A 57,671-nucleotide genomic window follows, 5' to 3' on the forward strand; every position below is an offset into this window, starting at 1 on the left:
CGCGGCGGGGTCCGAGGCCGGCGCAGCCGGGCCGAAGGCGGGCATGCCGGACGGCGAAGCGTCCTGCGGCAGTGCCGGTGCCCCGGGCGAAGCGCCGCGTTCGCCGGGCATGAAGTACACGCACTACGCGCCGAGCGGTCGGCTCGAAGTCGTGCTCGGCGCGGAGCGGGAAGCCGCGGAAACCATCCGCGGCCTGCTCGCCGCCGCGAAAGCTCGCGGCGAGAAGACCGGGGTGCTCGCGTTCGACGAGCACCTGAGCCTCTACGAAGGCTGCGCGGACGTCGTGCTGCCGCTGGGCAGCCTGCACGATCTGCGCCAAGCGGCGTCGCGGCTGTACGCCGCGCTCCGCCGCTTCGACGAAGAAGGCGCGACGTACATGCTCGCCGAAGGCTGCGAGGAGAGCGGAATCGGCGCAGCCGTCATGAATCGGCTGGGCAAAGCGGCCGGCGGCCGAATCCGCCGCGTCTGAAACGGAGCGGCCGTTCCGCTTCGGACTGAAAGCGGAGAGCCGCTCGGCGGTTTGGTTCGATGCCCGTTTTCCCGGCGGAGCCGTTTCGCCGAGGGCTTATGCCGATCGGCTGTCGCGCGCCGTATTCCGGCTGTTCGACCGAAGGCGCGGCCGACTGTCGAGCGGCGCAGCGATCTTTTTAATCTCTGTGCAAAGGAGAGGATTCGCTTGAAAGCGAAGCATATTTTATTCGTATGTACCGGCAATACCTGCCGAAGTCCGATGGCCGAAGGGCTGCTGCGGCAGATGGCCAAGCAGCGCGGCATAGCGCTCGACGTACGTTCGGCGGGCGTCGCGGCTACGCCGGGCATGCCCATGTCCCGCCATGCGGAAGCGGTGCTGCGCGATCATCAGATTCAGGACCGGATGACTTCTTCTGCGCTCGACCTCGGCTTGATCGAATGGGCCGATCTGATTCTGACGCTGACCGGTTCGCATAAGAGCCATGTGCTGCGCACGTTCCCCGAAGCTTACGACCGCACGCATACGCTCAAAGAATACGTCGAAGACGACCCGAACGTGCTGGGCGATCTGGAAGAGCTGGACAGTCTGTCGGCTTCCGTCGAACTCTCGCGGGCGCTCGGAGAAACCGTGGAGACTTCGCAGCGTCAGCGGATGATCGAACTGCGCCAGCGAATCCCCATGTTCGATATTTCCGATCCGTTCGGCGGCTCGCGCGACGAGTACGAAGCGACGGCGGCGGAGATCCGTACGGCGTTGGATCGGCTGCTCGACAAGCTCGAGCGCGAAAAGCGCTGAACCGAATCCGATCGACGGGGATACTTCCCGTATTCCCGAACGTATGTGAAAGGGCGCGCTTAGTTTGTCCGTATTCTGCCGGATTTTAGGTTGATTTTTAACCATCCGTGCTTTATGATGAATTTAAATTGCAGATCCGATGTAACTGGCGACGAGTGTGGGTTCAACCACGATGGAGCATCGGAATATCGGCCGGTCGCCTGGGCAAAGAGCAGCTTCGCGTTTTCGACGCGCGGTCGCTCTTTTTGTTTTTATTCGAAGCTTTACCTGCTTTCCTTTCGCGCGCTCCGGCGTTATGATCGTGTAAGAACGCCGGGATCCAAGCGGTCTACGGCGAATCGCAATCGGCGAAGGAGTGACGGATGTGGAACAGAATCAGGAAGACTCGATCCGCCGTCAAGCCGCGCAAGCGGCGAGAGAACTGGCGGAGTCGGCCGGATTGAAATCGGGCAAAGTGCTCGTGATCGGTACGAGCACGAGCGAAGTCGCCGGCAAGCGTATCGGCACTTCGGGCGCTTTGGAAGTCGCGCAGCAGCTGCTTGCGGGCATCGACGAAGTTCGGCAGGAATTCGGCTTCGACGTGGCGTATCAATGCTGCGAGCATTTGAACCGCGCGCTGGTCATGGAACGTTCCGTGTTGGAACGTCTGGGCCTGCGCGAAGTATCGGCCGTACCCGTGCCGAAAGCCGGCGGTTCGATGGCTTCCGCGGCTTACCGCGCGATGACGGAACCGGCGCTGGCCGAAACGATCGAAGCGCACGCCGGCCTCGATATCGGCGAGACGTTGATCGGCATGCATCTGCGCCGGGTAGCGGTACCGCTGCGGCTGACGGTTCGGCAGATCGGGGAAGCGCGGGTTACCGCCGCGACGACCCGTCCGCCGCTGATCGGCGGCGAACGCGCCGTGTACCGGCTCCAAGGCGAGCCGGATTCGACCTTCTGCGACTAACAGGGCTTTGACGCCCCGGTTCGCGAGGCGCGACCGGCGCCGGGCAGGTTCAGAGCAGAATCTGCCCGGAAGACTGGGTCGCGTCTGAAAACTCAACGATGAGCATCTTTTACCGCCTTTTTGCCCTCTACTTCGTCACTTTCTCTTGACGTGCCCCGGCACGCCTGCGAAAAAGTTCCTTGTTGAGTAACAAAAATTCGGCAAAATCTGCTTACACCGGAGTTTTCAGACACGCCCAACCGCGCGCTTCGCCACGACGCGGCGCTGAAGCGCCGGCTCTCCGCCTGCCGCGAAGAGCCGGTCGGCTTCGAGCCCGTCCGTTCGGCGAACAAGCGCGAGATTCGACCTACAGTCAGACCTAACATTTTCGAACCCAGGGAGGAATACGGAACATGGAGCACTTGAGAAAAAGCGACCCGGCAGTACTGAAAGCAATGGGACAAGAACTTGACCGTCAAAAAGCCAACATCGAGCTGATCGCGTCCGAGAACATCGTAAGCGAAGCGGTCATCGAAGCGATGGGCTCGGTGCTGACGAACAAATATGCCGAAGGTTACCCGGGCAAGCGCTACTACGGCGGCTGCGAATACGTGGACATCGTGGAAGATCTGGCGCGCGACCGCGCCAAAGAACTGTTCGGCGCCGAACACGTCAACGTGCAGCCTCACTCCGGCGCGCAGGCCAACTTGGGCGTATATCTCGCGGCGCTCAAAGCGGGCGATACCGTACTGGGCATGAACTTGGCGCACGGCGGCCACTTGACGCACGGCAGCCCGGTCAACGCTTCGGGCATCCTGTACAACTTCGTCGCTTACGGCGTGCGCGAAGACAACTTCCGCATCGACTACGACGAAGTGCGCAAAGCGGCGTTCAAACACCGCCCTCGCATGCTCGTTGCCGGCGCCAGCGCGTATCCGCGCACGATCGACTTCGAAGCGCTGGCTTCGATCGCGAATGACGTAGGCGCGCTCTTCATGGTCGACATGGCGCATATCGCGGGCCTCGTGGCCGCAGGCGTTCACCCGTCTCCGGTTCCGCACGCGCACTTCGTCACGACGACGACGCACAAGACGCTGCGCGGACCTCGCGGCGGCATGATCATGTGCACCAAGCCGTGGGCGCAGGCGATCGACAAAGCGATGTTCCCGGGCATTCAAGGCGGACCGCTGATGCACGTCATCGCTTCGAAAGCCGTCGCGTTCGGCGAAGCGCTTGATCCGTCGTTCAAAGTGTACGCGCAGAACGTGGTCGACAACGCTCGCGTATTGGCGGAGACGCTGATCGGCGAAGGCATCGACATCGTATCCGGCGGCACGGACAACCACTTGATGCTGATCGACACGCGCGGCGTGGGCATCACGGGCAAAGACGCCGAGCATGTGCTCGATTCCGTCGGCATCACGGTCAACAAGAACGCGATTCCGTTCGACACGACCAGCCCGTTCATCACGAGCGGCATCCGCATCGGCACGCCTGCGGCGACTTCGCGCGGCATGGACCAAGACGCCATGAAATCGATCGGTCGGATCATCGCTTCCGTCCTGAAGGCGCCGAAAGACGAAGCCGTGCTGGACAAAGCTCGCGCCGACGTCAAAGAACTGACCGACCGCTTCCCGCTTTATCCGAATCTGCAATACTAAGACCGAATCCGAAAAATCGCACGACCTGTAAAGCGGTCCGTTTCCGCTTCGCCCGGTTCTTTCCGAACCGGGCTTTTCGGCGTTCCCGGAATGCGGATTTATCTGTAAATAAATAGAAAGTGAGAAATAGCCGCCAAGTTGGGGTATATAGACAGTACGTTTCGCGATCGCATCAACAACGGGATGTGCGCACATCCCCTGCGGATTTTCCGCCTTCGTTTCGCTACATATTCGACAGAGGGAGAGGATTGGGTTGAGCCGTAAAAAAATTTCGCAGCTGACTCAGCAGTTCGTCTTCGTCGGTCCGACCACGATTTTTTTCGCGTTGATCGTACTGGTTCCGTTCCTGCTCGGGGTGTATTATTCCATGACCAACTGGAACGGCGTCTCGCGCCATCTCGAATTCGTCGGACTGAGCAACTACGTCCATATCTTCACTTCGGACCCCGATTTCCGGAACTCGTTCTGGTTTACGGTCCGCTTCACGGTCGTCGCCGTAGTGGGCGCGAATCTGTTGGGCTTTTTCTTGGCGTATTTCCTGACCAAGCCGCTGAAGAGCAAGAACATTCTGCGGACCGTCTTTTTCATGCCCAATATGATCGGAGGACTGCTGCTCGGCTTCATCTGGCAGTTCATCTTCGTGCGCGGATTCACGGCCATCGGGCAGGCGACCGGCTGGTCGTTCTTCAATCTGCCGTGGCTGGGCAACGAACCGACCGCGTTCTGGGGCATCGTGATCGTCTTTATCTGGCAGTATGCCGGCTACCTGATGGTCATCTATATCGCGTCGCTCAGCAACGTCTCCAAAGACGTGCTGGAATCGGCGGAGATCGACGGGGCCAACCGCACTCAGGTGTTGTGGAAAATGATTTTCCCGCTCGTCATGCCGGCCGTGACCGTCTGCTTGTTCCTCACCATTTCTTGGTCGTTCAAAATGTTCGACCTGAACTTGGCGCTGACGAACGGCGGACCGTTTAACGCGACCCGTTCGGTGGCGCTCGATATCTACCGCGAAGCGTTCACGAACAGCCGCCTCGGTCTGGGTACGGCCAAAGCGGTCATCTTCTTCATCATCGTGGCGATCATTACGGCCGTTCAAGTCCGGGCGACCAAGAGCAGGGAGGTCGAAGCTTAATGGAGCAAGATACGAGATACCGCATATCCACGCTGGTTCTGGAGATTCTGTTGGTTCTGGTCGGCCTGCTGTTCTTGGTGCCGTTCTACTTCCTGATATCCAACTCGCTGAAGACGTTCGGAGAGATCTTGTCCGACGCGGCGGCGCTGCCGACCAGCCTTCAGTGGGCGAACTACAAATCCGGCTGGGAGGCGATCAACTTCCCTTCCGCGTTTAAGAACTCGCTGATCATCACGGTTGTCAGCAATCTGCTGCTCGTGCTGTTCAGCTCCATGACGGCTTACCAGATGGTGCGCCGCGATTCCAAGTTCAACCGCGCCCTGTTCGCTCTGTTCGTGGCGGCGATGGTCATTCCTTTCCAATCGATCATGCTGCCGCTGACGGACGTGACCAGCCGCTTCGGGCTCAGCGACAGCCTGTGGGGCCTGATCATCTGCTATATCGGCTTCGGCGCTCCGCTGTCGGTCTTCTTGTTCCACGGCAGCATGAAATCCGTTCCGCTCGAGATCGAGCAGGCGGCGCGCGTGGACGGGGCGGGGACGTACGGCGTCTTTTTCCGAATCGTCTATCCGATGCTGCGCCCGATGTACGTGACGGTCATCATCCTCAACACGCTCTGGATCTGGAACGACTACCTGCTGCCTTCCCTGATCTTGACCAGCGAAGACCTGCAGACGATTCCGATCGCGACTTACATGCTGTTCGGCCAGTACACGAAGCAGTGGGACCTGGCGCTTCCGGCGCTCGTTCTGGGCATCGCTCCGGTCATCGTCTTCTTCCTGGCCATGCAAAAATACATCGTATCCGGCATCGCCGCCGGCGCGGTCAAAGGGTGAGGAGGAGAGAACCATGAAGCATAAATTCGCCAAAAAGCTGATGTGGGTTCCCGCTCTGCTTCTGGCCGCCGCGTCCGCGTTGTCCGGCTGTTCGCAAGGCGGCAGCGCGGGCGAGTCGGGACAGAAGGTCATCAATATCTATCAAGGCAAAGTCGAAATCTCCGATCAGCTTCAGGAAATGAAAAAAGTATACGAAGCTTCGCATCCCGGCGTGATCCTCAACATTCAGTCCGTCGGGGGCGGCACGGATTACGCGGCGTCGCTCAAATCGAGGTTCTCCGCCGGGGCGCAGCCCGACATCTTCACCATCGGCGGTTTCCAAGAGCGCGATCTGTGGCTCGAATATCTGGAAGACCTGTCGGATCAGCCGTGGACGCAGCATATGGATCAGGTCGCCAAAGATCCGATGAGCGCGGATGGCAAACTGTACGGGTTTCCGCTGAACTACGAAGGGTACGGCTTCCTGTACAATAAGGACATTTTCAAAAAAGCCGGCGTGACCGAGATCCCCAAAACGCTGAGCGAGTTGGAAGAAGCGGCGAAAAAGATTCAGGCCGCAGGCTACACGCCGTTCGTCAACGCTTACGCCGAATGGTGGGTGCTGGGCAACCATAACGTCAACGTTCCTTTCGCCCGGCAGGACGACCCCGACGCGTTCATGAAGTCGCTGAACGACGGGACCGCCGATATGGCGAGCAACAAGATTTTCGACGGTTGGCTGGATCTGCTCGATCTGACGCTCAAATACGGCAACGCCAACCCGCTGACGACGGACTACAATACGCAGATGTCCACGTTCGCGAACGGCAAAGCCGCGATGACGCAGCAGGGCAACTGGGTACAGCCGACGCTCGACGGCATCAATCCCGATCTGAACGTGGGGATGATGCCGATGCCGATCAGCGACGATGCCGAAGCCAACGACAAACTGTTCGTCGGCGTGCCGACCTATTGGGTCGTCAGCAAAAATTCGCCGGTCAAAGAAGAAGCGAAAGAACTGCTGGATTGGATGGCGGGCACGCCGGAAGGCCAAGAGTTCCTGACCAAGAAGTTCCAGTTCATCCCGGCGTTCAACAACATCAAGGCGGCTTCCGAAGATATCGGACCGCTCGGAAGCGATCTGACGAAATATATCGGCGAAGGCAAAGTGCTCAACTGGTATTTCCAACAGCTTCCGATCGGAACGCCTCAAGATTACGCCAATTTGATGCAATCGTATATTGCCGGCAGGGATACGCGCGAGCAGCTGCTCGAACATATGCAGGCTTCTTACGACAATCTCAAGGTACGATAAACGCAAATTCGGCAGAGCCTCCGTCCGATGTTTCGGGCGGGGCTTTTTTGCGTGAAAAGGCTTCGGAAAAGCGATCGCGAGAAAGCGGCGGGAATTTGTGTCGGAGCCGTGGACGGCGGGTGCATACAGGGCGGTCTAATGCTATAATGGACAAGATTTACGGCGCGCCTCGGCATGGAGCATGCCGGGCAAGGCGCGCCCGACGCGGAATTCGTGAAAGGTTTTCCGAAAAGCGAGCGCCGTCGGCCTTCGTCGGAAGCGAAAGCTTCTCGGCGAAAGGCCGGGTATCAAACATTGTACGGAGGGACGAAATTTTATGAGCAAACTGGTGATTTGCGATCATCCGCTGATCCAGCACAAACTGACTTTTATCCGAGACGTGAACACGAACACGAAAGACTTCCGCGAACTGGTCGACGAAGTCGCGACATTGATGGCGTACGAGATTACGCGCGAGATTCCGCTCGAATCCATTCCGGTCGAAACGCCGGTTACCCAAACCGAAGGCAAAGTCATCTCGGGCCGCATGCTCGGTCTGGTGCCGATCCTGCGCGCGGGTCTCGGCATGCTCGACGGCGTGTTGAAACTTCTTCCGGCGGCCAAAGTCGGACACGTGGGCTTGTTCCGCGATCCGAACACGCTGCAGCCCGTTGAGTATTACGTCAAGCTGCCGACGGACGTGCAAGAGCGCGAGCTGATCGTCATCGACCCGATGCTGGCGACCGGCGGTTCCGCGATCGCGGCGATCGACGTGCTGAAGAAACGCGGATGCACGCAGATCAAGATGATGAATCTGATCGCGGCGCCGGAAGGCGTCAAAGCGGTTCAAGACGCCCATCCGGACGTGGATATCTACGTAGCGGCGCTCGACGAAAGACTCGACGATCACGGTTATATCGTACCGGGCCTCGGCGATGCGGGAGACCGCTTGTACGGCACGAAGTAATCCGGGCGGCGATGCCGCTGGGCGGGTTTGGCTAGGCAGGTTAAAAAAGCGCTTTAATTAATGAAGAGATTATAATGAAGGAATTATATCGAAGGCATTCGGAGCGCCGCTTGCGCGGCGGCCGGATGCCGACGGAAAGGTGAGACGACAACGAATGAACAAGATCAAAGTCATGACGATCTTCGGCGTACGGCCGGAAGCGATCAAGATGGCTCCGCTGATTCTCGAATTGGAGAAGCACCCGGAGCAGATCGAATCGATCGTCTGCGTAACGGCCCAGCATCGCCAGATGCTCGACCAAGTATTGGACGTATTCAAGATCAAGCCGGATTACGATCTGGACGTGATGAAAGACCGGCAGACGCTGAACGAGATTTCGATCCGCGTGCTTCAAGGACTGGAGCCGGTACTGCGCGAAGCGCAGCCGGACATCGTGCTGGTGCACGGCGACACGCTGACGACTTTCTTGGCCAGCTACGCGTCTTTCCTTCAGCAGATCAAAGTCGGCCATGTCGAAGCCGGACTTCGCACTTGGAACAAGCAGTCGCCTTATCCGGAGGAAATGAACCGTCAATTGACGGGCGTGATCGCCGATCTCCATTTCGCTCCGACCTCTTGGTCGGCAGGCAACCTTGCCAAGGAGAATAAGTCGAAGTCAAGCGTTTTTGTCACAGGCAACACCGTTACGGATGTGTTTCAATATACCGTGCAGCCCGATTACAGCCATCCGGTGCTGGATTGGGCCAAGGGAAAAAGGCTGATTCTGATGACGGCGCATCGCCGCGAATCGCAGGGCGAACCTCACCGCAACATCTTCCGCGCGGTGAAACGGATCGCCGACGAATTCGAAGACGTGGCGATCGTATATCCCGTTCACCCGAGCCCCGCAGTCAAAGAGCCGGCTCACGAAATCCTCGGCGGTCATCCGCGCATCTCGCTGATCGATCCGCTCGACGTCGTGGACCTGCATAATTTTTATCCGCATACTCACCTGATTCTGACCGACTCCGGCGGCCTGCAGGAAGAGGCTCCGTCGTTCGGCGTGCCTGTTCTGGTCCTGCGCGACACGACGGAACGGCCGGAAGGCATCGAAGCCGGAACGCTCGAGCTGGTGGGAACGGAAGAAGAGAAGGTGTATGCACGGACTCAAGCGCTGCTGAGCGATGCGACTTTGTACGAATCCATGAGCCGGGCCGCCAACCCGTACGGAGACGGCAAAGCGTCGCAACGGATTGTCAATGCGATTCTTCATAGTTTCGGCTTCCAAACGGAACGTCCCGAAGAATTTCACACAATAGACACAATTGATCCTGAAGTTGCATTGTGATTAACCAGGTAAACAGTATACAGTATAGCTGTACGGTTGATACGCTTTCACGAAATTCGCCCGGCGAGTGTCAAACAATCGTCACAACCTTTCCGTAACGGTAAGCAATTTGTTCCGTAACTACAGGCAACGTCATTTTTCGAAGCGCCGAAGCCTTGCGCGACGCGGCATGAGCGAGAAAAAGGAAAAGTTCGGCGAATTGACAATAACTCTTACTGTTCAGTAAAATGAATGGGGATTATGAGGTTGACAGGCAATGGATAAGCGCGATAAACCGGTTCGTAACAAAGGCCCGTGGAAGGCTGTCGGGCTTGTCGGCGCGATTGGGATCGACCTGGCGATTTTTACCTTGGTCGGGTTTCTCTTCGGGCGTTGGATGGACGACAGAATGGGCGGTTCCGGCCTATGGATCGGAATCGGCGTGCTGATCGGCCTTGTCCTCGGAGCGTTCGGCATTTATGCCCTCGTTCGCAAAGTCTTGGAGGGAAGCGATGAGTGAATTACCGAAGTATATGCGTTGGCTGACGCGCGTGACGTACACGGTGCTCGCGATCGGCGCCGTATGGATGCTGATTGCGCCTCACCATCACCCGGTGCTTCTCGGAATCATTTTCGGGATCAGCATCAGTTGTATGAGCGCGTATTATCTGGGATACAGAGTCAGGAAAATCACCGATGCCGCGGCGGAGGGACGCAAGTTTCGCGGCGGTCTCGGCTTTTCCTGGCGCGCAATCGCGGCGATCGGGGCCTTGGTGGTCGCCATCGAGTTTCCTCACGAGGTGAACTTGCAGGCGCTGCTGGGAAGTCTCGTCGTCGCCCCGTTCATCCTGCTGATTTTCGGGATCGTCTTCAACCTGAAAGGCAGCAGGGAAGAAACCGCCCGCTTCGAAGCGAAGCGGCAGGAGAGATTAGCTGAAGAAAGGGGTGAAAAAGATGCATGAAGCTCCGATAATTCATCTCGGAGGCATTCCGTTTGACCTCTCGATCATTACGATGCTGATCGTAAGCTGCTTGGTCGTATTCCTGATCGCCAAGCTGGCTACGCGCAACCTCTCGGTCGAGAACCCGGGCAAATTGCAGAATTTCATGGAGTGGGTCATCGAGTTCGTTCAGAACCAGATCGCCGGCACCATGGATCTCAAGAAAGGCAGACCGTTCATCACGCTCGGCGTGACGCTGATCATGTTCATTTTCGTCAGCAACATGTTGGGGCTTCCGTTCGGTATCGTGTTTGAGTACGACAGCGTAGAGAAGGCAACCATCTTCGGTCATCAGATCGTTCCGGTCGTCGATACGCTCAACTCGGCTATCGCAGCCGGCGAAGCTCATCCGCATGCCGAAGTCGCTTTCTGGAAATCCCCTACGGCCGACGTTTCCGTTACGATGACGCTGGCGGCAATCATCTTCGTCATGGTTCATTACTTGGGCATGGCCAAGAACACCAAATCTTACTTCAAACACTATCTCGAACCGTATCCCGTTTTCCTGCCGATCAACTTGATCGAACAATTCGCAAGTTTGCTCACGCACGGGATGCGTCTATACGGCAACATTTTTGCCGGCGAGGTATTGATCAGCGTGATCCTGAAACTTGCGGCAGCCGGCGCGGTCGGTTGGATCGCTTCGATTCCGCTGATGATGGTATGGCAAGGATTCAGTATATTCGTAGGCGCGATTCAGGCCTTCGTCTTTATGATTCTGGCTATGGTTTACATATCCCAGAAGATCGATACGCACGAAGAACACTAGCCGTCGTCTAGTCAAGATCTACTGCAAGCGAGTCATGAGCCGGCAAGCTCCGCGAGGAACTTCGGGCTGACTATAAATTTTAAGGTACACAAACCAAGGAGGACTACATTCAATGGGAGTTATGGCATTTATCGCCGCTGCGATCGCAGTAGGCTTGGGCGCCCTCGGCGCGGGTATCGGTAACGGTCTGATCATCAGCAAAACGGTAGAAGGTATCGCTCGTCAACCGGAAGCGAAATCCACGCTGCAAACGACGATGTTTATCGGTGTAGGTCTGGTCGAAGCCCTGCCGATCATCGGTGTCGTTCTCGCCTTCATCTTCTGGGCAGCGGCTTAATTTTTTACGGAAACATACGATGGCGGGGATGGCAGCAGCCTCCGCGCCTTCTTTTTGAACTGAGATTGACCAGCCTGGAAAGGAGTGACCCACGTGCATTTTGTATGGACTTCTACAGTCGTTACGCTGCTCGCATTCGTTATTTTGTACTGGCTGCTCAGCCGCTACGCCATCGGGCCTCTGATGTCCGTTATGGAGAAGCGCCGCGAGCTGGTGCTTAGTCAGTTGAACGAAGCATCGACGACGCGCGAAGAAGCGGCCGCTTATGTGGAACAGCAGAAAGAAGCGCTCCAGCAGGCGCGCAAAGAAGCTTACGATATCATTGAACAATCCAGACAGACGAGCGGCAAGCAGGCCGATCAATTGATCGCGCAAGCCAAAGAAGAGTCTGTTCGCCTGAAGGACGAAGCGCTCCGCGACATCGAGAGCGAAAAGAACAAGGCGATGGCCGCCCTGCGCGGCGAAGTCGGACGCGTCTCCGTCCAGATCGCTTCCAAGCTGATCGAGAAGGAGATCGACGAGAAATCGAACGAAGGCCTGGTTGATCAGTACCTGAAAGACGTAGGAACGAAATCATGAGCCGCGACACTCTGGCCGCGAAACGTTATGCGCGCGCGCTGTTCGAAGTGACTTTCGCCCAAGGCAAAGTCACGGAGACGCAGGCCGAGCTGCGCGCCATTACGGAAGCTTTCGCGTCCGATCCGGCTCTGGGTAAGTTCGTATCTTCGCCCGGTGTATCCGCGGAAGACAAGAAGAAAGTGCTGAACAGCGCTTTTGAAGGCCGCGTATCCGTGCCGGTTGCCCGTACGATCGAATTGTTGGTCGAACGCGGCCGGACACAGCTGTTCGGCGAACTGCGCGAGAGTTACGAGCATATTTCCAACGAGGCGCTCGGCTTGGCCGACGCCACCGTCTATAGCGCCTTCCCTCTCACCGAAGAAGAGAAGACGGCAGCCGCGGAACGTTTCGGCGTTCTGACCGGCAAGAAAATCACGGTTCATAACGTCGTGGACAAAAGCGTGCTGGGCGGCGCCAAAGTCGTCATCGGCAATACGCTCTACGACGGAAGCCTAGCGGGCAAGTTGGCCCGTCTCGAAAAGTCTTTTGAACGGCAAGCATAGTGACAGGGGGGAAACCACTTGAGTATCAGACCTGATGAAATCAGCACGCTGATTAAGAGCCAGATTGAACAATATCAAAGCGAAATCGAAGTCGCCGAAGTGGGTACCGTCATTCAAGTCGGCGACGGTATCGCGCGCGCATACGGTCTCGACAACGTACTGTCGGGCGAACTCCTCGAGTTCGAGAACGGCGTAATGGGCATGGCCCTCAACTTGGAAGAAGATAACGTCGGTATCGTTATCTTGGGTCCTTACACGGATATCCGCGAAGGCAACCAAGTCAAACGTACGGGCCGCATCATGGAAGTTCCGGTCGGCGAAGCGCTGCTCGGACGCGTCGTGAACCCGCTCGGACAGCCGGTCGACGGCAAAGGTCCGATCGAGACGACTCATTACCGTCCGGTCGAAGGTTCGGCTCCGGGCGTTATCGACCGTAAATCCGTGCACGAGCCGATGCAAACGGGCATCAAAGCCATCGACTCGATGGTCCCGATCGGCCGCGGACAGCGCGAGCTGATCATCGGCGACCGTCAAACGGGTAAAACGACGATCGCGATCGATACGATCCTCAACCAAAAAGGCAACAACGTGAAGTGCGTATACGTAGCCATCGGACAGAAACAGTCCACGGTTGCTCAGGTCGTGGAAACGCTGCGCCGCAACGGCGCGCTGGACTACACGATCGTCGTGACGGCGTCCGCTTCGGACCCGGCTCCGCTCCAGTACATCTCGGCTTACGCCGGCTGCGCGATGGGCGAGTACTTCATGTACAAAGGCGAGCATGCGCTGGTCATCTACGACGACTTGTCGAAACAAGCCGCCGCTTACCGCGAACTCTCCCTGCTGCTCCGCCGTCCTCCGGGTCGGGAAGCTTATCCGGGCGACGTCTTCTACCTGCACTCCCGTCTGCTGGAACGCGCGGCTAAGCTGAGCGACGCTCGCGGCGGCGGCTCGCTGACGGCTCTGCCGTTCATCGAAACGCAGGCTTCCGACGTATCGGCGTACATTCCGACGAACGTCATCTCGATCACCGACGGCCAGATCTTCCTGGAGTCCGACTTGTTCTACTCCGGTCAACGTCCGGCGATCAACGTCGGTATCTCGGTATCCCGCGTCGGCGGTTCCGCGCAGATCAAGGCAATGAAAAAAGTTGCCGGCACGCTGCGTCTGGATCTCGCGCAATACCGCGAGCTTCAAGCGTTCTCGCAGTTCGGTTCGGACCTCGACAAATCGACGTTGTCCCGCCTCAACCGCGGCGCGCGCATGATGGAGATCCTCAAACAAGGCGTTAACCAGCCGCTGTCCGTCGAACAACAGGTCGTCAGCCTGTACACGGCCGTCAAAGGCATGCTCGACGATATTCCGGTTGCCGACGTGCGTCGTTTCGAACGCGAATTCCTCGCTTTCATGACGACCGAGCACAAAGCGATTCTCGATTCGATCGTACAGACGAAAGATCTGACGTCCGACAACGAGAAAGCACTGGTAGCCGCGATCGAACAGTTCAAAAAAGGATTCGCGACGACGGCTTAAACCGGCGCGATCTTTCAGTCGAAGCCCGGCGGGCTTCGAACGGGTGAAGCCGCGTCCTTTTCCGATCCGGAAAAGAGCGGCTTTGCGCGTACGAGTCCGGCAGCTTCATTCGATAAATTTACGACCTTACGAAGTGATTTTGCATCCGCAAAATCTGAAGCATAACCTTACGAAGTGACTTTGCTTCGCAAAGTCTAAAGCATAACCTTACGAAGTGACTTTGCTTCGCAAAGTCTAAAGCATAACCTTACGAAGTGACTTTGCTTCGCAAAGTCTAAAGCATAACCTTACGAAGTGACTTTGCTTCGCAAAGTCTGGAGGTGAAACCATTGGCTAAAGGAATACGCGAGATCAAACGGCAGATCAAGAGTACGCAGAATACCCGTCAGATCACCAAAGCGATGGAGATGGTCGCGGCTTCCAAGCTGCGCCGCGCGCAGGAGAAAGCCGAAGCGGCCCGTCCGTATTCGGACAAGCTGCGCGAAGTGGTTGCCAGTATTGCGTCCAGCAGTACCGGAATCCGCCATCCGATGCTGGAGAAACGTCCGGCTCGCAAAACCGCTTATCTGGTCATCACGTCGGACCGCGGTCTGGCCGGCGGGTATAATGCCAACATTCTGCGTCGGGTTTCCAACGAACTGCGCGACCGTCATACGTCTCCGGACGAATACGTGTTGTACGTGATCGGCCGCAAAGGACGCGACTATTTCCGCAGACGGGGTATCCCGGTCGCCGAGACGGTGACGGATCTGTCGGACTCGCCTTCTTTCGCGGACATCAAAGCCGTGGCTGCCCGTGCCGTGCAGGATTACGAACTCGGCCACAGCGACGCGCTATACTTATGTTATAACCAGTTCATCAACGCGCTTACTCAGATTCCTCAGGTGGAAGCTCTGCTTCCGATGGAGCCGGTATCGTTCGACGGCGCGCTGCAATCTTACGAATTCGAGCCGTCGGCGGAGACCGTACTGGGCGAACTGCTGCCGCGTTACGCGGAGACGTTGATCTACAAAGCCGTGCTCGAAGGCAAAGCCAGCGAACTCGGCGCCAAGATGACCGCGATGGGCGCGGCGACGAAGAACGCGTCCAAGCTCATCAACGAATATACCTTAACGTACAACCGGGCTCGCCAAGCGGCCATCACGCAGGAAATTACCGAAATCGTGGCCGGCGCGAGCGCCGCACAAAGCTGAAGCTTGTAGGAGGGAAAACCAAGCATGAATACAGGACGCATCATCAGCATCACGGGTCCGGTTGTCGACGTCGAGTTCGAACGCGGTCAACTTCCGGAAATCCTGAATGCGCTCAAGGTTCAAAAAGCGACGGAAGACGGCAAAACGATCGAACTGACCCTGGAAGTATCGAACCATCTGGGCGACAACACCGTTCGCTGCATCGCGATGTCCTCGACGGACGGCTTGACTCGCGGCAGCGCGGCTGTCGATACCGGCGGCCCGATCTCCGTTCCGGTCGGCGAAGTGACGTTGGGACGCGTATTTAACGTTCTCGGCGATCCGATCGACGAAGCGGGCGACGTGGTGTCCACGGTCAACAACCCGATCCACCGTCAACCGCCGACGTTCGACGAACTGTCGACGCAAGCGGAAATGCTCGAGACCGGCATCAAGGTCATCGACCTTCTGGCTCCTTACGCCAAAGGCGGCAAGATCGGCCTGTTCGGCGGCGCCGGCGTAGGCAAAACCGTAACGATCCAAGAGCTGATCAACAACATCGCGCAGGAACACGGCGGTATCTCCGTATTCGCGGGCGTCGGCGAACGCACGCGCGAAGGTAACGACTTATACCACGAGATGAGAGAATCCGGCGTTATCAGCAAAACGGCCATGGTATTCGGTCAGATGAACGAGCCTCCGGGCGCGCGTCTGCGCGTAGCCTTGACCGGTCTGACGATGGCCGAATATTTCCGCGACGAAGAAGGCCGCGACGTGCTGCTGTTCGTCGACAACATCTTCCGCTTTACCCAAGCGGGTTCGGAAGTATCCGCCCTGCTCGGCCGGATGCCTTCGGCCGTAGGTTACCAGCCGACGCTGGCGACCGAAATGGGTCAATTGCAAGAACGCATCACTTCGACCAAAAAAGGTTCCGTCACGTCGATCCAAGCGATCTACGTACCGGCGGACGACTATACCGACCCGGCTCCTGCGACGACTTTCGCGCACTTGGACGCCACGACCAACTTGGAGCGTAAAATCTCCGAAATGGGTATCTTCCCTGCCGTCGACCCGCTGGCTTCCAGCTCGCGGATTCTGGCTCCGGACGTTGTCGGCGAAGAGCACTACGAAGTCGCTCAAGGCGTTAAGCAGCTCTTGGCCCGCTATCGCGAGCTTCAAGACATCATCGCGATCTTGGGCATGGACGAGCTGAGCGAAGACGATAAAGTCATCGTTGCCCGCGCGCGCAAAATCCAACGCTTCCTGTCCCAGCCGTTCCACGTTGCCGAAGCCTTCACGGGCCTCAAAGGACGTTACGTGCCGGTTAAGGAAACGATCCGCAGCTTCCGCGAGATCCTTGACGGCAAGCACGACGGTCTGCCGGAAGCGGCATTCCTCTTCGTCGGAACGATCGAAGAAGCCGTCGAGAAGGCAAAAACCCTTTAAGCCGTCCGGCTTAGGGTGAGGAGGGATAGAAGTGAGCACCTTTTTGCTGGAAATCGTTACTCCGGAGCGGCTCGTCTACTCCGGCGAAGTCACGAATATCATCGCCAAAAGCATTGAAGGCGACATGGGCGTTCTGGCAGGCCACATCGCGACGGTCGCTCCGCTTCAGATCGGCGCGCTGACCGTCAAACATGCGGACGGCAAACGGTCGCATATCGCCGTGCACGGCGGCTTCCTCGAAGTCCGTCGCGAGAAAGTGGTCGTCTTGGCCGAAAGCGCCGAGCTGCCGGAAGCGATCGACGTCGAACGCGCCCGCGCGGCGCGCGAGAGAGCGCAGCTGCGCCTCGAAAGCGGCAAGATGCATCAAGACGAAGTCGACCATCGCCGGGCCGAGCTTGCGCTGAAACGCGCGATGACTCGGATCGACGTAACGACTACGGATAACGTAAGCAAATGATCGCAGGCCGGTCTCTTCGGAGACCGGCCTTTTTCTGCGGATGCCGAGCAGGCCGAAAAGACTTATTTCCCCGGAAATATAGGTACATAAGCAGGCAGCCAAGAAGTCGAAAAGAACGAAAAAATCCAAAAGCATTAACAAACGCCGAACTTCTGCCGATATAGCGAAAGGGCTTGCCGCATCAAGGTTTTTGCGAAAAAACGCTTACAAAATCGAAGCGAAAAGAAACCTTTCCGCTTTGAAAGCCGTAGAGTAAAGCCGGAGGCGACTTTTTGTAAAAATTGTTTGAAATGTGCTGGATTCTTCGGTCGCTTCCCAGTATTATAAAGAAGTCCGTTAAAATATCCGATAGGCGGACTTACAGTCCGACCGGACGAACGAAGGAGGCTTAAAGCGGTGGGTCAAAGCGCCTTGGCATCTTTCTCGCAAACGGGAGTTTACGGGTTTCTATCCATGCTGATTTCGCTGGGCTGCATTTTTTTGGCTTGGTGGGCGCTGCAGAATCTGAAGCTCGATCTGATCATTCGCCATCCGCAGAGTCCGCAGGGGAAAATGCTGCATGTTCTGCTCGCGATTGTGCTCGGGCACTTCGTTGCGAACTTCGTTTTGGATTACATCGGATGGTCGCAATTGCTCAAAATGGGCTTCTGAAAAGTCGGAATTGTTTTAAGTCGTAACGCTTGGGTTAATCAGTCATTAGGCTTGTTGAGTTCTTTTCTTTCAAAAGACGAATCGGCCGTCAGGCCGGCATGTGCACAATACCACAAACAACGTAAAATAAACGCGCGGAGGGAATACGGAGATGAGCAAATTTATCGTCCGCGGCGGCAAACGATTGACCGGAACCGTCAAAGTTAGCGGTGCCAAGAATTCGGTGCTTCCTATCATCGCTGCCAGTCTTTTAGCACAAGAAGGAGAAAGCGTCATTTCCGACGCGCCTCCTCTTGATGACGTCATGACCATCAACAAAGTTTTGGAATCGTTGGGAGCAGGCATTACATACCGGGATGAAGTCATCCGTGTAAATGCGCAAAACCTGACTTCATCCGAAGCGCCATACGAGTGGGTAAGCAAGATGCGTGCCTCTTTCCTCGTAATGGGGCCTCTCCTTGCGCGCCTTGGCTCTACCCGCATCTCCATGCCGGGCGGCTGCGCGATCGGCACTCGTCCGATCGATCAGCATCTCAAAGGCTTCGAAGCGATGGGCGCCAAGGTTACGCTGGGCGAAGGCTATGTCGAAGCGAAAAGCGACGGCAGACTCCGCGGAGCCAAAATCTATCTGGATTTTGCCAGCGTAGGCGCGACGGAAAACATCATGATGGCCGCAACGATGGCAGTCGGAACGACAACCATCGAAAACGCGGCCAAAGAACCGGAAATCGTGGACCTCGCCAACTATCTGAATGCGATGGGCGCGGTGGTTCGCGGCGCAGGTACGGACACGATCCGTATCGAAGGCGTCGAGAAGCTCGTCGGAGCTCCTCACACGGTCATTCCTGACCGGATCGAAGCGGGTACCTACATGGTTGCCGCGGCGATCACGGGCGGAGACGTTTACGTCGAAGGCGCGATCGCCGACCACCTCGGTCCGGTAATCGCCAAGATGGAAGAGATGGGCGTCACGGTTATGCCGGACGAGAACGGGGTTCGCGTCGTGGCCGACAAGCCGCTGCGCGCCGTGGACATCAAGACGCTTCCGTATCCGGGCTTCCCGACGGACATGCAGTCTCAGATGATGGCTCTGCTTCTTAGCGCGACCGGAACGAGCGTCGTGACGGAAACGGTGTTCGAGAACCGTTTCATGCACGTCGATCAGTTCCGCTTGATGAACGCCGAGATCAAAGTCGAAGGACGTTCTTCGTTCGTCAGCGGCGATACGAAGTTCGTAGGCGCCAAAGTGACGGCAACCGATCTGCGTGCAGGCGCTGCTTTGATCTGCGCGGGACTCGTGGCCGAAGGCACGACGGAAGTCGGCGGCACGCACCATATCGATCGCGGCTACGTCAATCTGACGGAGAAGCTGGTCGGTCTGGGAGCGGACATCTGGCGCGTTTCCGTGCCGGAGAAGTCGGAAGAAACTGCCGCGGTCAAAGAAACGTCGACGCGCGCGGAAGCTCCGATCTTCAACGTTCAGCCGACATGGGCCTAAGCTTGGGTCCTTGTTCATAAGGTTTGCGAATCCAAGTTCGAAAGAACTTGGATTTTTTGCGTTTTTAACCTTCTTTTCCGAGGAATTCCCGTTGAAGAGAGACCCTTAAATATGCTATGTTAAAAGCTGGTAGTTTGCAGGCGACGGGCGGACGCGCGTAGTCATGAAAGCCGAATAAACAAGGATGCTGGAGGCCGCGAATATACATGTTGAGCAAGGATATCGGGATCGACCTGGGCACGGCGAACGTGCTGATTTATGTGAAGGGTAAGGGAGTCGTTATCGACGAGCCATCGGTTGTAGCAGTAGAAAGAGAATCGAAGCGAGTGCTCGCCGTGGGCGAAGAAGCGCGCCGCATGGTCGGACGCACGCCCGGCAACATCGAAGTGGTGCGACCGCTGCGCGACGGCGTCATCGCCGATTTCGAGATTACGGAAGCGATGCTGCGCTACTTTATCAATAAAGTCGGAGGCCGGAATTGGTACAGCAATCCGCGGATTCTGATCTGCGCGCCGACCAACATCACGTCAGTCGAACAGAAGGCGATCCGCGAAGCGGCCCAGCGTACCGGAGCGAAAGACGTATATCTGGAAGAAGAACCTAAAGCGGCCGCGATCGGCGCGGGCATGGACATCTACCAGCCGAGCGGCAACATGGTCGTCGATATCGGCGGCGGCACGACCGACGTGGCCGTACTGTCGATGGGCGATATCGTCACCTCTTCCTCGATCAAGGTGGCGGGCGACACGTTCGACGAATCCATTATCCGCTATATCAAAAATAAATATAAACTGCTGATCGGCGAACGTACGGCGGAAGATCTGAAGATCAATATCGCCTCGGTGCATCCGGACGGCCGCCATGCGGAAGTCGATATTCGCGGACGCGATATGGTGAGCGGCCTGCCGCGCACGATCTCCGTGACTTCGGCCGAAGTCAAAGAAGCGCTGGACGAGTCGGTCGCGTTGATCGTTAGCGCCGCGAAGTCGGTGCTGGAGCGTACCCCGCCGGAACTGTCGGCGGACATCATCGACCGCGGCGTCGTGCTGACGGGCGGAGGCGCTCTGCTGCACGGTCTCGACGACCTGCTGGCGCAGGAACTCAAAGTGCCGGTATGGACGGCGGAAGATCCGATGCACTGCGTCGTCAAGGGCACGCAGAAGATGCTGGATCACCTCGATCAGACGGCGAAGAAAAAATTCTGATTTTCCTCTAAAAAGTTCTTAATAATTTTTCCGAACTGCCGATATATATATCACAAGGCCGAGGGGTTTTTTATAAAAAGGACCCGATCGGCCGCATGGACACGGACAACGACAGCCGGGCTGTTACACCGAGAGCACAAACCGCATCCGCGATATCGGAAAGGGGAAAACACCGAATGCTGAGAGGATTATATACGGCGACCGCAGGCATGATGACCCAACAGCGCAGACACGACACGGTCACGCAGAACATCGCCAACTTGAACACGACGGGGTACAAACAAGTCGAGAGCGTGGCACGTTCTTTTCCGGAAGTGATGATCGGGCTTCAAGGCGGCGATCAAGGACAAGACAATCGTCAGGTCGGCAAGTTGAACACGGGCGTATTCGCGGAAGAAAGCATCGCGATGATGGTGCAGGGCGACGTGACGGAGAGCGGTTCTTCGGACGATCTCGCGCTGGTCTCCGATCTTCAGGTCGCGAATCCGCAAGGCGGCAACTTGGTCTTCGACGCTTCGGGCAAATCCGTGCAGGCGAACGGGACGGTCGTGTATAAGCCTCAAGCTTTCTTCAACGTGCAGAACGCGGAAGGCGGCGTAAGCTACACGCGCGACGGCGATATGCATCTGACGGCCGACGGCGTTCTCGTGACTTCGACGAATCAGACGGTACTCGGCCAGAACGGCCAGCCGATCCGTTTGACCGGCTCCATGGACGATTATTGGGTACGGGAGAACGGCACGATCTTCGAAAAGGCGACAGGCGCGGCTTCCGGACGGATCGGCATTACGGTAGCGGAGAAGCCGGACGGCTTGACCCGCGACGGCGAAGGATTGTTCGCCGAGAAGACGCAGGGCGTCGCTTCGCTGCGAGCCGCGACGAACAACGACCGGATCGAAGTAAGACAAGGCTATCTGGAACGCTCCACGGTCGACCCGGCGCAATCCATGGTCGATCTGACGGCGGCGCTGCGCGCGTATGAGGCCAACCAGAAAGTCGTGCAGTTCTACGACAAGAGCTTGGACAAGGCCGTTAACGAAGTCGGAAGAGTCTAATTAAGGAGGCCCATTCATGAATAACTCGATGATCAGCGCTTCGGTGACCTTGAATAACCTCCAGCGCAAACTCGATCTGATTTCGGATAACATCGCCAACGCGGATACGGTCGGTTACAAAGCCAAGCAAGGCAGCTTCGAAGATACGCTCACGCGCGTGCAGCAGCAGGACAAAGCTTTTCAATTGGGCGGCCGCCGTACGGATGCGGGATTTAACATGGGCTTCGGCGCGCGTATGGGCGAAGTGACCGTCGATCTGACGCAGGGTCCGCTCAAAGAAACGGGAAGCGACTCGGATATCGCGATCGAAGGCAACGCGCTGTTCGAGATTCAAGCGAACGGCCAGAAAGCTTGGACGCGCGAAGGCGGTTTCCAATTGGCGCCTTACGGAGCGGACGCGCGGAACATGTATCTGCTGACCAATCAGGGACATCCGGTGATGGGAACGAACGGTCAGCCGATTCGGATTCCGGTGAACACCAAGATGCAGGTGGACAGCGACGGCCGCGTATACGCGCAGGGCATAAACGGAAAAAGTACATTGGCCGGACAGCTCTCGCTCGCCCGCGTTCAGCACTCCGAAGGTCTGACGCAGGTGGACGGCAACGTGTTCCAACTGGCTGCCGGGGCTAACGAAGCGGACGTTTTGACGAATCGCGGCGTTACGGCGCAGGTTCGCCAACGGTACCTCGAACAGTCGAACGTCGACATGACCAGCCAGATGACGGATATGCTGCAAGCGCAGCGCGCTTATCAGTTGGCCGCGAAGGCGCTGACGTCCAGCGACACGATGGCGGGGATCGCCAACAGCATCCGTCAATAACGGAACATCCAGAGGCTCGCCGGCTCGGCGATTCCATAAGCGATACATCGAAAAGGTCCGAAGCTCCGGCGATTTGTCCGGGGCTTCGGACTTTGCGGCAAGGAGGTTTGCAAGTGGAAAAAGTCATGGACGAGCAGGACAAGACTCCGAAACGCCGCAAAAAAACGTTCGGGAGAAGGCTGCTGCGGTTTGTTCTTTTTTTGCTCTTTTTCGCGGTATGCTTGGCGGGAGGTTTGGTCTTCGGCTACGTATACGTCGGCAAGCAGGAGCTTGAGGAAGCGTTCAAACCGGAGACGTGGAAACATGTCTTCGATCTGGTTTTCGCGCCTTGAGCGGATTTGCATAAATTTTGCATGAACGTGCGCAGAGAGCCGTTTCCGGTACTGGATCATCCGGGGACGGCTCTTTTGCTGCGGTGCTTTTCCGCGATTTCTTTTTGCTGCGGGAAACTGTATAATGATGGAGGAAATTGCCGAAGGGAGTTTTGCTCGTGATGTTGGATTCGCAGCAGATTCAAGAAATTATTCCTCACCGTCCGCCCTTCTTGCTGGTGGACCGTATTCTTGAGGTCGAGCCGGGCAAGAAAGCCGTCGGCATCAAGAACGTAACCGTTAACGAACCTTTCTTTGTCGGACATTTTCCGGGTTATCCGGTAATGCCGGGGGTATTAATAGTTGAAGCGTTGGCTCAGGTAGGCAGCGTGGCGATGATGATCGTCGAAGAGAACCGAGGCAAACTCGGCTTTTTCGCGGGCATCGACGGGTTCCGTTTCCGCGGACAAGTCAAGCCGGGCGATACGCTGCATCTGGAAGTCGAAATGACGCGCTTCAAAGGTAAGATCGGCAAAGGGCATGCCGTAGCGAAAGTCGACGGAAACGTCGTCGCCGAAGGCGATATGATGTTTGCGCTCGCCGACCGCGAATAGGCCCCTTTTCAACCCCAACAATCCGGACAGGGAGGCATATCAAACATGAGTCTGAACGAAAAAACCGCCGCGGTCGTCAATCAGTGGCTGGAAGACCCGAGCATCGACGAAGAGACCAAACAGGAACTGCGCGCGCTCGAATCGCAGCCTGACGAACTGGAAGACCGTTTCTATCGGGAGCTGGAATTCGGCACGGGCGGTCTGCGCGGCGTCATCGGCGCGGGCAGCAACCGGATGAACCGTTACACGGTAGGCAAAGCTACGCAGGGATTGGCGCAGTACATATTGGAAACGGCCGAAGGCAAAGAAGGCAAGCCTTCCGTCATTATCGCGCACGACTCGCGTCATTTCTCGCCGGAGTTCTCGCTCGAAGCGGCGCTGGTTCTGGCGGCTAACGGAATCGTGGCGAAGCTGTATCCGTCGCTGCGTACGACGCCGCAGCTGTCGTTCTCGGTTCGCCATCTGCAAGCGGACGGCGGCATCATGGTAACGGCCAGCCACAACCCGCCGGAATACAACGGCTACAAAGTCTACAACCACGAAGGCGGCCAACTTGTTCCGCATGAAGCCGAGCGCGTCATCAGTCTCGTACAGGGCGTGCAGTCGTTCTCCGAGATCAAACGGATCACCCGCGAAGAAGCCGAAGCTCAAGGACTGCTGGTCTGGCTGGGCGACGCCGAAGACGAAGCGTTCATCGAGACGGTCGCGAGCCTCTCGCTGAGCCGCGAACAGCTTGCCGCCGGCAAAGGCGACGATCTGCAGATCGTGTTCACGCCGCTGCACGGTACGGGCAACCTGCCGGTACGCCGCGTGCTGGAGCGCATCGGCTTCAAGAACGTGACCGTGGTTCCGGAACAAGAACAGCCGGACGGCGATTTCTCGACCGTCAAGTCGCCGAACCCGGAAGAGCGCGAAGCGTTCACGTTGGCGATGAAGCTCGGCGAAGAGCTGAACGCGGACATTCTGATCGGCACCGACCCGGACTGCGACCGCATGGGCGCGGTCGTGCGCAACAAAGAAGGACAGTACGTCGTTCTGAGCGGCAACCAATCGGGCGCGATCATGGTCGATTACGTGCTGGGCCGCATGAAGGAAGCGGGTACGCTGCCGGAGAACGGCGCGGTCATCAAGACGATCGTGACGAGCGAGATGGGCGCGGTCATCGCCCGCCATTACGGCGCGGAAGTGCTGAACACGCTGACCGGCTTCAAGTACATCGGCGAGAAGATGACGCAGTTCGAACAGACGGGCGAGCATACTTTCTTGTTCGGCTACGAAGAAAGCTACGGTTATCTGGCCGGCAGCTACGCGCGCGACAAAGACGCCGTGCTGGCTTCCATGCTGATCGCCGAAGCGGCCGCTTACTACAAAACGCAGGGCAAGACGCTGTACGAAGTGCTCGAAGGCCTGTACGCGAAATTCGGCACGTTCCTCGAACGTCTGGAATCGCGCACGATGAAAGGCAAAGACGGCTTGGCCAAGATCCAATCGATCATGGCCGACTGGCGCGACAACCCGCCGACCGAAGTGGCCGGCGTCAAAGTCGTGCAGACGCTCGATTACGCGCAGGGCATCGACGGCCTGCCGTCGGAGAACGTGCTGAAGTACATCTTGGAAGACGATTCTTGGTTCGTGCTTCGCCCTTCGGGCACCGAGCCGAAGATCAAAGTTTACTTCGCGGTGCGCGGCGATTCGCTGCCGGCGGCCGAAGAAGCGGTGCAGCGCTTGGTAGCGGCTGTGACCGAGCGGGTAGACGCTTAATCCGTCCGCCTTTACAGTCTCCAGAAGGTCCCGACGATGCCTCTTGCCGGAGGGCGCCCAGAGGGTGCGCTCCGACAGGAGGCGTCTGATTTAGTGAGCAGCACGAACGAACATCAATCGAACAACAATGCCGGAAGATTGCTTCCGGCAAGGAGGTATACCGAACTTGAGTCAGAAGTGGCGGCAGTGGAATAAGGCTGCAATAAAAGGATTATGGGTCCTGGTGATCCTCGGGCTGGTGGCAGCCCTTCCGGTCGCGTACGATCGCATCCGGACGGAAGGCACGTCCAAGAACGTGGAGATGATCTTCGATTATCGGGATCTCGTCCAGGTCTCGTCGTATCAAGGGAACCCGAACTCGTTTATCAACGAACAGCTCGACGCGTTGAAAGAAGCCGGCGTGAATACGATGGCGGTCTACGAAGCGACGCTGACGGAATTGTCCAATGCCCGAAGAATCACGGTGTACAGCGAACAGGACGCGGCGCGTCTGACCGGCAAAGTATTGACGGCCAACGAGAACGCGACTTACCTGCTCTTCACCAACGCCGAGATTCAGGCCAAGATCGAACCGATCATCCGCAAGGCTTTTGCCAGTCAGGATATCGCGGTCGAAGATTGGACGTTGAACGGACGCAGCGGTCTGAAGATCGCCACGCCGGTGCAGAACGCCGTGCTCAAAACGATGGAGCCGGACCCGATCGCGATGGAAATGTTGGAGGCCAAAGGATTCCATCTGCTGCCGCGTCTGGGCAACAGTTCGATCTACGATCAGGAATCGCTCGCTTCGCTGCTCGATCGCTTCAAAACGATGGGCGTCGATCGCATCTTGTTCGACGGCGAAGAAGTGCCCGGCTATGCCGAGGAACCGGATGAGCGCCATCTGGAAGATTTCGCGAAACTGCTGAACGAACGCAGCATCGGGATCGCGGCGATCGAGAATCTGAAATCTCCGCAGCGCGGTTTCGAATCGCTCGCGAAGATGACGAATTACAACGTCGCTCGCCTGTACTCGCTGAGCGGACGCGATTCGGCGCTCGATCCGGACATTATCGCCGATCGCTTCGCTCTTGCCGCGAAAGATCGCAATATTCGCATGATGTTCATTCATACGGCCGTGCAGACCAATACGCTCGAAGGCCGCATCACCGACACGATCGAGAATGTGATCGAGAGCCTCGACGGGCCGGAAGGCGCGACGAAGCGCATCGAACATTACGGCTTCAAGTTCGGCCCGGCGTCGTCTTTCGACGTCGCGGAGATGGCCGGACAGAATTACTTCCGTTGGGTCGCCATCGTAGGCGCGGTCGCGCTGGTCGCTCTGGCGGTGTCGATCTTTATCCCGCCGCTGACGCTGCTTGCCTTCCTGCTGGGTCTTGTCGGCGTCGCCGGCCTGTACGTACTGCGCCCGCACTTGATGGAACAAGCGCTCGCGCTGTTCGCGGGCATCAGCGCGCCGACGATCGCGATGGTATTCGCCGTCCGCAAGATCGACCGTTTGTACGAAGCCGGGCAGAACATGAGCCTCGGCCGCCGCTTGGCGCACGGCATTCTGCTGTTCCTGCGGACCAGCGCCATGTCGCTGATGGCCGTGCCGTTCATTATCGCGCTGCTTAACCGCGTGACGTACCAACTGGTGCTGGAGCAGTTCCGCGGCGTCAGCCTGCTGCATCTCGCGCCGATCGCGCTGACCGCGCTGTACGTGCTCTTTTACCGGAAAAACTCGGCGTTCGGCAGCGTCGGCAAGATTCTGCGCATGCCGATTACGGTCGCTATGGTCGTGATTATCGCGGTCGCCGGCGTGGTAGGCATGTATTATCTGTCGCGTACCGGCAACAGCGGCAGCGCCAGCGGATTGGAGAAAATCACGCGTACCCTGCTCGAAAATACGGTCGGCGTGCGTCCGCGCTTCAAAGAATTCCTGCTCGGACACCCGATCTTTATCGCCGGCGTAGTCGTGGCTCTGCGTTATCGCCATGCGATCTACGTCATGATTATCGCATCGATCGGCCAATTGTCCATGGTCGATACCTTCGCGCATATCCATACCCCAATCTGGATTTCGTTCATGCGTGACCTGCTCGGAATCGGCTTCGGTATCGTCGTCGGTCTGGTCTTCGTGCTCGTATGGCAAATCATCGAAAGGTGTTGGAAGAAATGGTCGCCGCTGCTCGCAAAATTGTAATCTCCGGTTACTACGGCTTCCGCAACAGCGGAGACGAAGCGGTCCTGAAATCGATTCTGACCGCGCTGGAACAAGAAGGCAAACGGAGCGGCGTGGCGTTCGAGCCCATCGTTCTCTCCGGCGATCCTTCTTGGACTTCCGGCATCTACGGAGTCAAGGCCGTTCACCGGATGAATATGAAGGAAGTACGCGCGGCGTTGCAGGAGAGCGACGGTCTGATCAGCGGCGGCGGAAGCCTGCTGCAGGACGCGACCAGCCCCAAGACGATTCCTTATTACGTCGGCGTGATCCGTCTCGCCCAATGGCTCGGCAAACCGGTGTTTATCTACGCGCAGGGCGTCGGGCCGGTCAATCGCAAGATTTTCTATCCTTTCATTAAAGGAGCGTTCAAGCGCAGCATGTACGTCTCGGTGCGCGATCAGGAGTCGTCGGAGCTGCTGCGCGCGATGAACCTCCCGGCCGAACGGATCGAGATCGTGCCGGACCCCGTCATGGGACTGCCGCTGCCGACGGGCGCGGCTTCCAAATTCCCGGCCGGCAAGCCGGAAGAAGGCGAGCTGCCGAAGATCGGGGTATCCGTCCGTTTCTGGGACGAAGGCCGCGCGGAACTGGCGGGCATCGCCGACGGACTGCGCAAACTCGCGGAGACGCGAAACGTGCATTTCTGCTTCCTGCCGTTCCATCTGCCGGACGACGAAGCCGCATCGAATTACGTGATCGAGCGCATGGGCGACGTGAAGTCGCTCGGCTCGAAGATCACGATGCGGCAGAACGAAGATCCGCAGGCCATGCTGCTCGAAGTCGGACGCTGTTCCGCGCTCGTCGGCATGCGGCTGCACAGCTTGATCTATGCCGCGTCGCAGCGGGTTCCGCTCGCCGGCGTATCGTACGACCCGAAGATCGACAGTTTCCTCGCGCGGCTCAAAGTCAAAGCGATCGGCAGCAGCCAGCAGGTGCGTCCGGAGCGGTTGGCCGAAGAATTGAATCATCTGCTGGACGACGCCGACGGCTGGAAGCGCGAACGAGAGCCGCTGATCGCGGAACTTCAGCGCGAAGCGGCGCGCCCTGCCCGGGCGATCGCCGACTATTTTGCACAAAAAGGATGAGCGATATTGAGCAGTCATACCCATCTGGAAGCCGGAACCGGTAAGGTGCCGGTCACGTCCATCCTCGGCGTCGAAGTCTCGAAGCTCGATATGCGGGGAACGGTCGAGGTCTTGGAACGCGCCGTAGCTTCGGGCCTGCCGCATCAGGTAATCACGGCGAACCCGATCATGATCATGGCGGCGCTGGAGAGCGAAGACAACATGCGCGCCATGCGCGAAGCCGAATTGATCGTGCCGGACGGCGCGGGCGTGGTCTGGGCCGCCGAGCAGTTCGGCGATCCGGTCGCGGAGCGCGTGGCCGGATTCGACCTGCTGCACGAGCTGATGAAGCGCGGCGAACAACTGGGCTGGAGCGCTTATCTGTTGGGAGCGGCGGAAGAAGTGGTTCAGGAAGCAGCCAGCCGGTTACAGAAACAGTATCCGAAGGTGCGAATCGTTGGCGTGCGCAACGGATACTTCGGCGAGCCCGAAAACGCGGGAGTCATCGAAGCGATCCGCGAAGCGAAGCCGGACCTGCTCTTCGTCGCGCGCGATGCCAAGACGCAGGAACCGTGGATCGCCCGCCATAAGCACGAATTGGGCGTTCCCGTCATCATGGGCGTGGGCGGCAGCTTCGACGTCATCTCCGGCAAGACCAAACGAGCGCCGGTATTCATGCAGAAACTGAAGCTCGAGTGGTTCTATCGGCTCGCCAAAGAACCTTCCCGCTTGCCGCGCATGATGGCTCTGCCCCGATTCATGCGCGTCGTCAAGAAAACGAAAAAGAAAGACAAGTAAAGGCAGGCCTGCCAAAAAGATAGATAAATAGAGAGAAACGGCCGAATTTGCGCAAAAAGGATAAAAACTTGCCTCGGATTCGGTCGATGTAGACGAAAAACCGCAGATTCATGCTGGTATTCGCACGCAGAGCGGGTTATAATTATTCCCGGTTGAAACACTATTGGAGGTTGGAGACAATCATGCACATCGTCTATATTCTCGGCTTCGTACTCGCCCTTGGATTGGCCCTCGGTCTGACGCCGCTCGTGAAGCGGTTCGCGATCAAGGTCGGAGCCGTGGACGTGCCGAACGCCCGTAAAGTGCATACGCGCATTATGCCGCGCCTTGGCGGACTCGGAATCTTTCTTGCTTTTGCCATTTCGCTGCTTGCGATTATGCCGTTCCTGCCGTTCGAACTGGCGGGTCGGGACGCAGACTTCATCAAAGCCTTCCTGACGGCCGGTACGATCATCGTGCTGACCGGTGCCCTGGACGACCGATTCGACCTGAACGCCAAGCTGAAGTTTCTGATTCAGACCGGTGCGGCCTGCGTCGTCGTGTTCGGATTCGGCATCAAAGTAGACTTCGTCAACGTTCCTTTTATGGATGCCTATTCTTCGCTCGAGAACTGGATAGCGATTCCGCTGACCGTCTTCTGGATCGTCGGCGTCACGAACGCGGTCAATCTGATCGACGGACTGGACGGCTTGGCGGCCGGCGTGTCCGGCATCGCCATCGGCACCATCCTCGTGATGTCGCTGATCAACGGCAATCTGCTCGTCGCGATGCTCTGTCTGCTGCTGCTCGGCGGCATCGTGGGATTCTTGTTCTTTAATTTCCATCCGGCCAAGATCTTCATGGGGGATACCGGCTCGCTGTTCTTGGGCTTCAGCTTGGCGATGCTGTCGCTGCTCGGCTTCAAGCAGATCGCGGTCCTGTCCTTCATCACGCCGCTGATCATCATCGGCGTTCCGCTGTCGGACACGTTCTTCGCGATCGTGCGCCGCAAGCTTCAGAAGAAACCGATCTTCGCGCCCGACAAAGGCCATCTGCATCACTGCCTGCGCGAACTCGGATTCAGCCATCGCCAGACGGTGCTGATCATCTACGGAATCGCCGCTTTCTTCGGCGTGCTGGCGGTCATTCAGTCCGCTTCCGCGATGTACGAAGCCAACTGGGTCACGTTCGTCGTGATCTGCGTGATGATGTTCTTCCTTCAGATCGGAGCGGAAATCATCGGACTGGTCGGCAAGACCAAGCGTCCGGTCCTCCATCTGCTGTCGCGTCTCAGAATCAAATCGACCGATCGAACGGAACCTTGATCCGATCGTTCTCGGGAAGATAACCCGCCGTGCATAAGCCCTGCCTGACCGGATAACCGGTAGGCGGGCTTTTTTTGTTTTGACAAATATTCCCGCAAGTTTTGATAAAAACAAATAAATTGGGGTTTTTTATAACATATCCATGAGGTCGCGCCGATAAAAAAAATAACGAGGAGAAAGGAGCGAGGCCATTACGAGCACATTGCAAGTCGTCGTAACGTCCGAATACCTATCGAAAGTTCAATATAAGGAGGATGTATTTTGAAAGCAAAGCTTAGATCGGCTTACGCCTTATTACTGGCCATCACGCTCGTCATCGGCTTGATTCCGGCAGGAATCGTGCGCGCGGCGGATAACGATAAGTACTTCCATATCAATAACTTGAGTACTTCTGCCGCTTCCCCGACTACGACGAACAGCAACGTCATCGACGTGGAATCGACTTTCAGCGGCGTGTCCAAAGACTCCATCACGTATCAAGTCATCACCAAAGTCGGAGGCAATCAGGTCTACGACAGCGGCGAGATGAGCGTAAAACCGAACTTCACGGATAACAACACGTTCGTGTTCTCGGGCGTTCAGCTCAAAGAAGGCATCAACGAAATCATCATCAGCGGTCAAGCCAGCTCGACGGGAGCCGCAGGCAACAAAGTCAGCGTGAGCGCGTTCGTCAGCTACTCGAACTTCGCGGTCATCAGCGACGTAGCCCTGCTCGACGGCACGAACCGCAAATTGTACGACAACAAACCGATCGTCGTCACCACTCAATCGCCCGCGCTGAACATCACGGCGTTGAACGCGACGACGGTAACGGTAAACGGCACGAAAACGGTAGGCAGCAACGGCACGTTCGTCGCGACCGACCTCAAGCTTAACAAAGGCATGAATACCCTTGTCCTTGTCGCTTCGACGAGCACGAAGTCTTCGCAAGTGACGCGTCAGCTCGTGTATTATCCGCAAACCGCGGCTAATCTGGGCATGCCGTACAACGTCTCCATCGGCGGCCAACAAGTCGACGAGACGCCGACGATCGTAGCCGACAGCCTCTCCGGCAAGATCACGGGTTCCATGATTTTCAATGAACAAGATCCGGCGCCGACAGGCGGCGTAACCAACTTCTCGGCTACGCTGACCAAGAACGGTTCCACGGGCGATTATGCCGGCATCGACGCAGGCGACGTAACCATCACGCCTACGACGAGCGATACGGGCTACAAACAATTCACGTTCTCCACTTCGGCGATCGCTCAATCGATTACCGCAAACGGAACGTATACCCTGTCGATCTCCGGCAACTACGGCGGACAGCAGCTGGACGGAGCTTTCGTCTTCTACTTCCGTACGGGAAATACGCCGGTAATCACGCAGGTCAACCAACTGTACAACGTAACGGCACCGACAAGCGGCACGACGTTGACGGCGGGATATTCGTCTTCCGTATTCCCGGACAACTCGACCGTATACGAACTTCCGGTCTGGGTTGAACTGGTCGTAGAGAACGCGGCGACCGACTATGCGGTCACGTCGATTCAAGACGGCAAAGAGCAGACGATTACGTCGACCCGCTACACGTCGGCCGAAGGCCGTCCGGTATTCAAACTCTCGAAGCTGCCTTCCGGTCCGCAAACGCTGACGTTCACGGCGACGGGAGCGGGCGGCGACAGCGTCAAAACGATTCAGATCAATTATATTCCGGCTCCGTTTATCGACCTGACCAACGTCTATGACGGTCAGACGTTCACGGGCAACAGCATCGACACGCCTCCGGGCAAAAAACCGTTCACGGGCATCAGCGGCCGTCTGGTCAACTTCGCGGCTTCCGATCTGGACAGCCTCAAGCTGACGCTGAACGGAACCGTGGTTTCGCTGAACAGCGGCGGCTTTATCAGCGCCAACAATACGTTCAACGTTCCGACATCCCCGACGGTCAAACTGACTCCGGGACCGAACACCATCGTGCTGAGCGGTACGGCAGGCGGCGTTCCCGTCAAAACGACGATCACGGTGTATATCTTCTCCGACGACGTTCCGGTCATCGGCACGCTGTACCCGCTGCCGGTCGGCAAATTGGCCGACAGCACGGACGATCCGATGTTCAAAGCATCCGGCACCGACAAATTCACGACGGGTTCGAGCCGCATGGACGTGGTATTCGGCCTGACGAACGCTACGCTGGTCAACGTCTACAACGACGGCAACTTGATCGCGACGTCCAAGCAGGACCCGACCAACAAGCTGGTGTGGAACAACGCGACGGGCAACCTGACGTATACGGTTAACCCGCTCGATTACTCCGCTCAGTTCGTATTGAGCAACGTTACGCTTCCGCCGAGCGGCGACAAGACGATCCGCATCGAAGCGCTGATCGGCACGACTCGCGTCACTCGCACGCTGGTCGTCACTCGCGAGCTGTCGCAGTACTCGCTGCTCTCGCCGAAGCTGCCGAACGAAAATATCATCAAGCAGAACTTCGTCGACGTCAGCATCAAAGCCGAAGGCGCGGACAAGATCGTCATCGGCAAACAAGAGATGGTCAAGTCCAAAGACGGCAACGACATCTTCCGTCTCACCGTAGGCAACCTCAAAGCGGGCAAGAACACGGTGAAGTTCACGATCTCGCAAGGCACGCAGAAGCTGAACGACAGCTTCGAGATCACGTACTCGCAAGAAACGGTTCCGGGCTCGCAGTTCAAAGCGGCCGTACCGACTTCCGGCAAGCTGAACGTGTTCAAAGGCCTGATGTCCATCACGCTGCCGAAAGGCACGATGTTGACGGTACCGGGTTCGCAGGACGAATCGACCGAAGCCATCAACCTGTTCAACTCGCAGCAGATGCTGTTCGGTATCGCCAATCCGGAAGACGGCCGTACGGTCACCACTTACAACCCGGTCGGCGAATTGGACGGAACGGGTCAACCGTTGGACGGACAGCTGAAGTACCAAAGCTCCGATACCGGCGCGATCGCGACCCTGAGCACGCATGATCCGCACTTCGGCGCCGCTTCGAACCTCTTCTGGGTAGACGCCGGTTACTTCACGGGCGATCAGACGGGTACGGGCGACTTCACGACGGTACAGGGCAGCCAGCCTTATAACAAAATGTTCTATTCGCGTAACGCCAACTCGTATTGGCTGGCTCCGACGCAGCGCGGAACGATCACGCTGAAATACGATTCGAACATTACCAATGCGCTGTCCAGCAATATGGGCATCTGGAAATACAACCCGTCCACGGGCGGCTGGACCGATCTGGGCGGTAAAATCAACACGGGCAGCAAGACCGTAACGGCGACGCTCGACGGCTTCGGTTACTACACCGTCATGGCGCTTCGTTACAGCTACGACGACATCATCTCGCACCCTACGGCGCGCGACGATATCGAACTGGTCATGTCCCGCGGCGTGATGCAGAGCAAAGAATCCGGAGAGTTCGGCGTATACGAGATGATGACGCGCGGCGAATTCGCCACGATGCTCGTCAAGATGCTCGATATTCCGCTCGATTACCCGCCGGTCGGCGAAGCGTTGACGTTCCAAGACGTCACCCGTTACACGGCCGACTACCGGATGGACTACCGTTATATCGAAACGGCGGTCCGCAAAGGCATCATCCGCGGCGTCAGCCCTCGCGTCTTCCTGCCGTACGGCACGGTAACGCGCGAAGAAGCGGCCGTCATGATCGCCAGAGCCATGAACCTCAAGCTCGGCGACCAAGCGAAAGATTTGGCTAAACTGCAGAAGACGTTCACCGATACCGGCTCGATCGCATCGCCTTATTCGATCACTTCCATCCAAGCGGTCGTAGGCGCGAAGATCATGAGCGGCAAAGCGAACACTTTGGCGACAGGCTCCAAAACGACCTACCGTTTCGACCCGACGGCAACGTTCACTCGGGCGGAAGGCGCGGTCATTACCAAAGCCATCATGCAAAAAATGAAGAAGCTGTAACTTTTCGGACCGACGAAGCGTCTCTATTATATAGAGGCGCTTTTCCATGCCTTCCTATTCTGGTAAAATGGTTTTTGTGTTTTGAAGCGTTTTACGTTAGAATAGCGAATAACAATACTTATCTGTGAGGGTGAAGAGAAGTACGATGAAACCGATCAAGTCGAAAGCTCAGATTGATTATATGAAAGCCAAAACGAAGTTCGAAGAGCGTTCCAAAGTATTGGAAGCTCGCGTAGCCGAAGAACAGAAGAACGCGGAAGTCGAACAAGAGTTGATGGAGCAGCTGGTCGTCGAGACCGGATTCCACCAAGCCTTCAACGAACTGGCCGAAGCGGAGAACGAGCTGATCACGTGGTCGCACGCGACGATCAAGCACGACAAGACCTACAAAGACAACAAGAAGCCGATCGACGAGATGTACGAGAAGCTGGATTCCGATCCGCAGATGCGGGCGAGAATCATCCAATTGGCGCTTCGCATCCGTTAAGCGACTGGCGGGATTCTTCCATATGAGAAGGAAAACACAAAAAGCGTCGAAAGCTGACGCTTTTTGTGTTTATATCCCCGGCGCGGGGGTTAAGTAAAACAGTGGGCAACCCTTACATCATCGCATTTTTCCCTCCCGATCGCCCGTCTCAAAAAAAAGTAAAAAAAACTTTCGAACTGTCGCAACTTTTTTGTAACCTCTAGCGTCTAAGAGATTGAGTGTCAAAACAAGACGCGGAAAACACCCAAGAAACCTCTTGATTTTCCAGACATTGGCCGTAAAACCTGAAAGTTGTGAGCCCTTGTGCGAAAATGGACTTTACGGGGGTTAGCGACCAATGTATAATACGGAAAGCGGGATTGGGCAGCTATTGTCTTGCGCTTACTTATTTATTCTCGTGGTTTTAAGTTTCTGTGATACCCGTCACAGACCTCATTTATACTTAAACCTGCTCAACTCTGGAAAGGGGGTGCAATCAGCTAATGAGTAACATGAGCGAATGCGAACCAATTACAGACAAAAAAAACACAGCAACACTCCAAGGAGGAGAAAAGAAGGTTATGAAGAAAATTGTATCCCTGGCTCTGTCCACGGCTATGGCGTTCTCGATGTTCGCTTCGGTCACTTCCGCAGCAACTCTGACGACGCAAGAGAAATACAACGCACTGGTTACTCAAGGTATTTTCGCAGGTTACCCGAACGGCGAAGCTTACCTCGACAAAGACATGACTCGCGCGGAATTCGCGAAAGTCGTAGCACTGCTGACTGGTCTGGACACTACGGCTACTACAACTAGCACGTACGCTGACCCTAACTATGCGAACGCTTGGTACAAACCTTACGTTGAAGCCGTAACTAAAGCCGGCTACATGAAAGGTACAACGACTGGAACTAAAAAACTGTTCAACCCGAACGGTAAAGTAACAGTTCAAGAAATGGCAGCTACGCTGGTACGCGCAGCTAAGCTGGAAATCCCGACTACAGGCATCGACAACGGTGCGGCTGCTTGGGCTAAAGGCGAAGTACAAGCTGCAATCAACGCTGGCCTGATCAGCAAAACTGCAAACTTCGCAGGCGCAGCAACTCGCGGTCTGCTGGTTGACACAGCTTACGCTTACCAAACAGCTCTGAGCAAACCGGCTGTCGCTTCTTACGACGTGACAGACAACGGCGCGACTGTAGTCTTCACGCTGGCTAACGGCGAGAAAGTAACAGTTAAGCCTACGACTGCTCTGCAGCCGAACGTTGCAACGACTGTAACTTTCAAGTATAACGACTTCGACTACAGCGAGTCCGTAACTTGGAAAGTAACAGACGCAAGCGCAGTAACAAGCGCGTCTGCTTCGAACCTCAAAGAAGTTATGGTAATGTTCAACGGTAAAGTCGACAAGACTTCCGCTGAAAACATCAATAACTACAGCATTCCGGATCTGACAATCAGCAGCGCTGCTCTGTCGGCTGACGGTACAACTGTAACTCTGCGTCTGACAGAAAGTTCGACTCTGTCGAACAACCGTCAAACTACGGTTACTGTAAACAACGTGAAGCAAAGCACGGGTTCGACTCTGATCTCCGGCAAAGCTACCTTCACTCCTTCTGATGTAACGATTCCTACGGTTTCCCAAGTGAACCCGCTGGGTACTGGCGCAGTTGAAGTAGTATTCAGCGAGCCGGTTCAAAAATCGTCGATCACTGTCGGCGGAATCAGAATCGACGGCGCGGCAGTAGCGGCTAACATCACTCCAAGCTACTCGAGCAACTCGGTAATCATCGAGACTCCGCTGAGCGTAGGCGATCACACGATCCGTCTGTCGGGCGTAACTGACTACTCGGGTCTGGTAATGGCTCCGGTTGATCAGAAGTTCACAGTAGTAGCTGATACGACTGCTCCGACGATCACTTCGACAACTTCGAACGATCTGAAAGAAGTAACCGTAACGTTCAGCGAACCAGTTCGCAGCATCGGCAGCGCTTATGCAAACTCGACTTCGTCGACAGCACAAGTATCCCTGTCCGGCAGAACTGCAACTCTGACATTCCCTAGCAACCTGAGCTACTCCGCTAACACGATTACGCTGACTGGCGTAACGGACTACAGCGGCAACACGGCTGCTACACTGACTGCAACTGTAACTCCTACACTGGATCTGACTGCTCCTACAGTAGTTGGTACTTCCGTAGGCGTTGAGAACAACAACTACTATGTTGATGTTCAATTCAGCAAAGCAGTTAACGTTTCGGACAGCACGCTGACTGGTTACGCTCTGAACCGCGACTACTACACGCTGAGAAACACAGCTGGAACAGTCGTAACAGGAACAGGCCTGACAAGCGCGGGTCATCCGGTAACGGCTCCTCAACAAGTCGGAACGAACGGACGCACAGTTCGCGTAACTCTGGGCCCTGTATCGTCGCTGACTGCAGGCAGCTACAAGTTCGAAGTTGCTGGCGTACGTGACCTGACAACAGCTCAAAACGTACTGACTCCTTACAGCACTACAATCAGCCTGACTAAGTCTGCTGACACAACGCTGGATCGCGCTTGGCGTGATGGAGCATGGGTCTACCTGCAATTCTCCGGTACAGTAGCAACTTCGGGTAACGGTAACGCGCTTGAAGCTAGCAAATACCGTCTGGATGGAGCAGGAGCTCCAGCAAACAGTGGTACGACTACAGTTCTTACAGATCGTAATACTGATGTAGAAATCGTGGGCGCTAACACTGTACGTATTTACGCTAGAAACTTCACGAATGCTCCTACTGCACTTGACAACAAACTGGTTGTAGCAAGCTACGTTGCAAAAGCAGACGGAACTTACTTCACGTCCAACGGTCGTGATGGACGAGTAGAAGCTACTGCAACAATCAGCCCTAGCAATAGTTCGATCACAGTTTCCAACACTCCAGTTGTGAACAGCGATCGTCAGATCGTCGTAACATTCAACACTCCAGTTACTAGCATCGACAGAACAAGCGTTGGATTCACTCCAGCAGGTTCTACTACTGCAATCGTACCTACTTCGGTAACGATGAGCGACAACAACAAAACGGCTACGATCACACTGCCGTCTTCGACTTCGTTGTCCTTCGCAACTGGTCAACTGACCATTGCAAACGTAACTGATCAGTTTGGTAACAGAGGTGCCGTTAACCAACCAATCAGCAACAACGCCAAACCAGTTGCTAGCTCTGCTACAGCTACTGTAACGAGAACTAGCGACACTGCAATCAGCGTCTTCATTCCAACAACTAGAGAGGTAACTGTTGTTGATGGTAGCAGTACCGCAACTCGCAACCTGTTCCAAGCTAGTGTTGGAACAACAGCGGCTGTAGCTGCTAGCCAAGTGAGCGCAACTACTGGTGGTATTACCGCTACATTCGCTGTACCAGCTGGAACTGCATCGACTACTTCGGTATACGTTGAGTTCAACGGAACAGCGAATGCTACAACTAAGCTGGTTGTTGCTAAAGATGCTGATGCTACTCCAGCAGGAACATTCAGTGTTACAGGAACAGCTGGAACATACACAGCTCCTGATACTACTGCTCCTACAGCTACTGCAGGTACGCCTAACAATGCTACTACTCTGGCTGTAACATTGAACGAGGCTGCTACAGTAACTATTGGCGCAGTAACTGGTGGAGTAACTGGCGTTACTGTAGCTCCTGCAAACGGAACTACAACGACTCCTACATTCACAATTGCAGGAACTCCTGCTGATGGTGCCACGTTCAAATTCACTGTAACTGATACAGCGGCAGCAGCTAACGCAAGAACTTATACTGCCACTTACGCTACAGCTACAACTAACTGGACGCTGACAACTGCTCAGTAATCTTTCGACTAGCTTTTAAGAAAGAACCCCGGGACGCCGGGGTTCTTTTTTTGTTTTGTTTGACACTACCCTGCCTAATCAGTTAACATTACAACCGAGGATGGAATCACTAGCCTTTTCCCTACCGGAAAAGGTTCGTTTTATGTATACGGGAAATTTTTATCGCGAAACATAGGGAGGTACACGCTTATGTCTCTTCAAGGACGGCGTTTGTTTACATCCGAATCCGTGACGGAAGGTCATCCGGATAAGATCTGCGATCAGATCTCCGATGCGGTATTGGATGCATTTCTCGCTAACGATCCGAACGCGCGCGTGGCGTGCGAAGTATCGGTAGCTACGGGTCTGGTTCTCGTTATCGGCGAGATCAGCACCAAATCGGAATACGTGGATATTCCGGCGATCGTGCGTCAGACGATCAAGGATATCGGCTATACGCGTGCCAAATACGGGTTCGACTACAATACATGCGCGGTGCTGACTTCGCTCAACGAGCAGTCGGCGGATATCGCGCAGGGCGTGAACTCCGCTCTGGAGACGCGCGATCCCGAGCAGATGAAGCTCGAAACGGAAAACATCGGTGCCGGCGACCAGGGACTCATGTTCGGCTTCGCGTCGAATGAGACGCCGGAACTGATGCCGCTTCCGATCGCGCTCTCTCACCGCATCGCCCGCCGCTTGGCGGAAGTGCGCAAAGACGGCACGCTCGAGTATCTGCGTCCGGACGGCAAGACGCAGGTCACGATCGAATACGACGGCGACAAGCCGGTTCGCGTAGACACGATCGTGGTCTCGACGCAGCATGCCGAAGAGATCACGTTGGAGCAGATTCAGCGCGATATCAAAGAGCATGTCATCTTGAACGTCGTTCCGGCCGAACTGCTGGACGACGAGACCAAATACTTCATCAACCCGACCGGCCGCTTCGTTATCGGCGGACCGCAGGGGGATGCGGGTTTGACCGGCCGCAAGATCATCGTCGACACGTACGGTGGGTATGCCCGTCACGGCGGCGGCGCGTTCTCGGGCAAAGACCCGACGAAGGTCGACCGTTCCGCGGCTTACGCGGCGCGTTACGTGGCGAAGAACCTCGTGGCCGCAGGCCTTGCGGACAAGTGCGAGATTCAGCTCGCTTACGCGATCGGGGTCGCCAATCCGGTATCGATCAGCGTCGATACGTACGGAACCGGCAAAGTCAGCGAAGAGACGCTGGTGAAGCTCGTACGCGAGAACTTCGACCTGCGTCCGACCGGCATCATTCGCATGCTGGATCTTCGCCGTCCGATCTACAAGCAGACCGCCGCGTACGGCCACTTCGGCCGTACCGATCTGGATCTGCCGTGGGAACGTACGGATAAAGCGGAAGAATTGAAAGCTCAATCGGGGCTGTAAGACTCCCGTTCGAGCGCTAAACAGAAGGCTCGGCCGTTTACGCGGTCGGGTCTTTTTGTCGTCCTTTTCTGCCTGCTCGCCTAATTTTTCCCGCTTCTTAACCGATATAAATAAAGATTAGTTATCGCTCAATGACTTCAAATGCCGGTAATCGGTGCAATTGGGCAGTCGAGAGGGGAGACTGGACGAACATGAAGAAACGAATGGCCGTCGCGGTGGTCGGCGCGCTGCTGATCAATCTGCTGGGGCCCGGAGTCTGGGGAGAAGAACATTTTTCCGGGAAGATTTATGCAGCCGCTGCCAAAGCTTCGGCCGCTGTACAGAGCTATTCGCCGACGAATAAAACGCAGGGCGTTTCATTGACGCCGGGGCTGTCGCTGACTTTCGACCGCGCGGTGCAGAAGGTCGGAACGGATACGACCAAAGGCTTTACGGTAAAACGGCAGAACGATAACCAGACGGTACTGAAAGCAGCGGTCGATCCGGCGGATATTTCTTCCGACGGTCTGCGGGTTACGCTGCGAACCGGCAGCTTGACGCTCGATCCGAACACCAGCTATTACGTGTTGGCGGACAGCGGCGTATTGGCTCCGGTACTGACTGGAGCGGAAACGTCCGGCGGGGTAACCGCCGACGCGTGGACCGGCATTAGCAGCGCGCTCACTTGGACGTTCAAGACCGGAGCGGCTGCCGATACGACGCCGCCTACGTTCGTAAGCAGCTCGCCGGTCAATACGGCGGTCGGCGTGAAGCCGGATGCTCCGTTAGGATTGTCTTTCAGCGAAGCCGTTGCGGCGTCGGAAGGTTCGATCGTGATCTACGAAGCCGATACGATGACCAAAGACAGCGCCGGAGCGATGAAGCTCTCCGTGCTGTCCGACGAAGTCACGGGACTCGGCACGTCGAACGTGAAGATCTCGCCTAAGGCTTCCGGCGGACATACGCTCAAAGCCGGGACTCGCTACGGCGTGCATATCGATGCGGGCGTTTTCGCCGATCTGGCCGGTCTGCCGTACAATTCGGCGATCGACTGGACGTTTACGACCGAATCGCTCAATAACGTACCGCCGACCGTCGCGGCTCTTAGTCCGCAAGCGGGCCTTGCGGGCGCGCCGACGGCGGGTACTGCGAAGATCACGTTCTCCGAACGCGTAACGCCGAAGACCGGAACGCTGTACATCTACCGGCTGAACGACAGCCAACAAGTCGCGGCTCTGCCGGTAGCGGGCGCGACGATGGATACGGCAGGAACGACGGCTTCGCTGAATTACTCGGGCTTGGCGCGCGGAACGTCTTATTACGTGCTGCTCGATCCGGGCAGTTTCTTGGATGTGGACGGTACGGCTTTCGCGGGCATTCAAGCGGTCCGGACATGGACGTTTACGACGACCGGCGATGCGCTGGCGCTGTCGGGACTCACTCCGGCTGCCGGCACGACGGGAGTCGCGGCAGGCAGTCCGCTGCAGATGACGTTCAGCCGCGTCGTCTATCCGAACGCGGGCGGAACGGTCACGATCACGCGCAATGACGGTTCTACGGATTCGTTCGCGATCAATTCCGCTCAAGTCACCGGAGGCGGAACCAATACGCTGAACATCACGCCGAAGACGCCTCTGGTCACCGGCTATACGTATACCGTGACTTTGAGCAGCGGAGCGCTCGGCGATTCGGAAGGCAATAACTTCCCGACGGCGAACGCCGGCCTGAACTGGTCGTTCTCGACGGTGGTGGATACGTCGCTGCTTCAGATCTACTCGCTGACGCCGGCGGATCGCAGCACGGGCGTCGCGACCGATTCGGAGATCCGCGTACGCTTTAATCGCAGCGTGGCGTTGGCGGACGCCGCGGGGATCACGTTGAACCGCAGCGGCGGTTCGAAGGTCGCCGCAACGGCCAAAGTCAGCTCGACCAACAATCGGGACATCGTGATCACGCCAACCGCCGCTCTAAGCGGCGACACGCCGTATTACGTCGATATCGCGAACGGCGCGGTGGTGGATCTGTCGAATCCGGGCATCCGCTTCGCGGGCTTGTCCGGAGTGGCACTATGGAGTTTCCGCACGGGCGTGATCGATAAGTCAGTGCCGGTTATTCAGAGCGCCGCGATGAGCGGGACGACTACGGTCCGTTTGACGTACAACAAACTGTTGAATTCGACGTACACCCCACTCATCTCCAGCTACAAAGTGACGGTCAACGGAGACGCGCGAGTTCCGACTTCCGCCTATATTTCCGGCGATAGCGTGTATCTCACGCTCGACACCGGTATCGCGGTAGGACAAGACGTCAAAGTCACCTATGATCCGGGTACGCGCCCCGTGCAGGACGCGTCCGGCAATCTGGCGGCGGCGCTGTCGCTTTATACCGTCACGAACGGTCTGGATACCGCGCTGCCGAAGCCGCGCGAAGGAACGGCGTACACGAACAGCATTACGCTGGTCTTCCCGAATGGGCTGCAATACGTGAGTCCGACATCGAACGGAGTCAATCAATTCAAAGTTACGGCAGACGGCAATCCGATCACGGTCAGCAGTTATTCGACCGGCGGGCCGGTACTCTACCTCACGCTCGCTTCGGCGGTGCCGTCGGGTTCGGCGGTCAAAGTCAGCTACGACGCCGGCACCAACCTGCTGCGCGATTCGAGCAACCAGATGATCTCCGGATTCGGCGACTTCAGCGTACGCAACCTGCTGGATACGCGTCCGCCGCAATTCGTCTCCGCATCGCTGGGCGACAAGACGCTGACGCTTATTTACGACGAGCCGTTGGCGACGAACAATCTGCCGGCGAACAGCCAGTTTTCCGTGCTGTCGTACGGAGCGCCGGTCTATGTGACGGGAGTCAAGACGGACGGCGAGAAAGTCGTTCTGACTTTGGCGTCCGCCCTGATCGCGGACGGTAACGTGAACGTCTCGTACGTGCCGGGCGCGCTTCGCCTGACCGACTTGAACGGCAACGCGGCCGCGACGCTGAATATGGTGAGCGTAGGCGCGGCTTCCGGAGCAAGCGGCATCAGTGCGGCGACCGTGCAGAATACGCAGCTTCAAGTCACTTTCACGACGCCGTTGTCGGCGCTGAATGCGTCGGCTTTCACTCAATTCACGGTATTGGCGAACGGAGCTTCCGTGCCGGTAACCGCAGCCGCGGCGACCGGAAGCACCTTGACGCTGACTTTGGGAACGAGCGTCGCGTCCGACCAGACGGTTCAATTGAGCTATACGCCGCCTGCCGCGGCGGCTAACGGATTAAAGAGCGCTTCGGGCACGACGATTCCGGCGTTCACGAAGATCGCGGTCAAGAATCTGGGCGGTACGGCGACGACGACTCCGGGCACGACGACCGGGGACGCCACGATTCTGGATCAAGAAGTATTCGGCAAAAAGATGCTGATCCTCGATCCTAAAAACGCGACGTCCACCAGCGATCTGTCGGCGTACAACTCGGCGACGCATCTGTACAAGATCGACGGCGCGGCGTTGAAAGCCGCGTTGGCGCAAGCCGCTTCGCAAAACGGGCTGAACGGCGCCGTCGTCTTCCAAGTTCCGGACACGGATGCTTCGGCCAAAGTCAGCGTGCCGGTCTCCGTGCTCCAGACGGCTTATGCGAGCAGTCCGAACGGATCGTTCGCCGTACGTTACAAAGACATGATGTACGAGCTTCCGCTCAAAGAAGCGTCCGCGTTGACCAAAGGCGTCACCGACCAGACCGGATTGGTGATCCAAATGGAAGGCGTGCCGGATTCGGCAGCTTCGAGACTGCGGGTTCAGGCGTCCGCCAGCGGGGCTAACCCGATTACTTCGGCACTGGCGGATTATCGGTTCAAGCTGACGGATACTTCGTTCTTCGCGGGCGACGCCGACGCGACGGTCAAAGGCATCTATCGTCTGAAATACAATCTGACGACGCCGACCACCCGCACTTCGGTCGTGACTTTCCCGTCCAATGCCGAACGTCCTTCGTTCGTGCCGACCTATGTATTGACGCAGGATAAGGGCATGGTGCTCAGCGGAGAACTGCCGGGCAGCCAGATCCTGATTCCGGTGACGTCCACGTTGGCGTTCCAAGACGTCGCCAATCACTGGGCCGGAGACACGATCAACGAATTGGCGGCCAAATATATTTTGGATGCCAATACCTCGACGATGTTCCAACCGAATCAGGCGATCACCCGGATGGAATTCGCGAACATGCTGTACCGGGGCCTCGGCCTGACCGGCGACACGTCGGCGGCGATGCAGTTCAGCGACTTGACCCGCAGCAGCAAGAACGTCGACGGCGTCGGCGCGGCGGTCAAAGCGGGAATCATTACCGGTTACCCGGACGGCACGTTCCGACCGGATAATCGGATCACCCGCGAAGAGATGGCGATCATGATGGTCCGCGCGCTCGATTACGCGGGCGCGGACATCTCGCTTAGCAGCAGCGCGAGCCAAGTGTTGTCGTCCTTCGCCGATCGCTCCAAGATCAAATACACCGACGAAGCGGCCAAAGCCGTCAAAGCGGGCGTCATTCAAGGCGGAAGCGGAGGCAAGTTCAATCCCCAGGGCAACGCGACGCGCGCCGAAGCTGCCGTCATGCTGAAGCGCGTGCTGCAAAAAGCCGGTTATCTGAATTAAAGCTCTTTCGACTCTTGATCGAAAGCCGAAAACGATCATTTCTTCTAACAATTTGAAGAGATGATCGTTTTTTCTCTTTTCATTTTCCCCAAGTGGGGTAGAATGGGTAGTTGTGATTGTTTTTTACCGAAATTGCAGTAACTTTTGCGTGCCGTTTCAGTCTATTACAATAGTGGCGTATATCGGCTTACAGAAAGGCAGTCAACCATACGCGAACGAATCTGTACAGATAGGGAGCGAAACCGAACATCATGAATAAGCAATTCAGCAAGACGTTTAAAGCAGGCAGAAAGTGGATGATCGCGGTGTTGGCCGGGGCGCTGACCGTGCAGCCGCTGGCGGTACCGGGTTGGGGAGCGCTGACGGGCGTTCGTTCAGCCGTCGCGGCGGAAGCCGTGTCGATCAGCAAGACGGGAGAAGACATCATCACATCCGGAGCGAAACTGCTGAGTTATACATATTCCGTACCTCGTTCGGGCAAGACGGCGACCGGTCTGGCAAGCGTCGTGCAGGTCGATTTGACGAACCCTTATGTCAAGTTGGACGTGATGACCGGGCGGGGAGGCAAATTCACGACCCTTCAGACCGTGAGCGGAATGGCCAAAGAGACCCAAGCGGTCGCGGGAGTGAACGGGGATTATTTTAACACGGCGGCGGACGGCGCTCCGATGGGCGCGCAGGTATCGGACGGCGTGCTCATGTCCAGCCCGTCCGAATTGAACGGCATGTATGCCTTCGGCGTAACCAAAGGGCACAAACCGCTGATCGACCAGTACAGCTTCGCCGGTACGGTGAAGGCGGCGGACGGTTCGACGTTCGAACTGGCGGGAATCAATCAGGCTTCTTACATGACGGAACCCGACAAGACGCTCAGCCATGCCGATGCCATGTACATCTACACCGACGCATGGGGCAATGCCGAGCGGCCGAAGAACAGTTCGACGACGCCGTCGGAAGCGCTGGTGGAGAACGGCGTGGTCACGCAGGTCTCGCAGGGCAAAGCTTTGCCCGGAACCGTACCGGCCGGCGCTTATATTCTGCGTGCCCACGGCAAAGCGGCTTCTTATATGAAGGATCATCTGACGGTCGGCGCGAAGGTGCAGACCGATTACAGCTTGGTCTCGAAGACGACGGGACAGCCGCTCGATCCTTCGTCGCTCGAAGTCATGATCGGCGGACATACCATTCTGGTCGATAACGGCAAAGCGGCGGCTTTTTCGCGCAGCACGAGTTCGATCGGAGGTTATCGCGCGCGAACGGCGGTCGGTTATTCGCAGAGCGGACAATACGCGTATATCGTGACGGTGCAGGATAACGCCGCGAGCAGCGGCATGTCGCTCGCCGAACTTCAGAACTTCATGGTAAGTTTGGGGATCTGGAAAGGCATCAACCTCGACGGCGGCGGTTCGACCACGATGGTGACGCGGCCGCTCGGCGAGCAGCAGGCGCAGCTTACGTTTACCACCGAATACGGCGGACAGACGCAGCGCGCGGTCGTCAACGGTCTCGGCGTCTATACGACGGCTCCGGCAGGCCAGCTCAAAGGCTTCGCGATCAGCGGGAAAAAGCAGCTCTTGATCGGAGAGACGGCGACTTACGGCGTCAAAGGTTACGATACTTACTATAATCCGATGACGGCATCGGCGATCAGCCCGACATGGAAGCCGAGCAACGCCAACGTAGCGGTCAGCGGGAATACGATCACGGCGAAGAAGGCAGGCAAAGTCACCTTGACCGCGAGCAGCGGCGGCGTCAATACGACGCTTCAAGTCGAAGTGCTGGGCGCGGATTCGTTATCGGCTCTAAGCCTCGGAGCGACTTCGGCTCCGCTGAAAGCGGGAGCTTCGGTGCCGCTGAACGTAAACGCCACGTTGAAATCCGGCGGTACGGTGAACGTGGACGCGTCTTCGTTGAACTGGGAATTCGTCGGATTCAAAGGCAGCGTCAAAGACGGCGTGCTGAACGTGACTTCGGTCGATGCGGGCGCTCAAGTCGGTTATGCGATCGCGAGTTACGAAGGCTTCAAGACCATGCTGACCTTGACCAATGCCGCCGAGACCGATTGGGAGAACTTCGAGAACGCGACTTATCCGGTGACGTTCACGGGAACGCCATCGGGAGTGACCGGTCAGGCGCAGATCAAAGCGGGATCGGACAGCCACGCGAATTCCAAAGTACTGCGGATCGATTACGATATGACGGCGGGAACGGGCAACAAATACGCGTATGCCAACCTGAACGGTTCGTCCGGCAAGACGTTGACTTCCGGAGCCAGTTCGATGAGCCTCGACGTGCTGGGCGATTCCAGTTACAACTGGCTGCGCGCCGAAGTGGTCGGAGCCGACGGCAAGACCGTGTACGTCGATCTGGCGAAAAGCGTGAACTTTACCGGTTGGAAGACGCTGAACGTCAATCTTAATCAATACGGGAATATCGCCTATCCGGCCAAGCTGAAACGAATCTACCTCGTCAATCTGGCCGAAGGTCAGGACGAACGGTCCGCGAGCGGCGCGGTCGAGATCGACAACATCAAGACGTCCGCGCCGGCCGATGCCGGTTCTTTAGGACTTCCGTCCGGCATCAAGGCGAATATGACGGTAGGCTCGAAGACTTTGCAGGTCAACGGCAAGTCGAGCGCGATGGACGCGGCGCCGGTCGTGCAAAGCGGATCGACGTATCTGCCGGTCAAATATATTACCGATTCGTTCGGCGGCGCTTCCGGTTGGGACGCCAAAACGGGCGCGATTACGGTCCGCCGCGGCGATCGGCTGCTTGTCTTAAACTTGAATAAAAAGGACTATATTCTAAACGGAGTTCGTAAAACTTCGACTTCCGCTCCGATTAGCGTATCAAATAGGACTTTAGTCCCGGTTAGACTGGTTTCCGAGCAGCTTGGACTTCGTGTAAAATGGGAACAAGAAACGAAGACTGCGACTATCGAGTCATGATACGATAGGTTCTGAACGATCACCGACCTTATGCCTTCTATAGAGAGGGCTTTACAGGGTGTACGCCGGAGAGAATGGAGTCGATTTTGCCCGTGGATTTCCAAGCGGATGCTTTAGACCGAGTCATTAAGAATGCCATTCAGGTCGTTGAGGACAGCAAGTATCAAATATTCGAGATATTGGACCAGTCGAGAGCGGAACTCAATTCGCTCACCGAAGAACTCCAGAAAGTCGTTCAAGAGACTTCGGATACCGCCGACAAAGTCGACGATCTGGAGAAGAAATTCCGTCTTTCCCGTATCCGGCTCACGGAAGTGAGCCGGGATTTCGTCAAATATACGGAGCAAGATATTCGGCAGGCCTATGAACGGGCGACGCAGTTTCAGTTGGAGCTGTCGGTATACCGGGAGAAGGAGGCTTATCTGCGGGCCCGGCGCGACGAGCTTCAGCTTCGCGTGCGCAATACGATGAATTCGATCGAACGCGCGGAGACGCTCGGCTCGCAGATGAGCGTCGTCACCGAATACCTGTCCGGCGGAGAAGTCGGACAAGCCACCAAGATGCTGGAGTCTGCCAAGACCCGCCAGATGGTCGGGCTGAAAATCATTTTGGCTCAGGAGGAAGAACGCAAGCGCATTTCCAGGGAAATTCACGACGGTCCGGCGCAACTTATGGCTAATCTTGCGCTTCGGACCGAGATCGTCGAACGCATGCTGGGCAAGCAGGAGTACAGCCGCGTTCAAGAAGAAGTGGCGGACCTCAAGAAACAAGTGCGTTTCAGTCTGGAAGAGATCCGCAAAGTCATTTTCAATCTCCGGCCCATGGCACTTGACGACCTCGGATTGATTCCGACGCTTCGCAAGTACACGCGCGACTACGAGGATAAAAACCGGATTCGCACCGTATTCGAGACGAGAGGCAAAGAGTACCGGCTCTCTTCCGCGATGGAGGCTGCCGTCTTCCGTTTGATTCAGGAGGCGCTCACCAACGCGGCCAAGCACGGGGAGCCTTCTCATGTCGTCGTCGAGATTGCCTATCAGACGCAGCTTGTCAAAATCTCGATTCGGGACAACGGACGCGGCTTTAACACGGAAATCTTGGAACAAAAGGCGCATCAGCATGCGCACTTCGGTTTGATTGGAATGCGGGAAAGAGTCGAGCTGCTTGAGGGAAGAATGGAGATCGAATCAGCCGAGAATCAAGGAACCAAAATCGTGATCCATATCCCGACGAATGTAGAAAATGGAAAGGGGTATGAAGATGGAGAGCATGAACCCGGAGCAACTTAAAATTAAAGTGCTTTTGGCTGACGATCACCAGTTGTTCCGAGAGGGATTGAAGCGCATTTTAAACATGGAGGAGGACATCGAAGTCGTGGGCGAATGCAGCGACGGCATCCAAGTGCTGGAATTCTGCAATCATAACTCCGCGCCCGATGTAATCCTCATGGACATCAACATGCCCAACGAGAACGGTGTCGAAGCGACGGCAAAACTCCGCGAGATTTTCCCGGACATCAAGATCATCATGCTGTCGATCCACGACGATGAAAGCTATGTCTTCGAGACGCTGCGCAAGGGAGCCAGCGGGTATCTCTTGAAAGACATGGAAGCGGAATCGCTGATCAACGCGATTCGAAGCGTAGCCGCGGGCCACGCTTATATTCATCCTAAAGTGACAGGCAAGCTCATTCAACAGCTTCAGCGCATGACGTTCGTCAACGAGCGCGGCGCGATGTTCGACGGCATGCAGGACGAAGAAGCCGGCGTCAAGTTCATCGGCGGCGAAGACAATCCGCTGACGCGCCGCGAAGCCGAAGTGCTGCGTCTCATGTCGGAAGGCAAAAGCAACAAAGCGATCGGCGAATTCTTGTTCATCAGCGAGAAAACGGTTAAAAATCACGTCAGCAGCATTCTGCAGAAGATGGAAGTCGAAGACCGTACGCAGGCCGTCATTAACGCGATCAAAATGGGCTGGGTCACGCTGTAACCGGCGAAGCCGCCTTCAATCCATGAACGAAAGTAGGGAATTGATATAAGGTTCCCGCTGCCACGTCGCAACAAAGGATGTTTTTGTTAATGTCTGGAAAGTGAAGAAAATAACGTGAATCCAGGCGCTTTGCAGGCGACCCGGCGGGATAAAGTGAAGCACACTCTTTATACGCTCATTAGAGCGAAAAGGGTGTGCTTTTTTGCATGGATTTTCAAAAAAAATGTAGAAAGGCGGAATGAGAATGAAAGCGGCCTTGTATGCGGCGGGAGATCGGAGCGGGTTGAACGTGAGAATGACGTTGGACGCGACCGTGGATCGGGAATGGTGGAAAACGGAATCCGCGAGCGGAAGAAGCGGCGGAAAAATAACGTTCGTGCCGATCTCCGGCGGAATGCCGCTGCAGTGGGCGGCTCGGCTGGCCGGGACCAAGCTACAAGCGGAGGCGGCGAACTGGGGAGACGAACAGTGGGAGCGATGGTTGAAAAAGCGATTGGCTTTCGCGCTAAAACGCGAAGAACCGGCCGGGATCGCGGAGTTGTTAGGCGTGCGGATGCGGACGAATCGGGGCGAAGAAGCGCAAATCGAGGCTCGCGGAAAGCAGCGGCAAAGTACCGCATGCGGGATCGAGACGTTGGCGGCAAAAGCGGATCGTCTGGCGCGGCTGTTGGAAGGCCGTTCGCTGCTGCGCGGGGAACTGGAATCTCTGTTAAACGATCGGGCGCCGGAACTGGCCGCGGATTGGAGAAGCGCCGCGCAGCTGGCGTATCTGCAAGGGAAGGTTAGGTTGCGCGCAGGCGTAGAACGGCCGGAGGGTCGTCCCGCAGAAGCAAACGCCGGAGAAGCGCGAAGCGGATTGCGCCGGCGCGTCCGGCTGCCGGGCAAAAGCGGAGCGCGTCAAGCGGCCGCGCAGATCTGCGCGCGCTGCGGCAGCGCGGCTCCGGGCGTTCGCTGCGCCGCCTGCGGCTCGGCGGACTGCGCCCGATGCGAAGCGTGCCGCACGCTCGGGCGCAGCCGCTCCTGCGAACTGCTGGTGCAGGGCGCGCCGCGAGTCAGGCGCGGCGGCGATGCGGCCGCCTCGAGCTCGGCGGCGGATCTGCCGGAAGCGCGCGCGAGACTGGCGCGCTGGAAGCTCAGCCCGGCCCAGACGGCGGCGGCCGAGCTGGCGCTGCGGTTTCTGGAGCGGGAACCGCGGCGCGGCGGGGCCGGGAAGCTCGCGAAGCAGAAGTTGAGCGAGCGGACTGCGGGAGGAAAACGCGGCGAAGACGGATACGGTCGAGCCGGTGCGGCGAGAGGAGCCGCAGGGATAAGCCGAGACTTCCTCCTCGCGGATCGGTACGCGCGGGAAGGCGAAGCGGGCACGCCGAAGAGCGCGAGCCGCGGCGGCACGGATCCGAGTGCAAATCCGAAAAAAAGCAGCCGCTCCATAGAGCCGCATCCGAGAAGCGCGGGCAGCCGCGAGGAAGGCTTAAATGAAGGTACGAAACGAGGCGGCATGCATATGGAACCGCATCCGATGAGCAGCGCCGGCAGCCGCGACGTCTCCACTTGGACGGCGGCGGATCCGGCCAGCCGCTTTCTGCTCTGGGCGGTGACCGGCGCGGGCAAAACGGAGATGCTGTTTCCGCTGATCGAGAGCGTTCGCAGCCGCGGAGGCCGGGTAGCGGTCGCGACGCCTCGGCGCGACGTGGTGCTGGAACTCGCGCCGAGGCTGCGGCGCGCTTTCCCGGACGAAGAGATCGTCGCTTTGTACGGCGGCAGCGAAGAGCGCTGGCGGAGCGGCGAGGTCGTGCTGGCGACGACGCATCAACTGCTGCGCTTCGCGCGCGCTTTCGATCTCGTCGTGATCGACGAACTGGACGCGTTCCCTTTCCACGGCGACCCGATGCTCGCCTACGCGGCCGAAGCCGCCCGCGCTCCCGGCGGGCGGACGGTCTACCTGTCCGCCACTCCGCCGCCCGAACTTCAACGGCTCGTCCGCTCTGGGCGCGTAGCCTGCGCCAAAGTCCCCGTCCGCTACCACCGGCACCCGCTGCCGGTGCCGGAACTGCTGCGCACGCCGCCGATCGCGGACTTCGTGCGCGCCGGCAAAATTCCGCCTTCGCTGCTGCGCCGCTGGCGGGCTTCTCTGGCCCGCGGCGCTCAAGTCTTCGTCTTCGTGCCGAAGATCGCGCTGGCGGAGCCGCTGGCCGCGCTGCTGCGCCGCGCTTTCAAGAACGTGCCGGTCGGGGCGACCTCTTCGCGCGACGAAGACCGCGCCGGCAAAGTCTTGTCCTTCCGGTCCGCCGACCTGAGGATGCTGGTCACGACTACCATCCTCGAACGCGGCGTGACCGTGCCGCGCAGCGACGTGTACGTCTTGGACGCGGACAGCGGCCTGTTCGACGAAGCTTCGCTCGTTCAGATGGCCGGACGCGCCGGTCGTTCGGCCGACGACCCGGCAGGGGCGGTCGTCTTCGCCGCCTCGCAGAAGACGCGCGCTCAATCCGGCGCGCGCCGTCAGATCCGCCGCATGAACCGCTTGGCCCGGCCCTACCTGCTGCCGGAAGCGAGAAGCTCTTCGCGAATCTTGCGGCTGCCGATGTTCCGGCAGGCCGCGAGCGCGCCGAAGCGTCGGTCCTCCACGCCTACACCTGCGCCGCCGAGACCGCCCGCCGCTACGGCCCCGCTGCCCGACCTTCGGGGCGGCGCCCGTAAGGACGGCGGCTCTCAGCCGTCTTGTACGCCGCCTGGACAAAGCCCGAACGGAGGCCGTCGATGAGCGGCCGAATTTCGCCGTCGGCTCTCCTGCGCCGCCTGCTCATGCCCGTCTCGGAGGCCTGCTTATCCTGCGGCCGTCCGCTCGCGTCCGCTTCGCAGGGAGAGCTTCCGCTTCTGTGCGGGCGCTGCGCGGATCTTGTCCGGTGGATCGAACGGCCGCGCTGCCCGATCTGCGGCCGGGCCCACGGCTGTCCGGACTGTCTGCGTCCCGAAGCGAGGCATCGGGCATTCGTGCTCAATCGAAGCGCCGCCGTATACGATACCGCGATGCGCCGCTGGATCGCCGAATACAAATACGGCGGCCGGGAGTCTTTCGCGGATCCTTTTTCGGTCATGTTGGAGAGAACGTATCGCCGGATGCGCCGCGAGTTGTCCGTACAGGAAAAAGACCGGGCGCGGGGGCTTTTCTATAGGAAGAGAAACGGATGGAACGCGGACCTCGTCACATGGGTACCGGTCAGCGAACAACGCTTGGAAGAGCGGGGATTCAACCAAGCGGAGTTGGCCGCCAAGCGAATGGCGCTCCGGCTGCGGCTTCCGGCGGCCGAACTGCTGACGCGGAACGTGCATACCGAGAAACAAAGTTTCAAGTCCCGCGCCGAGCGTCTGCACAATCTGGACGGCGTTTTTTCCTTGATTCCTAATTTAGACCCCGGGGACTTTAAGAAATGGGACCTTGTAGGAAATTCAAAACGCCCGGGAGGGCCTTTTCCTATTCGGGTCCTGTTGGTCGACGATATTTACACGACCGGAACGACGGCCGCGGTTTGCGCGTCCGCGCTCCAATCGTTGGAAAACGTGTTCGCTCGGCCCGTGCTTGTCTACGTTTTGACATTGGCCCGCTCGTAAATTCGCTTGTAATCGTTTCGCGATCCGTTAAAATGGTAGAAGTAGACAGACTCTTATATATAGAAAACGGTATCCGATATATAAGTAAGGGACTGTAGCAACTTAACATCAAGGAGGCGCCCCCGCTATGAATCTGGCGAACTGTCCGCGCTGCGGCAAGGTTTTTGTCATGAATTTTAAAGGAATCTGTACGAATTGCATGAAAGACATCGAAGCCGAATACGAAGCTTGCGTCAAATATCTGCGCGAGAACCGGGGCGCCGATATGCAGGAGTTGTCGGACGAAACGGGCGTGACGGTCCGGCAGATCACGACTTTTATCCGCGAAGGACGCATCTCGATCGCCAATGCGCCGAACATGTCTTATTCTTGCGAAGTCTGCGGAACGCATATTCGCGAAGGAAATATGTGCGAGTCCTGCCGCAGCAAGCTGACGGGAGATCTCAAACAAGCCGCGCAGGTCAAAGCGCATGACGATAAGAAGGCGGGCGGAGGGGCCTACAAAGCCGTCGACCGTTTCCGAAACGACTAAAAAGTCTGCGTCGCTTTACCCAGCAATAGGAACAGCGAAACAAAAATAGTCCAAATTTACGCTTGACAATTTAATTTTTTTCTCATTTTTGCTCTAAACAATGTTTGAATAGGCGCCGATAAACTTACTATAAGCTTATCGGTGCTTTTTCTTAGCCAAAACAAATAACAGAGACATCGAAAATATATATCTTATCAGGAGGTTGACCATACTTATGAAGATCAACGAAACGAACAGAGTGGCTGCCCTTAACCCTTACCAACGTACCAGCGAGAACCAACGTACCGAAGAAACCAAGAAGTCGGCCCGCAAAGATGAAGTCACGATTTCACCGGAGGCGATGGAGATGCTGCAAGCAGCGAAGAAACCGGCCGAAAGCGAGCGTGCTGCCCGCATTCAAGAATTGAAGCAGCAGGTATCGGCAGGCACTTACTCGGTAGACGCAAATAAAATTGCCGAAAAACTCTTACCTTTTCTTGCGGAATAACCGATAAAGGTTATAACGGAATGGGGGACTTTTTCAAAAGCCCGGCAGGTCCGGCGTTTTTGAGAAAGTCCTCTTTTTAAAATATTCGGAAAGAAAGGTGAAGGATCTTGTCACTCAAGCAGTTGGTCGGACAGCTGGAACAGCTGAACCTTTCCCATATTGAAATGATCGAAATCGCGGAGACGAAAAAAGAAGCGGTCATCAAAAACGACATCGACACATTTATCGCAACCATGAATCGGGAGTCGAAGCTGCTCAAGCGGATTCAGGGAGAAGACGATCTGCGCGCCGAATTGGCTTATGCTTTTATGCAAGAGCGCGGAATCAAATCCCGGTTAAAGCTGACGATCGCCGAAATTTCGCGTCTTGTTTTCGATCCGGACGAGAAACGGGAACTGCTCGACGTGCATGCTCGCCTTTCGGAAACGCTGCATCGTCTTAAAGCGATCAACGAGACGAACAAACAGTTGATCGAACAGGCGCTGTCGTTCATCGACTTGTCGATGGAACTCATGGCGCATCGGCCGGACCAGGAAGTCACCTATCAGCACCCCGGCGCGAAATCTTACGGCTACGGCCAATCGGGCATGTTTAACCGGCGCGGTTAACCCAGTAAAAGGAGAGAACTTATGACATCGACATTCCATTCTCTGGAAACGGCTAAACGAAGCCTGTACACCCAGTCGACGGCGCTCAGCACGACGGGGCATAATATCGCAAACGCCAACACGGCCGGGTATTCGCGTCAGGTTGTCAAAATGCAGGCGACGAGCGCGTTCGAGGTTCCGGGCCTTCGCAACTGGACGAACGCCGGCCAGCTCGGCAGCGGCGTAGAAGTCACTTCCATTTCCCGCGTACGGGATTCTTATCTCGACGATCAGTTCCGGGGCGAGAATTCCGGTCTCGGCGGCTGGACGGTTCGTCAAGAGACGCTGAGCAAGCTGGAAGCGATCGTGAACGAACCTTCGGACACCGGCCTCAGCGCGGTCATGAACAATTTCTGGTCGGCTTGGTCCGATTTCAGCAAAGACCCTCAAGACATCACGAACCGCAAGATCATCAAAGAAACGACGCTGGCGATGACCGACTCGCTCAATCAGACGGCCAAACAGCTCGATGCCATGACGACCGATATTACGGCGAACATCAACTTGAAAGCGACGGAGATCAACTCCCTGCTGCAAACGGTGGCGGATCTGAACGTAGGCATCAAGAAAGTCGAAGACATGGGCAATAACGCCAACGATTTGAGCGACCAACGCGATCTGGCGATGGATCAGCTCTCGAAGATCGCGAACGTTACCGTGACGAAGCTGGATACGGGCTATCAGGTAACGCTCGGCGGCAACGTGGCGGTAGCGGGGGCGGCGGTCACGCCGGTAACGGAAGCCAGCTTGAAAGCCGCTTACGACGGCGGCGCGCTGAACAAAGGCGAAGTGTACGGCATGTTCGTCTCGCGCGACGATTACGTCGTCGATTACCGCAACCAGCTCAACACGCTCGCGAACACGATGGCGAACGGCCAGTTCGAAGTCACGCTTCCGGCAGGCAGCGTCATCCCGGACGGCACGACGCTGAACGTGGTTAACCCGGACGGCACGACGACGGCCAACGTGTATTCGAACGCGGCGAACAATCGGACGTTGGGCAGCGATCTCAAAGTCAAAGTCGACGGCATCAACGGCCTGATGAAAATCGGCTACACGATCGACGGCTCGACGCCTTCGGCCGGCGTGGACTTGTTTACGGCCGGCGGAAGCGGCGGCGCGATCACGGCCGGCAATATCACTTTGAATCCGCAGATTCAGAGCAACCCGAACCTGATCGCGTCTTCTTTCCGGGTGACGAATCCGGGCGCGACCAGCGAATCGGTCGTCAAAGGCAACGCCGGCCTGGCCTTGATCATGGCGGATATGAAAAGCACCCGTTTCGACTTCGGCAGCGCGGCTTCGACTCCGGTGACGATCGACGACTACTTCAGCTCGATTACCGGGCAGCTCGGCGTTCAGTCGAAGGAAGCCTCCAGACAGGCGCAGAACTCTAGCGATCTGTCTTCGCAGGTGGAGTCGCTGCGCCAATCGACCAGCGGCGTATCGTTGGACGAAGAGATGACGAATCTGGTCAAATTCCAACAGGCTTACAACGCCAGCGCCCGCTTCATGACGACGTTTGACGAAATGCTCGAGAAATTAATCAACGGCACCGGCACGGTCGGCCGCTAATCTTAGGGGAGGAATAATCAGATGACCATCCGGATGACGTCCAATATGATGAGCTCCACGCTCCTCGGCAGCTTGAACCGCAACCTGTACAATATGGATAAATTGGAGGGCCAGATTTCTTCGGGCCGCAAGATCAACAAACCTTCCGACGATCCCGTCGGCGTGACTTACGCGCTGCGTTACCGTTCCCAGCTTGCCGGCAACGAGCAGTTCCAACGCGCGACGGACTCGGCGCAGAGCTGGCTCGACGAGACCGACAGCCAAATGGGAAGCGCGGGCGACGTAATGACGCGGTTGAAAGAGTTGATGGTGCAGAGCAGCAGCGGTACCTATTCGACTTCCGATATGCAATCGGCAGCACTTGAAGTAGAGCAGCTCAAAAAGCAGCTTGTCGATATCGGAAACAGCAAATTCGGCGGCAAGTTCATTTTTAACGGGGAAAACTATGGTTCGATTCCTTATCCGACCGATGCCAGTACGAATTATTCTCAGGTTTCTACAGACGATTCTTCGGTTAAATACGTAATCGGGGAAAATATTCAGTTTCAGATTAATACAACCGGGAACGACTTTTTCGGCAAAGTCGGAGAAAGCGATAATGTATTCGGTTTGATGGACAATGTTATCGCGGCCATGAAGTCGGGCGATTCGGCTGCCATCTCGTCGGAAATGGCCGGCGTGGAGCTTCGCACCAACAAGATGCTTGCCGCTCGTTCGGAAGTGGGCGCCCGTACAAACCGGGTCGAATTGGTCAACAGCCGTCTTAAAGACCAAGAGACCAATACGACGACTTTATTATCCAAAACGGAAGACCTCGACGTTGCGGCAGCTCTGATCAAAGCCACCAGCGCTCAAACCGTTTACCAAGCGGCGTTGAAATCTTCTGCGAATATCATGAGCAGTTCTTTGGTTGATTTCATGCGTTAATTCGAAGGAATATTGAAATTCAAGAATCAAAAGGATAATCTGAGGCTATGGACAGCAGTCCGTGGCCTTTTTTAAATTCCGAAGGAGGATCTTTATGGTACAAATTCAAACTGTGCATTTGGGTGAACTGACCGTTAGCCAAGAAGATATCATTACGTTTCCGAAAGGTATTCCGGGTT

At 57.0% G+C, this 57,671-nt stretch carries 47 protein-coding genes and 1 riboswitch (1 of these 48 running past the window's edge); all 47 genes read left to right on the plus strand.

The window, feature by feature from the left end; all coding sequences use genetic code 11:
• Window positions 1-469: Sua5 family C-terminal domain-containing protein (locus tag CDO73_RS24395; RefSeq protein ID WP_306437549.1), on the plus strand; the 469-nt coding region annotated here is incomplete at its 5' end.
• 207 nt (window positions 470-676) lie between these two features.
• On the plus strand, window positions 677-1,267 hold the full coding sequence (locus CDO73_RS24400; RefSeq protein ID WP_373447057.1) for a low molecular weight protein arginine phosphatase: 591 nt from the start codon (window positions 677-679) through the stop codon (window positions 1,265-1,267).
• A gap of 131 nt (window positions 1,268-1,398) precedes the next feature.
• Window positions 1,399-1,480, plus strand: a riboswitch (ZMP/ZTP riboswitch).
• Between the two features lie 151 nt (window positions 1,481-1,631).
• Window positions 1,632-2,216 carry a TIGR01440 family protein gene (locus CDO73_RS24405; protein ID WP_088491108.1) on the plus strand — a complete coding sequence of 195 codons (585 nt, stop codon included), beginning with the start codon at window positions 1,632-1,634 and terminating at the stop codon, window positions 2,214-2,216.
• Window positions 2,217-2,608: 392 nt separating this feature from the next.
• On the plus strand, window positions 2,609-3,856 hold the full coding sequence (locus CDO73_RS24410; RefSeq protein ID WP_088491109.1) for a serine hydroxymethyltransferase: 1,248 nt from the start codon (window positions 2,609-2,611) through the stop codon (window positions 3,854-3,856).
• A gap of 253 nt (window positions 3,857-4,109) precedes the next feature.
• Window positions 4,110-4,991: a carbohydrate ABC transporter permease gene (locus CDO73_RS24415; RefSeq protein WP_088491110.1), complete on the plus strand. Its 882-nt coding sequence runs from the start codon at window positions 4,110-4,112 to the stop codon at window positions 4,989-4,991.
• The gene (locus CDO73_RS24420; RefSeq protein WP_088491111.1) at window positions 4,991-5,827 is read left to right on the plus strand and encodes a carbohydrate ABC transporter permease; all 837 of its coding nucleotides are present in this window, start codon (window positions 4,991-4,993) and stop codon (window positions 5,825-5,827) included. Before CDO73_RS24415 ends, CDO73_RS24420 begins: the two co-directional genes overlap by 1 nt.
• Window positions 5,828-5,840: 13 nt before the next feature.
• Window positions 5,841-7,121: an ABC transporter substrate-binding protein gene (locus CDO73_RS24425; protein ID WP_088491112.1), complete on the plus strand. Its 1,281-nt coding sequence runs from the start codon at window positions 5,841-5,843 to the stop codon at window positions 7,119-7,121.
• Between the two features lie 316 nt (window positions 7,122-7,437).
• A complete protein-coding gene (gene upp / locus CDO73_RS24430) occupies window positions 7,438-8,067 on the plus strand; it encodes a uracil phosphoribosyltransferase (protein WP_087798616.1) in 630 nt (209 codons plus the stop codon).
• Window positions 8,068-8,221: 154 nt separating this feature from the next.
• Window positions 8,222-9,394: a non-hydrolyzing UDP-N-acetylglucosamine 2-epimerase gene (wecB, locus tag CDO73_RS24435; protein WP_088491113.1), complete on the plus strand. Its 1,173-nt coding sequence runs from the start codon at window positions 8,222-8,224 to the stop codon at window positions 9,392-9,394.
• 256 nt (window positions 9,395-9,650) lie between these two features.
• A complete protein-coding gene (locus CDO73_RS24440; protein ID WP_088491152.1) occupies window positions 9,651-9,893 on the plus strand; it encodes an AtpZ/AtpI family protein in 243 nt (80 codons plus the stop codon).
• The gene (locus tag CDO73_RS24445; protein ID WP_179218827.1) at window positions 9,886-10,335 is read left to right on the plus strand and encodes an ATP synthase subunit I; all 450 of its coding nucleotides are present in this window, start codon (window positions 9,886-9,888) and stop codon (window positions 10,333-10,335) included. The genes CDO73_RS24440 and CDO73_RS24445 overlap by 8 nt, the downstream gene beginning before the upstream one ends.
• Window positions 10,328-11,143, plus strand: a complete 816-nt coding sequence (atpB, locus tag CDO73_RS24450) for a F0F1 ATP synthase subunit A (protein WP_088491115.1) — start codon at window positions 10,328-10,330, stop codon at window positions 11,141-11,143. The genes CDO73_RS24445 and atpB overlap by 8 nt, the downstream gene beginning before the upstream one ends.
• Before the next feature lie 112 nt (window positions 11,144-11,255).
• Complete coding sequence (gene atpE, locus CDO73_RS24455) at window positions 11,256-11,480, plus strand: F0F1 ATP synthase subunit C (RefSeq protein ID WP_088491116.1); 225 nt, start codon at window positions 11,256-11,258, stop codon at window positions 11,478-11,480.
• A gap of 93 nt (window positions 11,481-11,573) precedes the next feature.
• A complete protein-coding gene (gene atpF / locus CDO73_RS24460) occupies window positions 11,574-12,059 on the plus strand; it encodes a F0F1 ATP synthase subunit B (protein WP_088491117.1) in 486 nt (161 codons plus the stop codon).
• Window positions 12,056-12,601 carry a F0F1 ATP synthase subunit delta gene (locus tag CDO73_RS24465; protein ID WP_088491118.1) on the plus strand — a complete coding sequence of 182 codons (546 nt, stop codon included), beginning with the start codon at window positions 12,056-12,058 and terminating at the stop codon, window positions 12,599-12,601. Before atpF ends, CDO73_RS24465 begins: the two co-directional genes overlap by 4 nt.
• Before the next feature lie 18 nt (window positions 12,602-12,619).
• Window positions 12,620-14,134: a F0F1 ATP synthase subunit alpha gene (atpA, locus tag CDO73_RS24470; protein WP_088491119.1), complete on the plus strand. Its 1,515-nt coding sequence runs from the start codon at window positions 12,620-12,622 to the stop codon at window positions 14,132-14,134.
• Window positions 14,135-14,463: 329 nt separating this feature from the next.
• Entirely contained in the window at window positions 14,464-15,327 is an 864-nt protein-coding gene (gene atpG, locus CDO73_RS24475) for an ATP synthase F1 subunit gamma (protein ID WP_088491120.1), read from the plus strand.
• Window positions 15,328-15,351: 24 nt separating this feature from the next.
• Window positions 15,352-16,752 (plus strand): F0F1 ATP synthase subunit beta, encoded by a 1,401-nt coding sequence (gene atpD, locus CDO73_RS24480; protein ID WP_088491121.1) that lies wholly within the window; start codon window positions 15,352-15,354, stop codon window positions 16,750-16,752.
• A 31-nt stretch (window positions 16,753-16,783) separates the two neighbouring features.
• On the plus strand, window positions 16,784-17,209 hold the full coding sequence (locus tag CDO73_RS24485; protein WP_088491122.1) for a F0F1 ATP synthase subunit epsilon: 426 nt from the start codon (window positions 16,784-16,786) through the stop codon (window positions 17,207-17,209).
• 453 nt (window positions 17,210-17,662) lie between these two features.
• Window positions 17,663-17,860, plus strand: a complete 198-nt coding sequence (locus CDO73_RS24490) for a DUF1146 family protein (RefSeq protein ID WP_088491153.1) — start codon at window positions 17,663-17,665, stop codon at window positions 17,858-17,860.
• Between the two features lie 151 nt (window positions 17,861-18,011).
• Window positions 18,012-19,358 carry a UDP-N-acetylglucosamine 1-carboxyvinyltransferase gene (gene murA, locus CDO73_RS24495; RefSeq protein WP_088491123.1) on the plus strand — a complete coding sequence of 449 codons (1,347 nt, stop codon included), beginning with the start codon at window positions 18,012-18,014 and terminating at the stop codon, window positions 19,356-19,358.
• Between the two features lie 206 nt (window positions 19,359-19,564).
• Window positions 19,565-20,563 (plus strand): rod shape-determining protein, encoded by a 999-nt coding sequence (gene mreB, locus CDO73_RS24500; RefSeq protein WP_088491124.1) that lies wholly within the window; start codon window positions 19,565-19,567, stop codon window positions 20,561-20,563.
• 176 nt (window positions 20,564-20,739) lie between these two features.
• A complete protein-coding gene (locus CDO73_RS24505; RefSeq protein ID WP_088491125.1) occupies window positions 20,740-21,618 on the plus strand; it encodes a flagellar hook-basal body protein in 879 nt (292 codons plus the stop codon).
• Between the two features lie 16 nt (window positions 21,619-21,634).
• Window positions 21,635-22,441, plus strand: coding sequence for a flagellar hook-basal body protein (locus tag CDO73_RS24510; protein ID WP_088491126.1), 807 nt, complete (start codon window positions 21,635-21,637; stop codon window positions 22,439-22,441).
• 113 nt (window positions 22,442-22,554) lie between these two features.
• Complete coding sequence (locus tag CDO73_RS24515) at window positions 22,555-22,773, plus strand: DNA-directed RNA polymerase subunit beta (protein ID WP_256972838.1); 219 nt, start codon at window positions 22,555-22,557, stop codon at window positions 22,771-22,773.
• Between the two features lie 161 nt (window positions 22,774-22,934).
• Entirely contained in the window at window positions 22,935-23,366 is a 432-nt protein-coding gene (gene fabZ, locus CDO73_RS24520; RefSeq protein WP_088491127.1) for a 3-hydroxyacyl-ACP dehydratase FabZ, read from the plus strand.
• 45 nt (window positions 23,367-23,411) lie between these two features.
• On the plus strand, window positions 23,412-25,127 hold the full coding sequence (locus CDO73_RS24525) for a phospho-sugar mutase (RefSeq protein ID WP_088491128.1): 1,716 nt from the start codon (window positions 23,412-23,414) through the stop codon (window positions 25,125-25,127).
• Between the two features lie 166 nt (window positions 25,128-25,293).
• Window positions 25,294-27,312, plus strand: a complete 2,019-nt coding sequence (locus CDO73_RS24530; protein ID WP_088491129.1) for a DUF5693 family protein — start codon at window positions 25,294-25,296, stop codon at window positions 27,310-27,312.
• Window positions 27,285-28,418, plus strand: coding sequence for a polysaccharide pyruvyl transferase CsaB (csaB, locus tag CDO73_RS24535; RefSeq protein WP_088491130.1), 1,134 nt, complete (start codon window positions 27,285-27,287; stop codon window positions 28,416-28,418). Before CDO73_RS24530 ends, csaB begins: the two co-directional genes overlap by 28 nt.
• A gap of 90 nt (window positions 28,419-28,508) precedes the next feature.
• Window positions 28,509-29,195 carry a WecB/TagA/CpsF family glycosyltransferase gene (locus tag CDO73_RS24540; protein ID WP_088491155.1) on the plus strand — a complete coding sequence of 229 codons (687 nt, stop codon included), beginning with the start codon at window positions 28,509-28,511 and terminating at the stop codon, window positions 29,193-29,195.
• A 182-nt stretch (window positions 29,196-29,377) separates the two neighbouring features.
• Entirely contained in the window at window positions 29,378-30,499 is a 1,122-nt protein-coding gene (locus CDO73_RS24545) for a glycosyltransferase family 4 protein (protein WP_088491131.1), read from the plus strand.
• 261 nt (window positions 30,500-30,760) lie between these two features.
• Window positions 30,761-34,447, plus strand: a complete 3,687-nt coding sequence (locus CDO73_RS24550; RefSeq protein ID WP_088491132.1) for an S-layer homology domain-containing protein — start codon at window positions 30,761-30,763, stop codon at window positions 34,445-34,447.
• Between the two features lie 145 nt (window positions 34,448-34,592).
• A complete protein-coding gene (locus CDO73_RS24555; protein ID WP_088491133.1) occupies window positions 34,593-34,934 on the plus strand; it encodes a hypothetical protein in 342 nt (113 codons plus the stop codon).
• Window positions 34,935-35,494: 560 nt separating this feature from the next.
• Window positions 35,495-38,770: an S-layer homology domain-containing protein gene (locus CDO73_RS24560; RefSeq protein WP_218821642.1), complete on the plus strand. Its 3,276-nt coding sequence runs from the start codon at window positions 35,495-35,497 to the stop codon at window positions 38,768-38,770.
• A 189-nt stretch (window positions 38,771-38,959) separates the two neighbouring features.
• Window positions 38,960-40,162, plus strand: a complete 1,203-nt coding sequence (gene metK / locus CDO73_RS24565) for a methionine adenosyltransferase (protein WP_088491135.1) — start codon at window positions 38,960-38,962, stop codon at window positions 40,160-40,162.
• Between the two features lie 191 nt (window positions 40,163-40,353).
• Window positions 40,354-44,778, plus strand: a complete 4,425-nt coding sequence (locus CDO73_RS24570; protein WP_179218828.1) for an Ig-like domain-containing protein — start codon at window positions 40,354-40,356, stop codon at window positions 44,776-44,778.
• A 251-nt stretch (window positions 44,779-45,029) separates the two neighbouring features.
• Window positions 45,030-47,726 carry a stalk domain-containing protein gene (locus tag CDO73_RS24575; protein WP_088491137.1) on the plus strand — a complete coding sequence of 899 codons (2,697 nt, stop codon included), beginning with the start codon at window positions 45,030-45,032 and terminating at the stop codon, window positions 47,724-47,726.
• A 92-nt stretch (window positions 47,727-47,818) separates the two neighbouring features.
• The gene (locus tag CDO73_RS24580) at window positions 47,819-49,015 is read left to right on the plus strand and encodes a sensor histidine kinase (protein ID WP_088491138.1); all 1,197 of its coding nucleotides are present in this window, start codon (window positions 47,819-47,821) and stop codon (window positions 49,013-49,015) included.
• Window positions 48,987-49,715, plus strand: coding sequence for a response regulator (locus CDO73_RS24585; protein WP_088491139.1), 729 nt, complete (start codon window positions 48,987-48,989; stop codon window positions 49,713-49,715). The genes CDO73_RS24580 and CDO73_RS24585 overlap by 29 nt, the downstream gene beginning before the upstream one ends.
• A 244-nt stretch (window positions 49,716-49,959) precedes the next feature.
• Window positions 49,960-52,476: a DEAD/DEAH box helicase gene (locus CDO73_RS27285; RefSeq protein WP_256972839.1), complete on the plus strand. Its 2,517-nt coding sequence runs from the start codon at window positions 49,960-49,962 to the stop codon at window positions 52,474-52,476.
• Window positions 52,473-53,324: a ComFC family protein gene (locus CDO73_RS24595; protein ID WP_088491140.1), complete on the plus strand. Its 852-nt coding sequence runs from the start codon at window positions 52,473-52,475 to the stop codon at window positions 53,322-53,324. The genes CDO73_RS27285 and CDO73_RS24595 overlap by 4 nt, the downstream gene beginning before the upstream one ends.
• Before the next feature lie 127 nt (window positions 53,325-53,451).
• A complete protein-coding gene (locus CDO73_RS24600) occupies window positions 53,452-53,856 on the plus strand; it encodes a TIGR03826 family flagellar region protein (RefSeq protein WP_088491141.1) in 405 nt (134 codons plus the stop codon).
• 214 nt (window positions 53,857-54,070) lie between these two features.
• On the plus strand, window positions 54,071-54,343 hold the full coding sequence (gene flgM, locus CDO73_RS24605; protein ID WP_088491142.1) for a flagellar biosynthesis anti-sigma factor FlgM: 273 nt from the start codon (window positions 54,071-54,073) through the stop codon (window positions 54,341-54,343).
• A 107-nt stretch (window positions 54,344-54,450) separates the two neighbouring features.
• Entirely contained in the window at window positions 54,451-54,951 is a 501-nt protein-coding gene (locus CDO73_RS24610) for a flagellar protein FlgN (protein ID WP_088491143.1), read from the plus strand.
• 21 nt (window positions 54,952-54,972) lie between these two features.
• Window positions 54,973-56,565, plus strand: a complete 1,593-nt coding sequence (gene flgK / locus CDO73_RS24615) for a flagellar hook-associated protein FlgK (protein WP_088491144.1) — start codon at window positions 54,973-54,975, stop codon at window positions 56,563-56,565.
• A gap of 21 nt (window positions 56,566-56,586) precedes the next feature.
• Window positions 56,587-57,492, plus strand: coding sequence for a flagellar hook-associated protein FlgL (gene flgL, locus CDO73_RS24620; RefSeq protein WP_088491145.1), 906 nt, complete (start codon window positions 56,587-56,589; stop codon window positions 57,490-57,492).
• Window positions 57,493-57,586: 94 nt separating this feature from the next.
• A protein-coding gene (gene fliW, locus CDO73_RS24625) for a flagellar assembly protein FliW (protein WP_088491146.1) crosses the window boundary here: on the plus strand, window positions 57,587-57,671 show its 5' portion. It continues 362 nt past the right edge of the window; 85 of the gene's 447 nt are visible here — the first part of the coding sequence; it begins with the start codon at window positions 57,587-57,589; the stop codon falls past the right edge of the window.

Source organism: Saccharibacillus sp. O23, from assembly GCF_002205895.1.
Classification (GTDB): Bacteria; Bacillota; Bacilli; order Paenibacillales; family Paenibacillaceae; genus Saccharibacillus.

Excerpts from the sequence above, each read along its gene's own strand:
- atpB (WP_088491115.1), top strand. The coding sequence starts at position 10,328 with ATGCATGAAGCTCCGATAATTCATCTCGGAGGCATTCCGTTTGACCTC.
- CDO73_RS24410 (WP_088491109.1), top strand. The coding sequence starts at position 2,609 with ATGGAGCACTTGAGAAAAAGCGACCCGGCAGTACTGAAAGCAATGGGA.
- metK (WP_088491135.1), top strand. The coding sequence starts at position 38,960 with ATGTCTCTTCAAGGACGGCGTTTGTTTACATCCGAATCCGTGACGGAA.
- CDO73_RS24525 (WP_088491128.1), top strand. The coding sequence starts at position 23,412 with ATGAGTCTGAACGAAAAAACCGCCGCGGTCGTCAATCAGTGGCTGGAA.
- flgL (WP_088491145.1), top strand. The coding sequence starts at position 56,587 with ATGACCATCCGGATGACGTCCAATATGATGAGCTCCACGCTCCTCGGC.
- CDO73_RS24575 (WP_088491137.1), top strand. The coding sequence starts at position 45,030 with ATGAATAAGCAATTCAGCAAGACGTTTAAAGCAGGCAGAAAGTGGATG.
- CDO73_RS24490 (WP_088491153.1), top strand. The coding sequence starts at position 17,663 with ATGCTGATTTCGCTGGGCTGCATTTTTTTGGCTTGGTGGGCGCTGCAG.
- CDO73_RS24585 (WP_088491139.1), top strand. The coding sequence starts at position 48,987 with ATGGAGAGCATGAACCCGGAGCAACTTAAAATTAAAGTGCTTTTGGCT.
- murA (WP_088491123.1), top strand. The coding sequence starts at position 18,012 with ATGAGCAAATTTATCGTCCGCGGCGGCAAACGATTGACCGGAACCGTC.
- mreB (WP_088491124.1), top strand. The coding sequence starts at position 19,565 with ATGTTGAGCAAGGATATCGGGATCGACCTGGGCACGGCGAACGTGCTG.
- CDO73_RS24555 (WP_088491133.1), top strand. The coding sequence starts at position 34,593 with ATGAAACCGATCAAGTCGAAAGCTCAGATTGATTATATGAAAGCCAAA.
- CDO73_RS24540 (WP_088491155.1), top strand. The coding sequence starts at position 28,509 with ATGCGGGGAACGGTCGAGGTCTTGGAACGCGCCGTAGCTTCGGGCCTG.
- CDO73_RS24600 (WP_088491141.1), top strand. The coding sequence starts at position 53,452 with ATGAATCTGGCGAACTGTCCGCGCTGCGGCAAGGTTTTTGTCATGAAT.
- CDO73_RS24445 (WP_179218827.1), top strand. The coding sequence starts at position 9,886 with ATGAGTGAATTACCGAAGTATATGCGTTGGCTGACGCGCGTGACGTAC.
- csaB (WP_088491130.1), top strand. The coding sequence starts at position 27,285 with ATGGTCGCCGCTGCTCGCAAAATTGTAATCTCCGGTTACTACGGCTTC.
- flgM (WP_088491142.1), top strand. The coding sequence starts at position 54,071 with ATGAAGATCAACGAAACGAACAGAGTGGCTGCCCTTAACCCTTACCAA.
- CDO73_RS24505 (WP_088491125.1), top strand. The coding sequence starts at position 20,740 with ATGCTGAGAGGATTATATACGGCGACCGCAGGCATGATGACCCAACAG.
- CDO73_RS24545 (WP_088491131.1), top strand. The coding sequence starts at position 29,378 with ATGCACATCGTCTATATTCTCGGCTTCGTACTCGCCCTTGGATTGGCC.
- atpD (WP_088491121.1), top strand. The coding sequence starts at position 15,352 with ATGAATACAGGACGCATCATCAGCATCACGGGTCCGGTTGTCGACGTC.
- CDO73_RS24440 (WP_088491152.1), top strand. The coding sequence starts at position 9,651 with ATGGATAAGCGCGATAAACCGGTTCGTAACAAAGGCCCGTGGAAGGCT.
- CDO73_RS24425 (WP_088491112.1), top strand. The coding sequence starts at position 5,841 with ATGAAGCATAAATTCGCCAAAAAGCTGATGTGGGTTCCCGCTCTGCTT.
- CDO73_RS24420 (WP_088491111.1), top strand. The coding sequence starts at position 4,991 with ATGGAGCAAGATACGAGATACCGCATATCCACGCTGGTTCTGGAGATT.
- CDO73_RS24510 (WP_088491126.1), top strand. The coding sequence starts at position 21,635 with ATGAATAACTCGATGATCAGCGCTTCGGTGACCTTGAATAACCTCCAG.
- CDO73_RS24595 (WP_088491140.1), top strand. The coding sequence starts at position 52,473 with ATGAGCGGCCGAATTTCGCCGTCGGCTCTCCTGCGCCGCCTGCTCATG.
- fabZ (WP_088491127.1), top strand. The coding sequence starts at position 22,935 with ATGTTGGATTCGCAGCAGATTCAAGAAATTATTCCTCACCGTCCGCCC.
- wecB (WP_088491113.1), top strand. The coding sequence starts at position 8,222 with ATGAACAAGATCAAAGTCATGACGATCTTCGGCGTACGGCCGGAAGCG.
- CDO73_RS24465 (WP_088491118.1), top strand. The coding sequence starts at position 12,056 with ATGAGCCGCGACACTCTGGCCGCGAAACGTTATGCGCGCGCGCTGTTC.
- upp (WP_087798616.1), top strand. The coding sequence starts at position 7,438 with ATGAGCAAACTGGTGATTTGCGATCATCCGCTGATCCAGCACAAACTG.
- CDO73_RS24570 (WP_179218828.1), top strand. The coding sequence starts at position 40,354 with ATGAAGAAACGAATGGCCGTCGCGGTGGTCGGCGCGCTGCTGATCAAT.
- flgK (WP_088491144.1), top strand. The coding sequence starts at position 54,973 with ATGACATCGACATTCCATTCTCTGGAAACGGCTAAACGAAGCCTGTAC.
- atpE (WP_088491116.1), top strand. The coding sequence starts at position 11,256 with ATGGGAGTTATGGCATTTATCGCCGCTGCGATCGCAGTAGGCTTGGGC.
- CDO73_RS24560 (WP_218821642.1), top strand. The coding sequence starts at position 35,495 with ATGAAGAAAATTGTATCCCTGGCTCTGTCCACGGCTATGGCGTTCTCG.
- CDO73_RS27285 (WP_256972839.1), top strand. The coding sequence starts at position 49,960 with ATGAAAGCGGCCTTGTATGCGGCGGGAGATCGGAGCGGGTTGAACGTG.